This is a genomic window from Bacillus sp. FJAT-26390 (assembly GCF_001682865.1).
Taxonomy (GTDB): Bacteria; Bacillota; Bacilli; order Paenibacillales; family Paenibacillaceae; genus Pristimantibacillus.
The window spans coordinates 115343-173013 of the sequence record NZ_MAQX01000022.1; the positions used below are offsets into that span (position 1 = coordinate 115343).

A 57671-nucleotide genomic window follows, 5' to 3' on the forward strand; every position below is an offset into this window, starting at 1 on the left:
TAGTGGAGGAGGATTACCTACAATGGATATTTTGCAATTGCTGATCGTCATAGCGATTCTGATATTGCTAGTAAAACCGTTAGGCACCTATGTCTATCACGTGTTCTCGAATGAGCAAAATCGGTTAGACAAGGTGTTCGGAGGCTCTGAGCGGCTGATTTATAAAATTATTGGTTTAAAACGGCGCGAGGGCATGAGCTGGAAAATGTACGCCCTTAGCTTTATCGCAACCAATATTATATTGGTAGCTTTCAGTTATTTGATTCTGCGTTTGCAAAACGCGCTTCCGTTTAATCCAAATGGGATGGGAAGCATGGAGCCGACGCTTACCTTTAATACGGTCATCAGCTTTATCACAAATACGAACCTGCAGCATTACAGCGGAGAGAGCTCCCTATCGTATTTCTCGCAAATGGCGGTCATCATGATGATGATGTTTACGTCAGCGGCAACGGGCTTCTCGGTGGCGATTGCCTTTGTCCGCGGCATTACGAGCAAAGGGAAAACGATCGGTAACTTCTTCGAGGATTTCGTCAAGGCACATACGCGGATCTTTCTTCCGGTATCCTTTGTTATTACGCTTGTGCTCGTGGCCCTTCATGTGCCGCAGACACTTGATCCAACCTTGACGGTCAAAACGTTAGAGGGCGCGATGCAGCAAATTGCAATCGGTCCTGTCGCTTCACTGGAATCGATCAAGCATTTGGGGACGAACGGCGGCGGATTTTTTGGCGTCAACTCGGCGCATCCCTTTGAAAATCCAAATCCTTTGACAAACGTCATCCAAATTTTATCGATGTGGGCATTGCCGGCATCACTGCCGTATGCGTTCGGCTTATTCGCCAAAAACAAAAAGCAGGGCTGGGTCGTATTCGCTGCGATGATGTGCCTGTTCCTCGTGTTCTTGAGCGTAGCGTACACGTCAGAGAAAACAGGCAATCCAGCGATGAGCGCGCTTGGCATCGATGCTTCGCAAGGCAGTATGGAAGGCAAGGAAGTAAGGTTCGGCATCGCGCAGTCCGCATTGTTCACTACGGTGACGGCAGCAGCAACGACCGGTACCGTTAACAATATGCATGATACGCTTACGCCGCTCGGCGGCCTGGTTCCGCTTGGCGAAATGATGCTGAATGTCGTCTTTGGCGGCAAGGGCGTCGGCCTCATCAACATGCTTATGTATGCGATACTCGCCGTTTTCATATGCGGGCTGATGGTTGGACGAACGCCGGAATTTTTGGGTAGAAAAATAGAGCCGCGGGAAATGAAGCTCATTGCGGTCGCTATTCTTACACATCCTTTCATTATATTAGTGCCTACAGCAATCGCCTTTATGACGGATCTGGGCAAGGGAGCCATCACGAATCCAGGCTTTCATGGCATAAGCCAAGTGCTGTATGAATTTACATCCTCGGCAGCGAACAATGGCTCCGGGTTTGAGGGATTAGGAGACAACACGTCCTTTTGGAATATGAGTACCGGGCTTGTTATGCTGTTCGGCCGTTATATTTCGATGATTGCGATGCTGGCCGTTGCGGGTTCGCTCGTACGTAAGCAGACTGTGCCGGAGACGATTGGCACGTTCCGCACCGATAATGGATTGTTTACCGGATTATTAATCGGCACTGTGCTTTTAATCGGTGCGCTAACCTTTTTGCCGGTCATCGTGCTTGGGCCGGTCGCAGAATTTTTAACACTCCGCTAACGGATGAGGTGAACGATAATGAATAGCAATCAGAAGAAGAAGCTGCTGTCAGCGGATGCCGTAAAACGCGCTGTGCTTGATAGCTTTGTCAAATTGAATCCAGCTGTCATGATGAAAAACCCGGTTATGTTTGTCGTCGAGGCAGGTACGGTTATCGTGCTGCTGATGGCGGTTTTCCCGGCTTACTTTGATTCGCAGGAGCGAATCGGCTTTAATCTAACCGTATTTTTCATTTTGCTGTTTACGCTGCTGTTCGCCAATTTTGCCGAGGCAATTGCAGAGGGCAGGGGTAAAGCGCAAGCAAATTCGCTCAAGAAGTCCAAGCAGGAAATGAGCGCGAACAAGCTGCTTGGCGACTCTGTAACCGTCGTTTCATCGACGGAGCTGCGCAAGGGCGATATCGTCATCGTCTCCCAAGGCGAGATGATTCCCGGCGACGGCGAAGTCATTGAAGGCTTGGCTTCGGTCGATGAATCAGCTATTACGGGGGAATCAGCTCCTGTTATTAAAGAAGCGGGCGGCGATTTCAGCTCGGTGACGGGCGGAACAAGGGTCGTTAGCGACCGGATTAAGGTTCGGATGACGAGCGAGCCCGGCGAGTCATTCATCGACCGGATGATTGCGCTCGTTGAAGGCGCAAAACGTCAAAAGACACCAAACGAAATCGCGCTCAATACGCTGCTGACGAGCTTGACGATTATCTTTTTGATCGTCGTCGTAACGCTGCAGCCTATCGCTAAATATTTGGATATCCAATTAGAAATACCTGTATTGATCGCGTTGCTTGTGTGCTTGATACCAACGACGATTGGCGGTCTGCTATCCGCAATCGGGATTGCGGGCATGGACCGGGTTACACAGTTCAACGTGCTGGCGATGTCAGGCAAAGCCGTTGAAGCGGCAGGCGATATTAACACGATGATTTTGGATAAAACAGGTACGATTACATTCGGCAACCGGATGGCAAGCGAGCTTGTTCCCGTCGCAGGCAGCAGCATACAGACGCTTTCGAAATGGGCCGCGATCAGCTCGCTCAAGGATGAAACGCCAGAAGGAAGATCCGTGCTCGAATGGATGAAAAAGCAAGGCTTGAGCTATGATGCATCGCTAGCCGAAGGCGGCGAGTTTATAGATTTTAAGGCAGAAACAAGGATGAGCGGCATCGATTTGACGGATGGACGCCATGTTCGCAAAGGGTCTGTCGATGCCGTTCGCAAATGGGTATCGTCACAAGGAGGAACCATTCCCTCCGATCTGGAGCAAATTTCGAATACGATCGCCACTTTAGGCGGAACGCCGCTCGCTGTGGCGGTGGACAATGAAATATTTGGCGTTATTTATTTGAAGGACACCGTGAAGCCGGGGATGAAGGAACGGTTCGAGCAGCTTCGCGAGATGGGCATCAAAACGATTATGTGTACGGGCGACAATCCGCTGACGGCTGCTACAATCGCCCGTGAAGCGGGAGTCGATGATTTTATTGCCGAGAGCAAGCCCGAGGATAAAATTGCCGTCATTCGCCGCGAGCAAGCGGAAGGCAAGATGGTCGCTATGACAGGTGACGGCACGAACGATGCGCCTGCGCTGGCGCAAGCGGACGTTGGCCTTGCCATGAACAGCGGGACGATTGCCGCGAAGGAAGCGGCCAATATGGTGGATCTGGATTCCGATCCTTCCAAAATTATCGAGGTTGTTGCCATCGGCAAGCAATTGCTTATGACAAGAGGCGCGCTCACAACCTTTAGTATTGCGAATGACGTCGCCAAATATTTTGCGATTATCCCAGCGATGTTTATGCTTGCGATTCCGGAGATGGGCGTGCTCAATATTATGAATCTGGGCTCTCCGCTCTCTGCGATTTTGTCGGCGCTTATTTTTAACGCTATTATTATCCCCCTGCTTATCCCGCTTGCTATTAGAGGGGTAGCCTACAAGCCAATGAGCGGGGCAAGGCTGCTTAGCCGCAACGTATTCATTTATGGGCTAGGCGGCGTCATTGTTCCATTCATTGGAATTAAGCTAATTGATTATGCTGTACATTTGTGGATTTAATACGAAATAATGAAAGAAGGATTGAGAATATGAACGATCAAATAAAAAGCAGCTCGCGCTTTCCGTTATCGACCCTGTTGGTTCCTTTGCGAATAAGCGTATTGTTTATGATCCTTTGCGGTATTATTTATCCGTTAGTCAGCACGGGAGCAGCCCAGCTGCTGTTCCCGAAGCAAGCAAACGGCAGTCTTATTGAAGACAGCTCCGGGCAAGTGGTAGGCTCTGAGCTTATCGGTCAAAATTTCACTGATCCGAAGTGGTTCCAAGGACGGGTATCGAGCATTGAAAATAATGCAGCGAGCTCCGGCTCGAACAACTTTGGCCCATCGAATCCGGCTTTGTTGGAGAGAACGCAAGCCTCAATCGAGGCTTGGAAGGCGGAAAATCCCGATGTGCCTATCAGTCAGCTGCCGATTGCGCTGATTACAAATTCGGGCTCGGGACTTGATCCGCACATCACGCCGCAATCGGCAGATGTACAGATCGCCAGAATTAGCAAGCTCACGGGCGTGTCTGTATCCGAGCTTGAACAGTTGATCAAAGCGAACACGGAAGGTCGCGATTTAGGCGTGTTTGGCGATGAAAGGGTAAATGTGCTGAAGCTGAATTTAGCATTGTCTGCATTGCTGGGGGGATAGCCTTATGGCTCCGCTAAAGAGGAAGACGCCCGAGGAGCTTCTGCTCTCCATAGCGAAGCTGCATCAGGGACGATTGAAAATATTAATTGGCGCCGTGAGCGGCTCCGGCAAAACATACCATATGCTCCGTGAAGGATGCCAGCTGAAGCAAGACGGGATCGACGTGGTTCTTTGCGCGGCAACGCCGCTTCTGCATGCGGAAACGCTGGAGCAGGCCGGTTCGTTCGAGCGGGTGCCAAGCATCATTTGGCATAAGAATGGTGCCGAGCAGGAGGATCTGAATCTGGATGCGCTGCTTGCGCGAAATGCCGAGGTGGTGCTTGTTGACGGACTTGCTCACCGGAATCGAGAGGGTGCGCCGTTTAAGACGAGGCTGGAGGACGTGCTGCATCTGCTCAGCAAGGGCATAAGCGTCATTACGACGATCAACGTTTACGAGCTGGAGGGCGTGGACGAGATTGCTCTAAAATGGACCGGGATTCGCACGCCGTGCACCGTGCCTGCCCATACGCTTGAGCTTGCCGACGAGGTGAGGCTGATCGACGTCTCGCCCGAAACGATGCTCAAACGGTTTGAGGAGGGAGAACCGGGCTTGCACCCCGATCCGGCGATTGCGCTGCGCGGAAATCTGGCCGTGCTCCGCGAGCTGGCGCTGCGCCTTGTCGCCGAGGGCGTTAACGAATCGCTTGAGAAGCATCGCGAGGAGATGGGACTTACCGGTCCCTCAGGCGCGTCGGAGCGTATTCTGGTAACGGCGCAGTATCATTGGAATGGCTCTTTATACGTCCGAAGAGGACAGCAAATTGCGAGAAGGCTGAATGGGGATATCATAGTCGTCTCCTTTATCGATCCGGATAAAAAGTGGTCCAAGGAGGAGCAATCTTTTCGAGCTTCCATAAAAAAGCTGACGGCAAAGGTAGGCGGAATCTTCGAGGAGCAGCCGCTGCCAAGTCGGTGGAGCTTGCCAACCGCGCTTGTAAGGTATGCGGAGGCGCATCAGGTTACGCGAATCGTAATGGGGCACTCCAAGCAGAGCAGATGGCAGCAGCTTTGGCAAGGCTCGATTGTGGACAGCATGCTGCGCAAGCTTAACCGGATCGATTTGTTTCTAATGGCTGACCGCGCAGAGCATGAAGGCGAGCGGATTTTGCCGGTTAAGCAAAGGAGCGATTCGCGAAAAGCGTTGTTCCACAGGTTTAGCCAGCAGGAGCGCGAGGAGCAGATGGAGTCGATGCGCAGGGGGGATTTTACCCTCTACATCGGGGCAGCGCCGGGCGTTGGAAAAACCTACAGAATGCTGGCTGAAGCGAACATATTGTTTCGTAAGGGAATAGATGTCGTCATCGGTGTCGTGGAGACGCATGGACGCGAGGAAACGGCCGTTCAAATTGGCGAGCTGCCCGTTATCGAGCGGCAAACGATTAACTACCGGGAGACAACGCTTGTCGAAATGGACGTAGACGCGATTATTCGCAGAAACCCGGATGTTGTTTTGGTTGACGAGCTGGCTCATACGAATGTGCCGGGCAGTTTGCGAAAGAAGCGGTATGAGGATGTCATTCATTTGCTTGAGAAGGGCATATCCGTCGTGTCGACGATGAATGTGCAGCATATTGAAAGCTTGAACGATGCGATTGAGCAGGTAACCGGCGTCAGGGTTAGAGAGACGGTGCCGGATGCGATCATAAGGCTGGCTGACCAGGTGGAGTTAATTGACGTCACTCCGCAAATGCTGCAGCAGCGAATGCGCGAGGGCAAAATTTATGCGAAGGATAAAGTCGAGCAAGCGCTTGGCGCGTTTTTTACGACCGGCAACTTAATCGCGCTGCGTGAGCTTGCGCTTCGCGAGCTTGCTGATGATGTCGACGAGCGGCTTGAGGCTTGGGACCGCAATCAAACGCTGCGCGGCACCTTGCGCAGAAGAGAGGTTATATTCGTTGGCGTCGATATCCATGCTGATGCCGAGCGGCTTATACGCCGCGGCTTCCGTATCGCTTACCGCTTGAAGGCGCAGTGGCATGTGCATTATGTGGAGGATGGCGGCCCTTGGACAAGTGAAGCCATTCATAAACGGGATGCCTTAATGAAGCTGACAGAGCGGCTGGGCGGCGTATTCGAAATGTCCAAGGCGGAGAGCAGGAAACACATTGCAGGCACGCTGCTCACGGCTGCTAGCCGCGCGAAGGCTACACAGCTAATCGTCGGGCAATCGGGACGCAGGACATGGTATTCGATCCTCCGTGGCAATATCGTTCGCGAGCTGCTGCAGGCAGGGCGGCATATGGATGTGCTTATCGTGGCGAATCGCATGTAGGGCAACGGATATATAATGTAAAGATAAAACAAAGGGAATATCCCGTAAGCAGCAATTGCCGCTTACGGGATATTCCCTTTGTTCAATTCGAACCGATCAGGCTTCTGTAATAGGTTCTATCCAGTCCTGTGACCACACTTGTATTTCACGGATAATCGGCTCAAGCGCCCGGCCCTTCTCCGTTAACGAATATTCTATGCGAACAGGTATTTCGGGATAGACATGCCTGTTGACAATTCCTTCATTCTCTAAATCCTTGAATCTCTCCGAAAGCAGCCTGCCGCTGATCGGCAGCGCGGACTGAACGGCGCAGAAACGCTGCGGGCCAGACAAAAGCTGAAATACGATAAGGCCGGTCCAACGTTTGCTAATGATGTCCATTCCCTTTTGAAAACGGGGACAAAGGTTAGATTGTTCCATGCGCATCACCTCTTTTTACTTGCATTAAGTATAACCTCAATATCTTATTTATACAAGCACACCTGAATATTGTTAATTACTTGACTATCCTTAGTTATAAAACTATAATTAGTTACAAATAGTAAGTGATATGAAGGAGGCACAACCCTACATGAATCCCTTGTTTTTGGCACATGGATCACCGATGCTCGCTGTCGAGCAGAATGAATATAGTCAATTTCTTAAACAAACCGGAGCGGGCCTTGCGCCGGACGCTATCGTTATTTTTACCGCACACTGGGAGACCGAGGCGGTTACGATCTCATCCAAGGATGATGAATACGAAACGATTTATGACTTCTACGGCTTTCCGGATGAGCTGTACCAGGTTAAATACCCGGCTAAAGGCTCTACTAAGGTAGCTGCCCTTGTTGGCCAATTGCTTAGCGAAAATGGCATTCCCATTGCATATGATACAGAACGTGGACTAGATCATGGCTCGTGGACGATGCTAAAGCATATGTTTCCGAAGGCGGATATTCCAGTCGTTCAGGTTTCCGTTAACCCCTATCGCTCTATGCTGGAGCAATACAAGATTGGCGAAGCGCTGCGCAGCTTAAGCTCCCAAAATATTTTGCTGATTGGCAGCGGCGTTACCGTTCATAATTTGCGTGCGGTCAATTGGGGACAGAAGGAGCCGGAGAGCTGGGCGGTAGAGTTTGACGAGTGGCTTATAGAAAAAATGAATAAGCATGATATAAATTCACTATTCGAGTATGAACAGCTTGCTCCACATGCTAAAATGGCAGTACCTCGCGCTGAGCATTTTGTTCCATTATATATAGCGCTTGGAAGCGGCAATGCGGAAGCGGCGCCAAAAGTAATTTACCGAAGCTATCAATTCGGTACGTTAAGCTACTTATCGATGCAATTTTAATTTTATATTCTTTTAGAGAAGGTGAACAAACATGATTAAACCCAATATAGCAGCCATTATTAAAAACAAATTAAAGCGAACGCAAAGCGGAAATGACGACATTTATGTTATCGGGCCCGTTAAGCTGCCGGTTGAGCTGGACGGCGACACCAAAATGTTTCATTGGTACAGCTGGCTTCGCAAGGAGGCTGGCGAGGAGAAATCTCCCGAGCAGCTCGTCGAGGATTTGAATCGCTTCTCATACGCGGAGCTGCAGCAATCGAGCGTTCTCGTATACGGCGATTTTGAAAATAACGAGGATGCGCTCATTCGGATGCACAGCATCTGCCACACGGGCGATATTTTCGGGAGCGCGAGATGTGATTGCGGCTTTCAGCTCAAACAATCGATGCGCATGATTACCGAGCACGGCTCGGGCGCTTTATTTTACTTAGCGAATCATGAGGGCCGTGGCATTGGCTTGTTCAGCAAAGCGATCGCTTACTTGCTGCAAGAGGATGGCTTTGACACGGTAGACGCCAACATTGAGCTGGGCTTTGCGGACGATGCGCGTGATTATACCGATGCGATCGCCGTGCTGAAGCTGCTGCGCACGCTGCCGGTGTCGATCATTACGAATAATCCGCGCAAAGTGGACGCGCTGCGCAAAGCAGGCATGAACGTGGCAGGCAGAGTGCCGCTATGGGGCAATTCTTCCGTTTATAACGAGAAATATATTCAGACAAAAAAGAGTCGATCGGGCCATTTTGATCAAGAGCCTCGCACGCTTGTAAAATAACAAAATAAATAAGCAATCAAGCCGTTACTTGCGCAATGTCGCGGGGACGGTTTTTTTGTCGAGAACATTTTAGGAGGACGTATCGTCTATATTGCATAACCGATCATCATTCATAAGTAAGGTAAGGACGGATGAATGATGCAAAGGGATGGTCATACTAAACGAAGGGCAAGTTCAAGGACGCGCCAGAGAGGAAACCGTCCAAACGGAATATGTGAACAAATAGTTAAAAACAGTTCCGAGAAGGGCTGTAGGCAGAAGCGGAAAAGCTTTTAAAATAGCCATAAAACGACAAAATTATTTTGCGTTCCGGTTCCTTTTCAAGTATGATGAGAAAAAATGAACTCATGTTCAAATTAAAGGAGTTACAAAGCATGCAATCTAAAACGAGCCACTGTAAAATTGTTGACTGCACGATCCGCGATGGCGGACTCGTAAATAACTGGGATTTTAGTGTCGAGTTTGTTCAGCATTTGTACCAAAGCTTGAACGAAGCCGGCGTCGATTATATGGAAATCGGCTACAAAAACTCTCCAAAGCTGCTTAAAGGCGCAGAGAGTGCAGGGCCTTGGCGCTTCCTGAACGATGATTTCTTGAAAAAAGTTATTCCTAACAAAGGAAATACGAAGCTTTCTGCGCTTGTTGATATCGGCCGTGTTGATGAAAACGACATTTTGCCGCGCAGCGAGAGTTTGCTTGATCTGATCCGCGTAGCTTGCTACATCCAAGATGTAGACAAAGCGCTGGAGCTAGTTAAAGTATTCCACGATCGCGGTTACGAAACGACGCTGAACATTATGGCTCTCTCTAACGTAATGGAGAACCAGCTGATTGAAGCGTTCGAGCTCATCAACGAAAGCGTTGTTGACGTCGTATACGTTGTTGACTCCTACGGCAGCTTGAAGCCAAACGATATGAGCTACCTGGTAGACAAGTTCCGCCAGCACCTTCCGAACAAGCGTCTTGGCGTTCATGCGCACAACAACCTTCAGCTTGCTTTCGCCAATACGCTGCTCGCAGCAGAAAGAGGCGTTGAGCTTCTTGATGCTTCCGTTTACGGCATGGGCCGCGCAGCCGGCAACTGCAACACGGAGCTGCTTGTAGCTGAGCTTCAAAATACGAAATACAACATCCGTCCTGTACTCGATATGATCGAGAAGTACATGGTTCCCCTTCGCGAGAAGGAAGAATGGGGTTATATCATCCCTTACATGATTACAGGCATCTTGGATGAGCATCCTCGCTCCGCGATGGCGCTTCGCGACTCAGAAGACAAAGACAAGGGCGTTGAGTTCTACGACCGCCTTACAACGCCTGAGATCGCTCACGGCAAATAATAATAAATTAAAGGAAGCCCCGCACAATCTCGCAAGAGATTTGCCGGGCTTCCTTTATTTTGCCTCAATTATTGTTCAAGCAGCTCTCCGTCGCCTCGTACGGCTGCCGCTTGATGCGGCTCGTTTGGATGGAAATAACCTTTCCCCCGAAACGTTTGGCCGCTGCTGGCGATAGCTGTAAGCTCAATCCCAATATCCTCGCTTCTGCCAAACCTCGCCAATAGCTCACGGTCGCCTACGCCGTTTATATCTACGTACCATAGACGATCGCCATATTCGGTAACGCGGACAAGCTCGGCGGAAGTGAAGGATAGCTGTATCGTCTCCTGCTGATAGGTCATTTCAAATGCAATCAATTCGAATGTTTCCAAGGGTGAAGACCTCCTGTATAGAAGCTTAATGCAGTCGATTTTTTCGCTCGCGGCATGTCTGTTAACGATTGTAAGGGTAGCAGCTTATTTATGCAACATTCCAAAGGAAAATTTCGTCAGATTAGGAAACACAAAGATAAGGGGCTGAAGGAATGAAGGTGGGTCATTCTCTCAAAAAGTCAATTCGGCAAAAAAGGGGTTATAGCTGGATCGCCACTGTATTGCTTGTGATGTTTTTAGCGCTCAGCGCCTGCTCATCCGCCTCGAACGATGCGTCAAACAGGGGCAATAGCATGGCATCGGAAAGTGTAGGTAAAGGTTCCTCCAGCGATGAGTCGCCAGAAGCGGAAACCAGTACAGGCACCGATAAGGCGTTAATCGTAAAGCCTGAAAGAGAGAAAGAAGGCGGCAAGCGTGGCTATCAAAATCCGAATAAGGACGTGCAGGCAGGACAACTGACAGCTGGCGAATGGGATGATCTTGCGGCGTGGGAGAGGTTCGGCAATTTGCTTAATGCGCAAGAGGGCGATTATAGCAAGCAGGTATGGCAGTTCTGGAATTTTGACCGGCTGGAGGTTATCGTGACAGCTAACGGCAAGGCGGTATCGGATGCGACCGTGGAGCTGCTTGCCGGCAAGAAGGCGATATGGAAGGCGCGTACGAATACGGAGGGCAGAGCTTATGTATACGCAGGGCTGTTCGATCGGGATACCGCTAATTTAGGCGCATATACAGTAAAAGTACAGTCTGCCCAGGAAAGCAAAACGACGCAGCAGCTGGAAATTCCGGAGCAGGGCAGCATTAAGGTTGATTTAGGCAAGTCTGCCAAAGTATCGGATCAAGTAGACATTATGTTTGTGGTCGACACGACCGGTTCGATGGAGGATGAGCTGAACTATTTGACAGCAGAGCTTAAGGATGTTGTGAGACGCGTATCGGATGAGCATGCGAATCAGCTTGGCATTCGTCTTAGCGCCAATTTTTACAGGGATAAGCATGACGATTATATCGTAAAGCCGTATCCTTTTACGACGGATGTTAATAAAGTAACCGACCAGTTCAGCAAGCAAAAGGCAGAAGGCGGCGGTGACTTCCCTGAAGCTGTCGATCAGGCGCTGCGGGATGCGCTGCATGAGCATGAGTGGAGCAAGGAAGCGCGGGCTCGCTTGTTGTTCCTCGTGCTGGATGCTCCGCCGCATGATGATCCTCAAATTATTGACGAGATGAAGAAGCTTACGGAGGATGCGGCTGGGCAAGGAGTGCGGATCATTCCGGTAGCTTCGAGCGGCGTAGACGTGGAAACCGAATATTTGATGCGGTTCATGGCAACGGCGACAGGCGGCACCTATTTATTTTTGACTGACGATAGCGGCATCGGGAGCGAACATCTTGAACCGGCTGTAGGTGAGTATGAGGTAAAGCTGCTGAATGATCTGCTTGTGGAGGTTATTAACCGTTACGTGCAGGAGTAGGGCGTAAAATAGGAAAGGGCAATCCTTCAAGCAGCTTATCGCTGCCTGGGATTGCCCTTTTTTGCTCGGCTGCCGCTTATTAATAAAGCTTGCCTTGGCGGTAAAGCACGGTGGAGAGCTTCATGACGGCGTGATTGTAGCAGTTTTGGCGAAGCGGAAGGGGATCGCCGAAAAAGGCTGGCAAGATGCCGTTTAATGTTCGTTGCATTTTATCATAGAGCATCTTATAGACCTGCTCCTCGCTGAAAAACTGCGTTTCCCGTCCCTGCAGCCATTCAAAGTAGGAGACGATTACACCGCCGGCGTTAGCTAAAATATCCGGGATAATAATCGTTCCCTTAGCCGTCAGTACCTCGTCCGCTTCACCGGTGACAGGAGCATTCGCGCCTTCAACGACGATGGGCGCTTTTACACGCTCGACATTGTCTTTATGGATTTGCTCCTCCAGCGCCGCAAGAATAAGCACATCAACGTCCAAGTAGAGCACTTCCTCGCGGCCGAGAACTTGCGCTTTTAGGTCGAGCTCTGCTAGTGCAGCCTCGGTTACAGGCAAGTCTCCCTGATGCTGCACCGCATACTCGAGCAAAGCTGGAATCGACAGTCCGTCTGGATTGTAGAGCGTGACGTTCCGGTCGCTTACGGCAACTACTTTATTGTGCAAATAAGAGCATTTATATGCTTCCAGCGCTGCGACGGAGCCTACGTTGCCGAAGCCTTGCACCGCGATCGACAGCGGCTTGTCCGCATGCGCGAGCGCGGTTTGCACGAACGGATTCGTGCTGCCTGCTAGCCAGCTGCTTTGCGCCTTAAGGAAATCATGCAGCATATAGCGGAAGGTGAAATAGACGCCCTTGCCGGTTGCTTCTCTGCGGCCAAGCGAGCCGCCGTTGATGACGCTTTTGCCGGTAAAGCTGCCGAGGTAGGGGTGGCCGGGATGAATGCTTTTGTATTCAGCCATCATCCAGTCCATTTCGCGCTCGCCGGTGCCCATGTCAGGAGCTGGAATGTCCTTGTCCGGACCCAGCACGTCGCTGAAGTACTGCACATATTTTTTGCAAATGAGATAAAGCTCTTTCGCAGAATAAGAACGTGGATTGATGATGACACCGCCCTTGCCTCCGCCAAAAGGCACTTCGTGCAGGGCGTTTTTGAGCGTCATCAGCGCCGCTAGATTCGTTACCTCATCTTCGCTTACCGATTCGTGGAACCGGATGCCGCCTTTATAAGGCCCGAGTGTATCGTTATGTTGAATCCGATAGGCCGGAATGCGCACGACGTCGCCGTTGTCGACCGTTATCCGCAAAAAGGCTTTATGTACTTTGTTAGGTGTAGATAGAATGGCGGCAAGAGAAAGAAAGGCTTGCTCGCGTGCTTGGTTCTGCAAATTTGGTAAAAAAGCGTTGTCACCCATTAAAGCATTTAAGGATTGCTGTACGATGGCTCCTGTTTGGCTTGCCATAACTAAACGACCTCCTCTGTGTTTTGGAATGAGATGAAACTTCCCAAGCGAGGTGTCCATTTGCCCAGCGGCAAAAGCTAGACCCTTCACGCGCTTGAACACTAACTGTAACATATTGGAACGGGTAAACCAAAACTTAGGGGGACGAGAGGGCGGAGAGTTCTCGGGAAAGTACGGAAAAAAGGTGGTTTCACCGGGCAATTTGAGTATGTCTGCGGCAGCGGGGACGGTGGACAAGTAACATTGCTAGGTTTGTCACCCCTGCCGAAGCAAGGGTACCAACGGCAGGTTTGTTAGATAAAGTTCAAAGTTACGTAGGCTGGAGTAAGTTTTGTTGGATTAACAGGAAAATCTCCCGCTAATTTCGCCGAAAGAAGCTCATCCGACCAAATAGCTGGAAAACCTCCTGTTAATTTTCCGCGAAACGCCTAGCTGGTGAGAAATACGAGAAATTAGCAGGAGAATTTCCATGTAAATGCAGAAAAAGACGGTTCAGAGGTCAATTTAGCGGGAGGAATTCCCGTTAAATGAGTCTATCTGTGCAGTCTCTTGGCGGGAATGTAGCTGCGGCTGCGCGGACGTTGGACAAGTAACATTGCTAGGTTTGTCACCCCTGCCGAAGCAGGGGGACCAACGGCAGGTTTGTTAGATAAAGTTCAAAGTTACGTAGGCTGGAGTAAGTTTTGTTGGATTAACAGGAAAACCTCCCGCTAATTTCGCCGAAAGAAGCTCATCCGACCAAATAGCTGGAAAACCTCCTGTTAATTTTCCGCGAAACGTCTAGCTGGTGAGAAATACGAGAAATTAGCAGGAGAATTTCCATGTAAATGCAGAAAAAGACGGTTCAGAGGTCAATTTAGCGGGAGGAATTCCAGTTAAATGAATTTGTCTGCGCAGTCCCTAGGCGACGAATGCGGCTGCGCAGAAGTTGGACAAGTAACATTCCTAGGCGTGCAAACCCAAATATACAGGTTAGTTAAGCCCCAACTATTACGTTAGTTTAAGAAGAAGCGAGCCGTGAGGAGGCAGCGAGAAGGACAGTTCGTTTAATGTGCCGAGCTCCTTGCGTGCCCAAAGGCTGCGCACTTGCGGAGCTGCGGTTAAGCCAAGCTGGCATAGCGTGACCGTAACGGTATCCGGTTGCTCCCCCGCGTTAAATAACGCCACGTAAAGCGCGCCTTCCTCGTCACGGGAGGTCCAAGCAATACGTTCCTGCTCCCGGAAAAGCTGGCTTGCGCCGCGGCCGCCGCGGTGCAGTGCCAGCACCTCTTCGTTTGTAAGCAGCGACAGTGTCCACTCGTCGTTATCGCGCATTTCGCCGCCGAACATAAGCGGCGAGCGGAAAATCGCCCACAGCGACATCATCGTCACCTGCTCGTCCCGCGTAAATCTTGTCCAGCGATCGCTGCCTCCGCCGTCGACGGAGCGTATGCCAAGGTGGCCGAGCGGCAGCATGTCGCAATCCGGCCAAGCCCCTTCCGCAACATGCGGAGCCCACTTTTCGCAACGCTCGAACATCTCGTGCAGCAGATGCCATAGATCCCAATAATCATCGGTCATCCGCCACATATTCGCATGAGCAGTCAGCGCCTCCGCATGCTCCAAGGGAGCCGGCCCAGGCGAGAGGCTGAGCACCATCGGCCTGCCGCATTGCTCGATGGCGTTATGGATCAATTTGATCTCGTCCAAATGTATGCCGTAAATTCTAGATGCCGCGATATCATCTACTTTGACGAAATCCACACCCCAAGAAGCGTACAGCTCGAACAAGGAATTGTAATATTGCTGCGCGCCATCCTTGGCTGCATCAACCCCATACATATCCGTATTCCACGGACAGATCGAGTTTGGATGAGCGATCGAGCGCGCTGTCGCATTCGTTCCTAGGATAGAGGTATCTGCATGGACCGCTTGGCGCGGTATGCCGCGCATAATATGGATGCCGAATTTGAGTCCCAGCGCATGCACGTAATCCGCAAGCGGCTTAAAGCCTTGTCCCCCGGCCGCGGACGGAAAACGGTTCGTTGCAGGCATCAGACGGGAGTACTCATCTATTTCGAGCGGTACGAAAGGACGGTACTGCGAGGAGTTAGCGCCTGGCTCATACCACTGGATATCGACTACGACGTATTCCCAGCCAAATGCTTTCAAATGCTCGGCCATATAATCCGCGTTCCCCCGCACCTCATCTTCTCTAACACTGGCGCCGTAGCAATCCCAGCTGTTCCAGCCCATTGGCGGCACAGCGGCAAATTGATGGTGCTTGGATGGTGTAGTCATATTATTTCGTCCTCTCTTATCGTAATATTGCTTTATGCGATAATCGTAAAACGAAACGTTAGTCAGTGACTAGCACAATATATTGCGATCATATGTAAAATATTGCTCTCTAATCGAATTGTAGACGGTCGATGGATGGAAGCTCCTTTGCTAACCGGAAATCGGCAGGAGGGAAGCCGACCCGGCTTCGGAACACTTTGCTGAAATAGCTGCCGCTCGCATAACCCACAGCATAGGCAATCTCCTCCACCGAGAGAGAGCTGCTCCGAAGCAGCCGGACGGCTTTTTCGATTCTAAGCTTCGTCACATAATCCATTGGGGATATCCCGGTCGTCTGAGTGAACATTCTCGTAAAATAATACTTAGACAGCCCGGCTGCTCCGGCTACATCGTCCAAGCTTTGCAGCCGGTGAAACTCAGCTTCCATAAAAGCGGCTGATTGCTTGATTGGCTGCGGCCAATTCGCCTTCTCCTTCTGCTGCGCCGTGCTCGATTGAAGCAGCTCCATCAAAAATCCATAAATAAGCGAAGAAGCTTGATAGCTGCTTCGTATACGGTTGCTGCGCGCCTCCGCATATAGGCTCTGCAGCGTGCGAACGACGGCGCTCGATGGCTCGAATGCCGGTGTGACGCCAACGGCTTGAAGCAGCTCATTCCATAGCGCATGCAAATGCTGCTGGCGGAATAATACAAAGTAAAAAGACCAATGGTCGCTTGCGCGCGGCAAGCAATAATGATGGTCGCCCGGAATTTCTGCCAAAAAAGCGGTTCCGGCATGAATCTCATGCGTTTGCTCGCCAAGCCTGAAATGGCCGAAGCCGGATACGGTATACTGGAACAAATAAAGCGGGCCGTCGATCCTTTTCATGCCATCCCAATAATAATCTTGCTCTGTCACTTCTTGATAACCCGTGGCAAACAGCTGATAAATCGGAAGCTCCGGCGGATCTTGAAAACGGTAGCCATAAACGCCGTAAGGCTGCTGCGTCGCCATGCGCAAAAAACACCTCCATAAGAGAATGGTCCATATACGCCTTTCATTTAACTAATCTTTATAATAGCCATTCATTTTAATAGGAAAGGGGCAAAAGCATGACAAAGCTAATATCCGTGTTTATATACGGCACTTTACTTCCCGGGCACAGCAACCACCATGTCGTATCAAGCTTTGTCCATACTTATAGTACGGGTCAAATTTCCGGCAGGCTAGTGGATTGCGGTGCTTATCCGGCAGCCGTTCGAGATGCATTGGCGAGTCAGCGCAATAGTATTATACGCGGTCAGTGGATTACCGTCGATAGAGCCGGTCTGGCTTCCATGGATGCGCTTGAGGAATTTTATGGCATCGAGGAGCAAAATGATTATGAACGAGTTTGGGTAACGGATGCCCAAAAGGACAATGTGTCGGGCTGGGTGTACGTATGGGGTACGAGCAGAGGTTGCCTACCTATTGAGGAGGAGTATTGGCCGGATTTTCTCGCACGAAAAATACAATAAAGAAAGGCATGCTCCCTCTCCGCATACTTGCTGGGAACATGCCTTTCTTTTTTAAAATAAAGCTAGCCCTTGTCTTCTTCGTTCTCAGCGGCATAAGCGATAAGCGCGACATCCGAGCCATAGGCTTCAGTCAATTGCTGCTCCAGCTTGCGGATAGCATCCAGCGCATCGCTTTGACTATTCAGCTCGGCGATCCGATAATCCTTGTCCATCATGGTCATTCCCTCCCCTTCTGCTGCGGTTTTATTTGTAGAATGGGCTTTAAAGCATATTGCTATACGCGATAACTTAATTTGCGAGGCTTTATTTGCTCGATTTTATGGAATTGTTCTTTTGGCATGGGTCTAGTACACTAGAGCTGAATGACATAAAGGGATGTGACATCATTGGATAATATTCGACTTCGAACTAACGCAAATCTAACCACATACTTTAAGCGCATTAATTACTTATCGTACTTAGCGTTTGGGATGCTGGTTCTCTTTCTCACGTTATTCTCTTCCCTTTTGATCCCGCCGCAGCAAGCGCTCGCGCAGCCGGCTGCCAGTCAGACCTCTTTTGATCCGCATAAGCAGGTTGGCCACAATCATTCGGAATCGGCCGCGATAGAAGAGGGGATTACGGTACAGCAGGTTTTATTTTTTGTGGTTCGAGCTGTTTATTATTTCGCATTTATGCTGGCAGCCGGCTTTATGCTGTGGTCCATCGCGTTTGCGGACCAAACAAGCGACACTGCGCGCAAGCTGGCGAACAAATGGGGGATTTACACGCTGAGAGGACTGCTGCTTGCTGTCCTTGTATTCGTATTCGTCCATGTTAGCTATTTGTTGAAAGGCTATGAAGGCGGCGACCAAAGCGAATGGATTCGCTTGCTTACGGAAACGGCGACCGGGCAATCATGGCTTGCTTTAATCGTGCTTTCGCTGCTTGGGTTTGTCGTTCTGAAATTAAATGATTCTTTCAAAATCATATGGGCACTGCTGCTTGCAGCGACGGAGAGCTTTAACGGACATGTGAATGCGCTCCCGAACAATACGTTTGCTATCGTGCTCGATTTTATACATATCGCAAGCTCTGCCCTCTGGGCAGGCGGCTTGCTGCTTCTGCTTTTGTTCTGGCGGACTGACCGCAAGGAAGCTGGAAGATTTGCGGAACGTTTTACGAAAATAGCGTGGCTGACCATCTTGCTGCTTACGGTGAGCGGAACGCTGATGACGGTGCTTCTTCTGCCGTCATGGCGTTATTTGTATTATACGAATTGGGGCCTTATGCTGCTTGCCAAAGCGGTATTGGTTCTGTTCATCGGATGCGCTGGATTTCTGCTGCATAGGCGAGCAAAGCATGGGAGGCTGCCAAGCGGCAAGCTGCTGAAGCTGGACGGGCTATTAATGGGCACGGTGCTGATTATCGTAAGTGTTTTTACATACGTTAGTCCTATTCCCGATACTGAGCCGTTTTCTTATCATCAAATGGGCGAGAAGATGCATTACACGATTGGGATTACGCCAAACGGACCCGGGCCTAACCGCATTTCGCTGAAGGTATGGCTGCCAGAGCAGCTTGGTGCTCCAACCTCCGTTCAACTGCTTCTGAGATCAATAGATCATCCGCAGCGCAAGGCGATAGAGGTGCATTTATTAGGAGACAACGGCGAGGATTTTTTATCCTTCCCGGGTTTTATTGAGACGGATTATGCTGCGAGCAAGGTTGAGCTGCCAACGCGCGGCGAATGGACGGCAGAGCTTATCGTTACGGATCAGAGCGGCGCGGAAACGAAGCATCTCATCCCATTCCGCAATGATTAATGAGAGTTAGGAGGAGTAGGTCATGTCTTATAAATGGTTAAAATGGCTCATCCTCTGGATTCCGACCGTCGCGATTGGCTTGTGGGAATATTTGCGCCACTCGCTCCTGCTTCCGTTTATTTCGATGGAGCTGGGCAATTTGCTTGCGCCAGTATTCGTGTTTCTCCTTACGCTTACGCTGCTGCGGGCGCTGTTTGCGAGGCTTGAGCAGATGCAGGAGACGCTGCAGCGTGAGCGAATTGTTAAGGCTGCGTTCGAGGAGAGGGAGCAGCTTGCGCGCGAGCTTCATGACGGCATCTCGCAATCGCTGTTTATGCTCTCGGTTAAGCTGGACAAGCTGGAGCGGGTGCAGACTGATGCGGATGCGCAGCAGACGACGGATCAGATTAGAAGGACGGTACGGCATGTCTATGATGACGTGAGGCAGTCGATCGCTAATTTGCACAATTCCCCTCTTCCCGTGGATGTGTCTTGGATGCAGAGCATTCATCATTTAACGGAAGAAATGGAGCAGACATGCGGCATACAAACGACGGTGAACTGGCAAGTGCAGGATGGTCTGCTCACTTATAAGCAGAAGGTAGAGCTGCTTGCCATTATGCGCGAAGCGCTTATGAACGTGCAGAAGCACGCGAATGCAAAACATATCGTTATTCAAGGCGAAGGCAAGATCAGCCCTGACGGGAAGAAAAGCAGCTTCCGCTGCTCCATTCATGATGATGGCATAGGCGCAGCCGAGGAGAAGCTTTTTGAAAAAGGAAAATACGGCGTCAGAATGATGCTCGATCGGGCGGAGGCCATGGGCTGGAGCGTGACGCTGCAGCAAGCGGAGCCGCAAGGCACTCTAGTCGAAATTAACGGTAGGAGCGAATCCAAATGACAGGGCAAACGGCTCAGGTACGTGTTTTTTTGGTAGACGATCATCCCCATGGAAGAGAAGGCATGCGCGATATTGTGATGAGCGATAACTCTTTTGACGTGGTAGGGGAAGCCGACAGCGGGGAAGCGGCGATAGCTGACATTCAACAATTAAAGCCTGATTTGGTGCTCATGGATATTAATATGCCGGGCATGGGCGGTCTTGAAGCGACGCAGCGGCTGAAGCTTCTTATGCCATCGCTCAAGATTGTAATGGTTACGGTATCGGATGATATCACGCATCTATTTGAAGCCATCAAGCGCGGAGCACAGGGCTATCTGCTCAAAAATTTAGCGCCATCCGCTTGGATGGAATATTTGCGCGCGATTTCGCTGGATGAAGCGCCGATGTCGAAGGAGCTGGCCTTCCGCTTGCTTCAGGAGTTCTCGGCAAGCAAGCCGCAGGAGGCGAAGCGGCCTACAAGCAAATTACAATCGCTGCATAAGGATGCCGACGTGATCACGACTCCGCTGACCGAACGGGAGAAAGAGGTGCTTGAGAGGGTTGCGACGGGAGCGTCTAACCGCGAGATCGCAGGCGAGCTTTGCCTATCCGAGCATACGGTCAAAAACCACCTCAAAAACATTTTGCAAAAGCTACATCTCGATAATCGGGTGCAATTGACACGATACGCCTTTGAGCAAGGCATTGTCGAACCTTAAAAGAGCATGTCGAAGCGGCATTTGAATCTATTCGACAGGATCAGCAGGATTCGTACAAATTTCGTAGAACTACTAGATTTGTAACCTATGAGCCTCAGAGCGGACAAGTCAGATTCAAATTGGGGGGTAGTGAATGTCTAAAGATTGGCAATTTCCCATCGATCGTGAAATAAAGCTTTGCAATCGCATAGATGAGCTTCAGCGCTTGAATGAAGGGCTCGAAGAAATCGGAGCTGAAGTTGGCTGGACGGAGCGCACGGTTCTTGATCTGTCTCTGGCCTGTGAGGAACTTGTCGTCAATATCGTAAATTACGGCTTCCCATCAGGAGGAGAGCATCATATTGCCGTCTTGATCCAAGCGTCTCCGAGCAGTGTCGAAGTGAAAATAGAAGACGGAGGAGTACCCTTTAACCCATTGCAGGAAGCGGATCCGCTGGCGCTGCTAGAGCTTGAGCTGGAGGATCGTCCAATCGGGGGATTGGGTATTTTTTTTGTCAAACGATTAATGGACGACATTCATTATGAATATGCGGGAGGCCTTAATCGCTTTCGCATGCGCAAGCATTTTGGCTTTAAGGAAGATAATGACGATCACGGGTAAGCGGGAGGATAAATAGAATGAATATACAAGCAATAGAACAAAACGGCGTAACGATTATTCCGTTAGAGGGAAGATTGGACGGCAACAATGCGACGGTGGCGGAACAAGCCTTCCTGGCGCTTTTTGCCGAGGGAAAGCAGCAGTTTATATTTGATTTCACTAGTCTGCAATACATAAGCAGCGCGGGGCTTCGCGTTATTCTCGTGGCAGCTAAGAAGCTTAGAGCCTCCAAAGGCCGCATGGTATGCGCATGCTTAGGAGAGCAAGTGTACGATGTGTTCGAAATGTCCGGCTTTACGACGATTTTGGAAATGGCGGCAACGCGTGAAGAGGCGTTCGAGAAATTAGGAGCAAACGCATAATGACTTTTCAGCTGATGCTAGAAAGGCGGTACCGATCTTGTCCGTAATCTATTTAATTATCGGTGCAGCGAGCCTCGGTGCAGCGGCATATTTGTTCATCCACAACCGTCGTCTTGCCGCTAAGCTAAAGCGTGCGGAGATGCTGTTTGATTTGAGTGCGCAGGTCCACTCCTCGCTTCATAAGCCTGAGCTTCTAAACTCGGTGAACGAAGCGGCTAAGAGGCTGGTTTTTGCCGAGGAGGCAGCCGTCGGGCTTGCAGATGACGGCGACGATGCTCTGGGACAAAATAGAATGCTAGAGGCGCGCGCCATAAGCGGCAGAGCGCAAGGCGAAACCGTCACCGTCCCCATGATTGCGAGAGGCCGCACGGTTGGCGTCCTGCAAGCTGCCGGGAAGAGCGGAGGAACGCCGTTCAGCGATTCCGATATCGAGACGCTGACCAAATTCGCGGGACCGCTGGCGCTGGCGCTTGATAACGCGAGGCTCTACGAAGCGCTTGAGGAATCGGTTAACGAGCTGCAAATCGCAACGGCGCTCAAGGACCGCTTGGAGAATGAGCTCCAGATCGCAGGAAGCATCCAGTTGAGCTTCCTTCCAACAACGATGCCCTCCGCGAATGAGCCCTTTGATGTCTGTGCGCTGCTGAAATCAGCGAAAGAAGTAGGGGGCGACTTCTATAACTTTTTCAAAATCGATGAGGAGCATCTGTTTTTTACGCTTGGGGACGTATCGGATAAAGGGATTCCGGCTGCGTTGTTTATGGCGATGACGCTATCGTTAATCAAAGGGAAAATGAATTCGAACCTATCGCCGGGCGAGCTCTTGGAGAAGGTGAACGACGAGCTTTGCACGGATAATGCGCAGCTGTTTGCGACGATCGTATGCGGCGTGCTGAATATTTCGACTGGAGAAGTCGTATTGAGCGATGGCGGGCATTGCACCCCTTATATTGTGAAGGCGGATGGAACGGTGCTTCCGATTAAGCTGCCGAAGGGCATTCCGCTAGGCTCCTTCCCTGAATTTACCTATAGAGACCAAACGATCGCTTTAGACCGCGGCGACCGTTTCGTCCTTTATACCGATGGCATTACCGAAGCGGAGAACGCGCTTCAGGAGCAATATTCAACGAATCGTTTACAGCAGTTTTTATCACAGACGTCGGGCTACTCCAGCGCCGAAATTATTGATGCGCTGTTAATGGATGTCTTTATGTTCGCGGACGGAGCGCCTCAATCCGACGACATTGCGGTTCTCTGCCTCATGCGCCGCTAAGCGCAATGCCTACCGATAAGGGTGATTCATCATGCGAATATACGAAACAGGAAAAGATTATTTACTAGACGAGCTGGCTGTATTGGAGAAGGGGATGCGTCTTCTTCTTGCCGATTTTGAGAGCAAGGAGATCGATGGACAGACCCCCATGTCGATGCGCGGGCTGATCGTTAGTGCAGCGGATATCGAACGTTCGCTCCAAGAGAATGAATATCGTGAGGATGAGGATGTGCTTGCCGAATACAGGCAGGCTCGTCTGGAAGAAGAGCGGCAATTTGCGCTAATTATCCAAGGCAGCATAAGCGAAGGGAGAAGGCTCCCGTTCGCTTATTTGTCATGGCGCCTAGGGCTCTCAGCATGGGAGCGGCGCTGCGTGCTGCTTTGCCTTGCCGCGGAGCTTGATTCCCGCTATGAAAGCTGGTTCGGCTATTTAAATGATGATGTGACTTTAAGGATGCCTACCGCTGAGCTTGCGCTTCGGTTGCTCGGAGATTCGGAGGAGGAGATTTCCTTCGCGCGTCCGATGCTCGCTGGTTATTCGACCCTTGGCAGATTCGTGCTCCGGTCCGATAAAGCGGCGGCCGCATCTGAGCGCAGCTCGCTCAAGCAGCCGCTGCGGCTGGATTCTCGCATCATTTCTTATTTGCTGGAAACCGAATCGCTAGATTCGCGAATTGCTGCCATTTGCAAGCTTTATGACACCGATGAGCCGGCTCGCCATTTGGAATTTGATCTTGAGCTGCAAGAAAGCTTAAGGCATGCTGTACGACTGGAACGTGCTCGAGATGTGAAGGGAATACTGCCGTTTATTCAGCTACGCGGCGCCTCGGGATCGGGAAAAAAGCTGCATGCCAGACATCTGGCAGCAGCGCATGAGCAGCCGCTGCTGCTCGTAAAGCTTGATAGGCTTACAAGAGATGGCGATGCAGCGGAGGAGCAGCTTAAGCATATCGTGCGCGAAGCGCTCCTTCTGGGTGCAATGCTCTGCTTTGACGAAGGCGACAGCGAGGCTGTAACAGCAGAGGGATGGCCGCCGCAGCAAGAGCGGATCCGAGCGGCAATGAACTCGTATGCGGAATTATCTAGGCTGCCGGCAGTGCTATGGCTGACGAGGATGGAGCGACGTCCATCGCAGCTTCCGCTGCCTCAAGCAGCTGCTTTGATCAATCAGGACATTCGTATCCCTCCTGCAGAAGTACGCTTGCTTTTATGGCAGCGCTGCAGTGACGAACGAGCGGATCAGGAGCTGCTTAAGCGCGTGGCAGATAAATATGCCTTTACCGCCGGGCAGATCGCGGGAATGAGCAAGCAAGCAGAGCGGCTGGCGCGCAGAAATAATCGCGTTGCTCCGACGCTTGAAGATTATGCTTCCGCTTCGAGGTCGCAGGTGCAGCATCGATTGTCAGAGCTTGCGGAGAAGCAGAAGCTGATTCGGCAATGGGAGGATCTTGTCCTTCCGGATGAGCCGCTTGAGCTGCTGAAGGATGCTTGCAGCAGACATAAATATAGCGAAACGGTCTTTAATCGCTGGGGCTTTGGCCAAAAGCTGCCTTACGGGAGAGGCTTAAGCATGCTGTTTGCTGGGCCGCCAGGCACGGGCAAGACGATGGCCGCTGAGGTTGTGGCGGGAGAATTAGGACTTGAGCTCTACCGGATCGATCTCTCGCGCGTCGTGAGCAAGTACATAGGCGAAACGGAGAAAAACTTGCGGGAGCTGTTTGCGGAAGCGGAAAATAGCGGCGCAATTCTATTTTTTGACGAGGGAGATTCATTGTTTGGCAAGCGGACGGAGGTTAAGGATTCGAACGACCGGTTCGCGAACATGGAGGCGGCCTATTTGCTGCAGAGAATCGAGACCTTCGACGGCGTATCGATTTTGGCAACGAATTTATTGCAAAATATGGACGAGGCATTTTTGCGGAGAATGCAGGTCATCGTCAAGTTCCCGTTCCCGGACGCAGCGCAGCGCGAGCAAATTTTTCGCTCACTGCTGCCGAAGGAAGCGCCGCTTGACCCTGATTTGGACCTGCCGTTTCTCGCATCGCGCGTTGATGCATCCGGCGGCCATATTAAAAATATCGTTTTGTCGGCTGCTTTCATGGCTGCCTCAGAGCAAGCTCCGATCAGTATGCGGCATATGGTAAAGGCGACTAGGCAGGAACTCCATAAAATGGGGAAAATTGTCGTTAAAGAGGCATTCGAACCATATAATTAACAGTGGAATTGTTCAAAATCTCAAAACATTTTCTAGTGAAAATATGAATGTTGTGTAATCCGAGTTGAATTGACAAAAAATGAGCAATTTTGCGTAGTCAATTGGTAGTAGAGGAGATATAATAGAGTTCGTAATAGAAATAGGCATGCCATTATGGTTTTGGGGAGTGATAGGCTAATGGGAGGATATACGGTCATTGCGGATTTAGGAGCCAGTCTGCTGCGCTTGCTACGCGATCATCTTACGCCTGACCCAGTGCCGCGTCCTGACCTGATTGGCATGGCTTCGCCCCGTGATGCGGGCGATCTGGCGCTTTCCTTATTTTTGTTCAACGTGAAGGAAAATGGCGAAGCGCGCCGGACGGGCATGGTGGATCGCGGAGGCGTACTCCAATATCCGCCGCAGGCGCTGGATTTTTATTTTATGATGACAGCGCATTCTAATGCCGACCGATTGACGCGCTCACTGGATGAGCATCGCATATTAGGCCGAGCGATGCAGGTGCTATACGATAACGCCGTGCTTAGCGGTCCTTATCTGGAAGGCACGCTTGCCGAGAGCAGCGGTTCGATAAGGCTGACGCTTGCCAGCATGGAGGGCGAAGAGCTGATGAAGCTGTGGCAGTTCGGCGATTTGCCGTACAAGCTGTCTGTCGTTTACCGGGTTGGTCCTGTCATGCTTGATTCCAATCGCGTAAAGCCTGTTTCGCGTGTCGTCGAGCGTCATATTGTGCTAGAAGAAAAAGGCGGTGGCTAATTTGTCACAGCTTCGTTCCACATCCATTACACGCTGTTCGCTTGTTGTCTCACCAATCGACGTATGGACAAGACGGCTTCCTGCGCCCTCTGCGCTGATCGTCTTGCTTGAAGGCGTCCATTCCAAACCCATTCGGAAGCCCGATGGGACCTACTTGTTTCTTGATTTATCGCCGGGCAGCTACCTGCTCACGATTACCTCACCTGCTTTTATACCCTACCAGCAAATAATTGAAACAGCTTCTCTACCACCATTAAACCCAATTGTAACCGTTCCGCTTTTGCCTAGTCCCGGCTACGCTTACCCGGCAGCCTCGACAGCTATTGCCTTTGCCTTAAATGATGCTTCCGGCACGCCGTGCGCTGGCGTCAAGGTATGGGCTTATGCGAGCGAGGATACATCGGCTAGAGGCCGGATATCCCAAGACTTGCTGCCAGCCGGAGCAGATACGGCCATGATCGGTTTATTGCAAGGACAGACGGTTGCCGGCGAGAGCCTGCTGCTGCGAGGCCAGGGGATGGAAGAGCTTGTACGGGTAGCAGAAGTATTGCATGGAGGCGGTATTCGTCTCGAGCAGCCAGTCAAAGGAAGCTACCGAAGAGGTGCTGCGCTGCTTCCGGCAGTCGATACGAGAAGCGCACATAACGGCATTGTCATACTCCCGTTTCGAGGAACGCTGCCGCGCAGCTTTGCGGTTAAAGCGTTTGCAGAGAGCGAGAGCAGCAATGCCTCGGCCGAGCTGACAGCGCGCGCCGGAGAAGTTATAACCGCGCAGTCCTTAACTCTTCACTAGAAGAAGGTAGAGCAGACTGCCGCATTCCAATTGGTCTTGGGGTTGATGCAGGAGAATTATGCCTGCCGTTACCTAATACATAAATAGATTCAGAGAGGAGATCACACATGGCTGAGTATTTATCGCCAGGCGTCTATGTGGAGGAATTCGAAAGCGGCGCCAAACCGCTCGAAGGGGTTAGTACAAGCACAGCGGGCTTTATCGGTCTTGCTGCTCGCGGTCCAGTCGAAGGCTTGCCGCAGCTTATTACAAGTCCTGCTGATTTTGGACGCGTATACGGTTCCTATTTATCTGAGAATGCTTTCGGCTCATACCGTTATCTTGCTTACGCGGTTAACCAGTTTTTCACGAATGGGGGCTCCCGCTGCTACATTACCCGGGTAGCGCCATCGGATGCAAAAACAGCCTCCAATGAAGCTCAGAAGGAAGCGGTTCTCTCTATTTCCGCTAAAAATCCAGGCGCTTGGGGCAACCAGATTCGCGTAGTAATCGCTCCTGCAAGCAAAGCAAAAACACCGATTTTTGAAGCGGGCGAAGGCAATCGTTACCGCGTGAAGAATGCTTCCGGCTTCTATGCGGGCGATGTAGTCGTCTTTACTGACGGAACAGAAAAGCAATACAACCGCGTCGTATCCGTCCATGATCAAGTGATTGAACTGGCAGAAGCGCTTAGCGGAGACGTTGTGGATACAGCGCTTGTTCCTGCTAAAGTGCTTAGCACTTCGGAGTTCACGGTCAACGTTCTTTACGGATCGGAGACGGAGGCATTCGAGAAGGCTTCGCTTAATCCTGAAGCTCCAAACTATGTAGAGAAGCTTATTGCTCGCTCAAACATCGTCAACGTACAGGTGCTTAAGGCAGAAGACAGCAACGTTGCTCCACTTGAGCAAATTGCCGGCGCCGAGACGGCTTTGTTTGAAATTTTGCTGTCGGGCGGTAGTGACGGTACGGCTGCAAGCCTATCGGCTGCTGATTTTATCGGCGAAGACTTTGGCCCTGGCAAAAGAACGGGTATTCAATCGTTTATCGATAACGATGTTGTCAGCATTATGGCGATTCCGGGCGTAACTGACCCGAACGTACAATTGTCGCTGGTTGCGCATTGCGAAATTTTGGGCAGCCGCTTTGCCATTCTCGATCTTCCTCGCGAAGCGACGAAGGTGCAGGATGTGCTCGCTCACCGCGAGCTATTCGATTCAAGCTATTGCGCTTTGTACAATCCATGGCTGCAAGTGTTTGATCCGCTAGATAAACGCAATATCTTTGTACCGCCGTCCGGTACGATCGCTGGGGTATACTCCCGTTCGGACACGACGCGCGGCGTGCAGAAAGCGCCTGCCAACGAAACGCTTCGCGGCGTAGTTGGACTAGACGTGCAATACAACAATGGCGAGCAAGACATCCTTAACCCTGCCGGCGTTAACCTGATCCGCGCATTTACCGGTCAAGGTATCCGCGTATGGGGCGCTCGCACTTGCTCATCCAATTCGCTTTGGAAATATATCAACGTGCGCCGTTTGTTTATTTTCATCGAAGGCTCAATCAAGAACGGCTCAAGCTGGGTCGTATTCGAACCGAACACCGAGCAGCTATGGGCTCGCGTGCAGCGGACGATCGATGCGTTCCTGACCCGCGTATGGCGTGATGGCGCTCTGTCGGGCACTAGCCCGTCTGAAGCCTTTTATATCGAGATCGGCCGCTCGACGATGACGCAGGACGACATCGACAATGGACGATTGATTTGCGTAATCGGCGTAGCGCCGGTGAAGCCTGCTGAATTCGTCGTGTTCCGCATTACTCAAAAAACAGGCTCGGAATAATAATTAGCTTCCATATCGAATAACGGAAGGGGATCCACATGCCAGGTGATCGTATTGATCCATATCGCAATTTTAGATTTCGTGTAGAAGTTGAAGGTCTTGAGCAAGCAGGCTTTAGCGAGGTTTCCGGTTTCGAGGCAACGTTTGATGTTGTCGAATACCGCGAGGGCAACGAAGTGATTACGCCCCGCAAGCTTCCAGGCTTAATTAAGTACGGTAACATTTCGCTTAAATGGGGCACGACCGAATCAATGGAGCTTTATGAATGGCTTCAGGAATGCGCTGAGGGCACCATTGAGCGTAAGACGATTACGATTATCGCGCTGGATGAAGAAGGCGAAGATGTTGCGACATGGCAGGTTATCGAGGCTTGGCCGGTTAAATATACCGCGCCTACCTTCAACGGTACCGGCAATGAAGTAGCGCTTGAGCTGATCGAATTCGCGCATGAAGGCTTGACGCGTACGGCGTAGGCACGAGTAACTAGAGCTGGTTTATGGCGAACAAGGGATGGCAGCGGGCGGATAGCCGCACGCTCCTCTCTTGTTTTCCGCTTTTTAAAATGAAAGATAAATCTGTGCATTGGAGTGATAGCTCGATGGCGTTTCAAACGGAATACGAATTTGAATTACCGCGCGGCTACGTCGACGATCAAGGCAATCTGCATCGCCGCGGCGTGATGAGGCTCGCAACCGCAGCTGATGAAATTTTGCCGATGAAGGACCCGCGCGTGCAGTCTAATCCAAGCTATTTGACCGTGATTTTGATGGCAAGGGTCGTTACAAGGCTTGGGGATGTTCGGCATATCGACACGAAGCTAATCGAGAAGCTGTTCACGGCTGACCTCGCTTACCTGCAAAATTTATATCGTCAAATCAATGACTTGGAAGCGCCTAAAGTGCTGACCGCATGTCCAAAATGCGACCATGAGTTCGAGGTGGCCGTCGATTTTTTGTCCTTAACGGAAGCTCTCTCTTAGGTTATCCGGTTGACCGGCTGTACGAGGAGGTAGGCTTCGTCGCATATTATTTTCATTGGTCGCATGATGACATCATGAACATGGAGCATGCCGAGCGCCGCCGTTGGTGCGATGAAATTTCCAAAATCAATCGCAAAATGAACGACGAAACAGATAGCGGCAGCGGCAAGAAAAACATTTTTGACGTTTTTGGGAAGAGGTGACATGGCACGGTGGCAGTCATGAAGGGGCAAGAGCAAGGTCGTTTTCACGATGTAGCGACAACGTTTAAGTTCTGGGTGGAGCTAGACGACATCTTTGTTGCAGGCTTCTCGGAAGTGTCGGGCCTTGAGGCGGAGACGGAGATCGAGGAATACCGGGAAGGCGGCGTAAATGGTTACGTACATAAGCTGCCCAAAGGCGTACGTTTTCCGAATTTGGTGCTGCGCAAGGGAATGACGAAATCGCCAGCGCTTTGGAGCTGGTACGAAAGCACGATCGACGGAACCATTGAACGCAAGACGGGCGCGATTGTACTGCAATCCGCGGACGGTACCGAGTTTGGGCGGTGGAGCTTTTTTGACGCTTATCCGGTCAAGTGGACGGGACCCCATCTTAATGCAAGTACGAGTGATATAGCAGTTGAAACGATTGAAATTATCCACAGCGGTTTATATGGCGATTTTCAAGCCTGAGTAGATGAGCGATGTAGTTTAAATAGCATTTTTGAGCAGGAATGGGAGGATGCATCCGTATGAAACGTATTTTGGACCGAACGAGCAAAGCAGCAGCAAAGCCATCAACGTCGGTTCAGCCGTTTGCCGGAGGCATCTTAAATAAATATAAAACGGGAGCTGGGCGGAATAACTTCGGTCGATTAGCGATGTCTCATGTGATGCGGAGCCAGCCGAATGTCATCCAGCAAACGCTGCAAGTTCAAGTGGTGGCGCCTAAGGCGGACGCTTCAAAGGTGAATAACAGCAAGAAGGCAGTGCCGAGCCCCGAGCGCAAAATAGAACGAATAATCGAGCGCGAGAGAGTAACGGTAGAACGAGAAACGATCGTATTTAGAGATATCACGCATGTGGTTAAAGAACAGCGAACGGTAAGGGAAATAGCCATTATGCAGCCTGCGGGCGAGCAGGGCAACCAAGAAACTGTGCAACAAAGGCTATTAGAGCAGAGAAGAGAAACGGCTGCCGTTAAGGAAATTTCAAAGCGTACCCGATCCGAGAGAACGATACCGCAGTCATCGCTGGCGCCTATTCAAGCATTGAAGGCAGAGCAGCAGGCGGATTCCTATAAATGGTTGCTAGCAAAAGCAAAGCTTCATCCTAATATCGTAATTCAATCTGTTAGCAAGCTGGACATGTTAATTAAACCGCTTGCGAAGGAGCGCGCGCATCTCACCTCTATTGAGAAGGGCCGCGCAAATCGTTACTCGGCGTTGCAGCTCACGAATGCTCGAAGAGGAGATAAGGTGCAGGAGCAGCAAACCGAGCAGGACGGGAAGGTTAGCAGGGCATTAGCGAAGATGAAGGAGCAAGCTGATGCTGCATGGCAGGAGGAAGCTGGGAAGCGGACGGCTGCTATGGGCAAGGAGCAGCGGGAGACGGCGAAGCGATCCGATGCTGTGAGAGTGGAGCAGGAGGAAGCTGGGAAGCGGACGGCTGCCCTGGGCAAGGAGCAGCGGGAGGCGGCGAAGCGATCCGATGCTGTGAGAGTGGAGCAGGAGGAAGCTGAGAAGCGGACGGCTGCCCTGAGCAAGGAGCAGCGGGAGACGGCGAAGCGATCCGATGCTTTGGCACGAACGTTGCGCGATCATGAGGAACCGAAGGATGAAGGAGTATCTTCGTCATCTGCGTATTCGGCGCAAGGCGCAAACGGTAATAAGCCGCGACGGCTAGAGCATCGCGCGGAAGGAAAACATTCAGCCGAGCAGGCGGAATCATCGGCGTTAGCAGATATAAAGGTAAATGATGCTGCTATTCAAGCGATCACATCCGGATTAAAGAAAAAAACGGTCAATCTATGGAATGAGCAGCGCCAGCTTGGTTTGAAGGTAACAGCTACTTCTACATTCGATTACAACCGGAATCGGCTGCTTACGCTAAAGCTGCAGCGCGAGCCGCAACAAATAGCATGGCATAAAGAACCAAGCGATGGAAAAAGCCGTTTTGCAATTAACGCAAAGCGCCTTATCCACCGATCGCACCATAAGCAAGCGGATCAAACGCAGCATGAGGCGGACAACAGCGCTGCCGCAAACCCAATAACTAGCAGCATGGCTAAGCCAGTAGTCCCGCCAAATCGCAAGTTGGCGGCTGATAACGGAACTAAGCCAATACATAACGATGGCCGCAAGCAGTTTAAAGAGATAAGCGCTAAAGAAGCTCCGACTGCAAAAGGTTTGATTCAGCCGCCCCATCAAGCCGGCTCGTTGAAGCGCAGCGTCGCAGTGAATATATCACCGACGGCACAATTGAAAGTTGCTGCAATCAGAGAGCGGATGATTTCACCTAGGCTGTTGCAAATGGTGCTGCGGCGATATGATCAGAAGCGGTCTAATCCTACACAATCCAGCCGGAAACAATCCGGTCAGAACACGGGTGAAGGATTAAACAGAGTCGGCAAAAATGCAGCGGAAGGCGCATTCGAGCGCGAATGGCAAGCGGGCCAACCTTTTACTGATGATCGAAAAGGTGACCAAGCTTCTTTTCCTTCATCGCGCAGCGGCAGGGCGATTGTACATAGACAGACTAAAGCTTCTCCTATATTGGGAGCAAGCCCAAATGATAACGAGATTAAACCGTTAGCGGCACATGCTAACGAAGCAAGCGGAGTAAACGAGTTGAAAAAGCCCACTTCCGCTAAGACTAGCGGGCCAGTATCGTCATTGCCAGCAGAGATGCAATTGCTTGTAACTCGCGGGCAGCTAGTCGCAAGAGCAACGAGCAATCAAGCAAAGGGAGTGCGCGCCAATGCGGATCTATCGCACACGCATGGCGGAGCACGAGCAAATAGCGGCGCAGCGGCTTCGGAGCGTGCTGCGCAAACGCCAAAAGCGCAAGCCGAAAAATCCTTGCATGCAGCACATCAAGCAGCAAGCCGGACTAATCGATATTTTGCCGGAGAGTTTCCTGCAAGTGGTTTGGTCGGAGCGAATCGGCAGGAGGCTGGCTTCGTACAGCGGGCAGCTGTTAGAACGAATCAGCCGGAGTCTGGATCAGCAACTCAAGCTGCGTTTAAATCGGAACAGCCGGAGACAGGGTTAACAAAGCGATTAACGGTGAGAGCGGTTCAAGCGAATGCAGGCTCAGCACGGCGCGCGACAGTTGTGTCAAGCAAGACAGATCCAAGCTTCGTGCAGCGAGCAACAGTTAGAATGAGCCAAGCGGACACGGGCTCGGAACAACGCTTAGTGGATAGAGTGAGACAGTCAGCGAAGGGTTTATTACAACGCTCGACGGTTAACGTGAATCAGTCAACGAATGGCCTAACACAACGCTCGGCGGATAAAGCGAACCAGACAGCGAAGGGTTTAACGCAACGCTCGGCGGATAGAGCGAACCAGACAGCGAAGGGTTTAACGCAACGAACGACGGATAAAGCGAACCAGACAGCGAAGGGTTTAACGCAACGCTCGGCGGATAGAGCGAATCAGACGGCGGATGGTTTAACGATACGCTCGACTGATAGAGCGAATCAGACAGTGGAGGGCTTAACCCCACGCAAAGCAGATAGAGTGAGTCAGCCAACGATGGGCTTAACACAACTTGCGACGGTGAGAACGAATCAGTTAGCGAAGGACAAAGCGCAGCAAGCTACAGCTAGAGCAAATCAACTTGGGCTAGGCTCGGCACAGCAAGCAGCGAACAGAACGAATCAGACGGTAAGAGGGAATGCGGTACGAACGGCGAATCATTTTGCTCAGCTCGACGTCTCCTTAACCCAGCGAGTGATGAGGGGAACCACGCACACAGCAGCAAGCACGGCAGAGCCATCCGCGAGTAGGCAAGCAAGCGGAGCAGCTTCTGCCATGTCCGGCTCCTCAGCACCAGTCAGCCATCCTTCGGCGGCGCAAAGCCGGGTCATTCAACGCAGCATTAGCGGTAGGATCAGCCCAGCATTAACTGCGGCTAGAGCGGTGAGCAGCAGCCAGCGTCAGCATGCTGCTGCTCCCTTCCAAGGGAAAGTCTCAGCGGCTGGAACACAATTGCTGCAAACCGTGCAGCGGCATGCAGGCCGAACCGGTATTGCCAGCAACGCAAATATAGGTTATGAAGCGCCGGCTAACTTAACGACGGTTGTGCAAGCCCGCAACGAGCGATTTAATCAGGCGCAAGCAACAAGCACAGGCAATGAGCAAGCTAGGCTCAGCTATGCGGTGACCGCGGGCAATCAAAGAGCAGCGGATTCACTGATCGCAAGCGTCCAGGGGACAAGCCCGTCGCCACTTGCTGAACGTGGCTCGATGCCGACGCTTGCGCACCACAAGCCGAAGCAAGCGGCGGTACAGGAGCCGCCGCGTCAGGTGAAGGTAGACGCGCCGCGCGAGCTGGACCCTGAGAAGCTGCAAAAAATGATTATGAAAATGCCGCAGCTTCGTCCCGAAGCGATTGCGGATCAAGTATATAAGGCACTGGAGAGAAAGATGAAGCTGGAGCAGCGCAGACGCGGCTTCTAGAATGACCGGATAGGAGGGAACGGCGAATGGCATTAAGCAAAGCGCAATTTTGGATTTTTCGTGCCAAAGAGACCGAGAAGGTAGACGTACTCTTTAATCCGACGGAGTATGAGATGGATTCCGGCAATCAGTACGCGGAGAAGGAGATCGCGGGTTTGCAAACCCCGCTTTCGCAATTCACGAGCGGCGACCGGACGACTTTGACGCTTAATTTATTTTTTGATACCTACGAAGCGGGGATAGACGTTCGTACGCATACCTCCAAAATCGTAGGCATTCTCGACGTCGATTCGGACTTGCATACGCCGCCAACCTGCAAGTTCATTTGGGGCTCGCTTGATTTTAAAGGCGTCATTACGAGCATCTCGCAAAGATATACGATGTTTTTGGAAACTGGCGTACCTGTTAGGGCATCTTTAACGGTCGTCATGCTGAGCTCGCAAACGATGAAGGAGCAATATCAAGCGATTCCGCGGCAATCCGCCGATCGCACGAAGCAGAAGACCGTTAAGCAGGGCGACCAGCTCTGGTCGATTGCGGCCGAGGAATATGAGGATCCGGGCGCATGGCGGCATATCGCGGAAGCGAACGGCATCGATAATCCGCGTATGCTGCTGTCAGGCAGAAATCTGACGATTCCGAGATTGGAGTGACGATTGTGGCTGGAAACTCCTTTGAAAGTTTGGAATCCAAATATGGCGACTTTGGCGCGCCTGAAGCTGATATTTTAATAGAAGGCCAATTGGCGAGGCTTTCGAATATGGCCGTTGAATGGGTCGATGTTGAGCAAACAACGGACGCGCAGGCCGATATAGCAAGATTTTCGATCTCGAACGGCTACATTTGGAGCGAATCCCGCATGCAATGGGTCGGATCGACGATTGCGGTAGGCAAGAAGCTGCAAATCAAGCTTGGTTACGCCGACAAAAAATCACAGGTGTTTGATGGCATTATTACCGGCTACACCGTCGATTTTCCGTCGAATGGCAGTCCCAGCATCGTCGTGACGGCTATGGACCGCTCCTTTCTTATGATGAAGACGGCGCATTCCAAGGTGTGGAACAAAATGAAGGACAGCGACGTCGTTCGGCAAATCGCCGGCAATTACGGCTTAACCGCCGATCTGGACGATACCACGGTCACAAAAAATACGATCGAGCAAATCGGCGTGAGCGACTATCATTTTATCCGCTCGCTCGCTATGGATAATGACAGGCATTTTTACGTGGAAGCATCCAAGCTTATTTTCAAAAAACCTAAAACGTCCGGTACGCCGCTTATTACGCTCAAGTACGGGAAAAACCTCGTTTCGTTTACGCTGACCGTTGATGCTTCAAGTCAAACCTCCAAGGTCACGGTGCGGGGCTACGATGTTGACAAGATGGAAGCGATAGAATCGGTTGCCAGCTCCGTCACGATTATCGGAGGAAATGCGAAGAGCGGCCCAAGCGTAGCCAGCATGCTTTCGAACCAAAAAATGGAGGTCGTGTACACGCAGGCCGCCTCCAAGGATGAAGCGCAAGCGCTCGCGAAAGCGATGCTCGACCGGATATCGCGCGAGCTCGTTGCGGGCAGCGGAACTTCGATAGGTTTTCCAGAGCTAAAGCCAGGCGAGCTGATCAAAATTGAAGGTCTAGGCAGCGAGAAGCTGGACCAGCTGCTGCGATTAACGAAGGTTACGCATCGAATTGACGCTACGGATGGCTACATGATTTATTTTGAGACGGAGGGGAATGCGATATGAGCACGATGTATCCCGGTTTTTTTGACCAGCATCAGCGCTCCATGCAATCCGAGCAGCTATCCGGTGTGTGGAATGCCGTCGTTACCGACAACAAAGACCCTGATAAGCTTGGCCGCGTTAAGGTGAAGTTTCCGCTGCGCGAAGGGGAGCTGCAAACCGATTGGGTTCGCGTAGCTACCTTGATGGGCGGCAACGATATGGGCTCGCTCTTTTTGCCTGAGGTGAATGATGAGGTGCTTGTCGCCTTCTTAATGGGACGGCTGGATCAGCCGATCGTTATTGGATCACTTTGGAGCAAGAAGCAGAAGCCGCCAGCGCCAAACGATAAAAACGACATTCGCAAAATCAAAACAAAGACCGGGCATGAAATTACGTTTGACGATACAAGCAGTGCGGGCACGGTTACGATTAAAACGTCAAAGGGCCACCATATCACGTTTGCCGACAAGGAAAAGACGGTTACCGTCGAGACGCAGGATAAGCAGCAATCGATCAAGCTGGACGAGACAGGAAAGAAGGTCACAATCAAATGCGGGACGGCCTCTACGATTGAAATGAACGCGCAGGGCGATGTCAAGGTTACGGGCACCAAATCCGTTACCGTTAAAGGCACGCAGGTGAAGGTAGAGGCCGATGCGGCGTTGACGCTCCAATCGAACGGCATGCTCGAAGTAAAGGCGACCGGCATTTTGTCGCTGAAGGGCGCGATGGTCAAGATCAATTAACAGCGGAAAGGGGCTGCAGCATATGTCGGCTTCATTTTTGGGGAAGGGCTGGAAATTTCCCGTTCAAGTGGACGCTACGACCGGCCGCATTCGGATGGCGGAGGGTGAAGAGGATATTGAGGAAGCGATCCGAATCATCATCCGCACGTCGAAAGGCGAGCGCTTGATGCGTCCCGACTTCGGCTGCGGCTTGCGGGATTTTGTGTTCGGCACAACGGATGAGACTTCGCTTCGGCTTATTGCCAGCGATGTTCAGGAAGCGATTCGCATCTGGGAGCCTAGAGTGAAGGACGTAGAGGTGGAGGTTAAGCCCGATCGTCAAAATAACGGCCGCGTGCTTATGAGCGTTTCATATGCGGTGCGGTCAACCAACAATTTATTTAATCAGGTCTTTCCTTTCTACTTGGAGGAAGGAACGAAATAACGGGAGCGAACAACGTGATGAAGCACGGGGGAAGAAATGGCGGTGACAACCGTCCGCCGAAAATTAACCAACATACATTAAGCTCCTTTGTGGCTCAGCTGAAGGAAATGGCGCCTCATTATACACCGGAATGGCGCTTCTCGCAGGAGGAGCCGGATGCGGGGACGGGACTCGCCTATTTGACCGCGGAGATGCTGGAGGAAACGGTTCAGCGGCTCAATCAGGCGCCGCTTAATCATTTTCTCGCTTTTCTTGATCTCATAGAGGTTAAGCTGCAGCCGCCGCGTCCAGCCCGCGCTTCCGTTGTGTTCCAGCTCAGTGAAGGAACGGCCGATCCGGTCTATTTGCCGAAGGGAATCGCACTGACTGCCCCTCATCCCGAGGGCGGCGAGCCGCTCGTTTTTGAGACAGAGAAGGTGCTTGTTGCAACGCCGGCTAAGCTGATGGAATGGATCAACGTGCATCCTGAACGGGATCACATCGCTACGGCTGCCTTGGAATATGGCGATCGGCTAAAGGGCGGGCTCGCAGAGCCTGTCAGCCTGTTCGATACGAGCTCTAAGGCAAATGAGCAGGAGCATACGCTGTTTATCCGACATGATGATCTCTTTCTGGTGGACCGGCCAAGCCGGTTTTATCTTCACGTCCACCATGCCGAAAAACGTTATTCAGAGCCGGAGCTTGCGGCATCGCTTGCATCGCAGTGGGTGGAATGGACGTACCCTTGCAAAGGCAAATGGGTGAAATTTGATGAGGCGACAGCAGCGGGAAATATGGTTGTTCTACATAAAAAGCAAGCAGGAAAGCTCGAGCTAACGGAGCATGAGGGAATTGTTGGCCGCTGGATCCGCTGTACGGTAAAGCAGCTGCAAGGTGAGGCTTCGCCCCTTCTTAAGATGCATCTGGAAATGGACAAAATTAGGCTGCGGGCTGCGCATGATTCAGCCGGCGACGCTGAAGGCATTCAGCCAGGCGCTTTATATTTTAACGATACCGAGCTGTTAAAGGATGGCTTTTACCCTTTTGGGGAGCATTTTGTTCCCTATTCCGTTTTTTATTTATCATGCGAGGAAGCGTTCAGCAAACGCCAAAGCAAGATGAAGCTGACCTTCACGGCAAAGGCGATTCCGAGCAGGCTGCGGATGGCCCAGGACCCTGAGGTGAAGTGGAAGATGGTCATGCGCACCTCGGACTTTGAAGAGAAGGATCCTCCGCGCATTAACATACGCAGCGTGCAATGGGAATATTGGGACGGAAATAACTGGGCAAGGCTGCCGGGCAGCGAGCAATTCGGAACTTTGTTTGCGGAGCTGCCGGAGCAAGAAGCAAGAAGCTTCAGCTTAACGTTTGAATGTCCGGAGGATATGGCGCAAACCTTCGTAAATGGCGCATCCGATTATTGGATTCGGGCGCGGGTGCTGCAGACGGACCCTATAATAGCGGCAGTTGTTGAATATATGTCGCCGTGGCTGTCACAGCCCGTGCTCACCTATGCGCATTCCTCTCAGACGTTATTTATGCCGGAGGATGTGTATACAAGAAGCAATATCGATAATTTTGACCGAACGTCCTCGGCGCAGCAAGGGAATCCATCCTTTCGGTTGTTTGAACCGATTCCGTCCCGTTTTCCAACGATGTATGCATCGTTTGATATCGCGCCGTTAAAGGGCCCGATTCGTCTGCATATGGAGCTGGCGCGAAGATTTACGGCGCGCAATCAGCCGCCATGGGTCGAATGGGAGGCGCTTTGCATGGAGGCTGGACGCCATGTTTGGCAGCCTTTGAAGGTTGTGGACAGCACGGAGTCGTTCACGGTAAGCGGGGAGCTTCAGTGGGTTGGCCCGCCGTCGATGGCTTTGGTTCGCTTGTTTGGCCGTGAGCGCTATTGGATCCGCGCGGTCAATCGCGATAGCGTGCTCGGAGACTCTTACCCTAGCAATCCTGTTGCTGCAAGCATGCATTTGAATGCGGTGTCCGTAAGGCAGCAGGTAAGCCAGGAGAAAGAGGTCACGATTCCATCAGATGGTTTCGTACAGCTGGCTCCATCTGCTTTTATCGAGGAAGAGGTGTGGGTTGATGAGCTGGAGCATGTTACGCCGATGGATCGCATCGCATTGTCTGACGCCCAACCGGATTATTACTCGCTTCAAAAGGATGGCGACGGCAATGATCAGCGTTTTTGGGTGAGGTGGCAGCCAGTCGCCTCGCTTGCGGAGTCCGGTCCGGTCGATCGTCATTATTCGCCGGATCAAGCAGGCGGAACGCTGCAATTCGGAGATGGCGTGAGAGGCAAGCTGCCTTCCTCCGATACGGCAGAGACGGTGCGCGTTCGCTTTAAAACGACCGCAGGGGCAAGCGGACATGTGGAAGCCGGGCAAATTACCGGCATGGTGCTGCCGTTTGCTTTCGTAAGCGGCGTCAGCAATCCGGCGCCTTCAATCGGCGGTGGCGATGCAGAGCGAATCGAACAGGTGCTCTTGAGGGGACCGCAGCGCCTTAAGCATCGCGGCCGGGCGGTGACCGCCAAGGACGTAGAGTGGATTGCCAGAGAGGCATACCCGCAAATTGCTAAGGTGAAATGTTTAAGCAACCGAAACGGGCTGCTTGAGCGTTCTCCGGGATCGATGACGGTCGTTGCTTTTCCGGCGGGCGGCATGGCGAATGCGGCGCAGTTTCCTGAGCTCCGCAAGGCTGTGGAGCGCGAGTTGATGCGATCTGCCTCAAATCTCGTATCTTTGGGCGGCGCTATCCGAGTGATCGAACCGGCATATTTGGAAATATCGGTGAATGCCACGGTTGCGTCTGATTCGGTAGACGAGCTGCTGCCGCTGGAAATGGCGTGCACGTCCAAGCTTAACGCATTCCTGAACTCGGTATCCGGCAATACGGACGGAAAAGGATGGAATATTGGCGAAGCGCTGCATGTGTCAGTGCTTCACTCGCTGCTGCATGCTGTCCGCTCGCTTTTATATATTGAACGGCTCTATATTCATGTGATCAAAATCGAGAACGGCAACCGGACGGAATGGGACCCGGCCCGGATGGACGAGGTCATTCACGGCATTGTCGTAAATGGCACTCATACCATTACTGCCATACCGGCGCCAACTGATGTCAAATAAAAATGAGCGGCGTTGCACATATTGCCAATCAAGTTAAGGAAGGAGAGATCATATGCTGCCAAGGCTGCCTTTGGATGACCGCACCTATGCGGAAATTGTCCAGCAATCGCGAAGGCTGATCCCGAAGCGCGTTCCAGAGTGGACCGATGAGAATGCGCATGATCCGGGCATCACGTTTATTGAGCTGTTCGCATGGCTGACGGAGATGCAGCGTTACTTTATTGGCCGCGTTCCCGACAAAAACAGGCGCAGATTTCTTGATCTGCTCGGCATTTCGCCTGCCGATGCCATTTCTGCTAAGGCAGTCGTTCGCTTCACGAACGTTACGGAGCCGGTTACGCTGCCTCGCGGAACGAAGCTGATGGCAGAGGATCAAATGTTCGAGACGGATGCCCCTATCTCGCTCGTTCCGCTTGCGCTGGACCGGATCGTAACCCGTACGGAGCGGGAAGCGAACGATGTAACGGCAACGAACGATCATGCGAACGTAGCCTTTTATGCTTTTGGCAAGGACGCAAAGACAGCCTCGAAGCTGTATCTTTCCTTCGACCGCGAGCTTGCGCTATTTGAGGAAGTAACGATCAACGTGAAGCTTTTGGATGCCGGCAAAGATATTCATGAGGAAGCCGAGCATAAGCACATCATCGATCGTTCGGTCATCTCGCCTTCTGCCCGCCTCTCATGGAAGGCTTACTGCTGGGATGAAGCGTCGGGTACAGCTGGTTGGCTGCCTGTCGAAATTACTCAGGATGAGACGCTTCACCTTACGATCAGCGGAAAAATAACGTTTCGCGTCAAATCGCCAATGCGGACCGTTACGGTTCATCCTGCAAGCGAGTATGCACGCTATTGGATTTGCGGCACGGTTGAGGAGTCCGGCTACGAAATGCCGCCTCGGGTCAGGCAGCTGATGCTGCATACCGTTGAGGCCGAGCAAAAAGACACGTTAAGCGAAATCATCGATTTCACTGTTAAAGGGGAGCCGAATGAAGCGATACATATCGATACCTATTTAGCGGTGTTTGGACAAATTCGGTTGCAGGTAAGAGATGCGGAGGGCGCATGGCATTACTGGCAGGAGTCGGCTGATCTTGATGCTATGCCGCAGGAGGACCGTCCGCTTCCGGTCTATACGCTCACAAGGCATGCTTCGCTAGATCATGTCACGATTGCGTTCGGAGACGGCAGGGCGGGCGCGGTCCCGCCTCCAGGAAGGAGCGTTCGCGTCATTGCGAGCGAAACCAAATTTGATCTGTACCGGTTAGTAGGAAGAAGCAACGGCCTGCCAAACCAGACGTTCGAGCTTTACAATCTTTCATGCAAAAAGCGTGATGCGCTTGGATTGCAGATTGGCGTGGCGGAGGAGGATGGCACACAGAAGTGGGAGGACTGGGCGCGAGTAGACGAATTTGACCGCTCGAAGCCAGGCGACCGCCACTTTGTGTATGATCCTATCAAGCGGCTCATTTCCTTTGGCAACGGCGAGCGGGGAGCTATTCCGCCAGCAAGCCTAGACACAAACATCGTGCTCATTGCTTGCGAGCTTGGAGGCGGCAATCGCGGCAATGTGAAGCCGCATCTGATTTCGGAATGGGTGAATGAAGCGCAGAAGGCTTTGCAAATCGGGGTAAGCAATCCTGGGTTTGCGGCAGGCGGTGCTGAAGCGGAGACGCTGCAGGGGACGCTGCAGCGGGCACAGGCCGAGCTAAAGCATACGTTTCGCGCGGTAACGAATGAGGATTACGAAACGATTGCCAAAGCAACGCCCGGCGCGGCTGTCGCTAGAGTACATGCCATTCCGCTATTTACGCCGGGGCTAGCCGATTATCCGCGAGAAACGGCTGCTGGCCAGATCTCAGTCGTTGTCGTGCCTTTCGGAATAAGCGAGACACCGGTACCTAGTGCGGGTTTTCTACAGACCGTAAAGCGCCATATCGATACGCGAAGGCTGGTCACGACAGAGGTTCATGTCATTCCTCCGGTCTATATTAAAGTGACAGTGAATGCGGTTGTAGTCGTCGAGCCGCAATTCGTCGACGAGGGACAACGATTGGTTGAGCAGCTTAAGCGTCTCCTAAGGCCGCTTGACGGCGAGCATGGGACGAAGGGCTGGACATTTGGCCGCTCCGTCTATAAAGGCGATATTTATAATGCGCTCAGCATGGGAAGCGGCGTTGTTTATGTGCAGGATTTGTGGATCGACGCAGAGGGCCCTCATGTGAGAAAGAGCGCAGGCGGAGACATAAATCTTCCGCCCCATGGACTTGTTTTCTCTGGCGAGCATGAAATTGAACTCATAAGTCGCACGCATCTGTAGCATCGTGGAAATCGGCTGCAAAGGAGGTACAGCATGAACGGACAAAACCACTTTTTCTCGATTGGCCGCGAGCAGGACTGGCTGCGCGGCACCGGGTACAATCTGGCGTATCATTTGGCGGGCTACGGCGTTCGCCGCGACCATAAATATGGGATAGCCGGCACGCTGCAGCTAAATGAGCTCGCAGGAACGGCATCGGTCAAGGAGCTTGCCGTTTCTCAGCATGAGCATTTGTATTTGCTGGACGAGCGGGCGGATGTGTGGATTTATGATCGCCGCAATTCGGATCATAAACGGTTGTTTACGCAGGGGCATGGCCTGTTCAGCAATCATGCTAGACTTGCTGCCTCCGGCGACCTTTTATTTGCCGCCGACCGCACGAGCGAAAGAACGGTGGCGGCTTATCATACAGGCAATGGACAAACGCTTTGGTCGCGAATGGGCGACGAGGCTGACGGCATTCCGCTGCAGCCGCTTGCCATCGCGGCAGATAAACGTTATGTGTATGTGCTAACGCCGCTGGAGCTTGATGCCGGAGCGGATGAACCTACTGTGGCGGCAGGAGCCAAGCTTGGCATTATACAATTTACGCTTGGCGGCGCAATCGCTCGCGTATGGAGCGATGCCAGCTTCACCCAGCATGTGCGGGCTAAGCTTAGGCATTTGAATCGAACGTATTTTATGACGATTGCGCCTTCCGGCGAGCTTTATATTTTCGATACGTTATACGCCAAGCTGTTTGCCTTTGGATCAAGCGGACAGATGCTCGCAAGGCGCGAGCTAGCCTCGCTTCCATATGCCGGTTTGTGCGTCGATAGCGGCGGGACGCTTTATGTAGGCGATTCGCGGCAGATGGACCAAGTCAGCGAGGATGACCGTTTTATATTGCAATTAAATGCAGCTGGCGAGCTGATGGGACGGATTACGGGCTTTCGCGGCAAAGCGGACCAGCTTCTGATTGATGAGAAGGACCGCATGTACATATTAAACGGCGAGGACGGAACGGTTACGATATTGAACCTGCAGCCGCAAACCTTGTTGATGGAGGAAACGGGCGTACCCGAAGGTGTCTGGCTATCGCAAGCGTTCGACAGCGCAGAGGCCGAGACGGTTTGGCACAAAATGGCGCTCGAAACGTTTATTCCTGACGGGACGCAGCTTCATGTCTCGTATTTCAGCCAAAATGATGACAGCTGCATCATCGACGGAAGATACCGCAAGGTGGACGACTGGCTGGCTGATTCGACGATCCCCTATCGCGATAAGCTGAAGGGGCTCGAGGGTTTTTGGTCGCCCCCGGTTATTAATCCGAGGGACGCGTTGTTTTTTGGCGCGAAAGGCCGTTACTTATGGCTGAAGATCGAATGGATCGCTTCGGAGCGATATACGCCGCTTTTGGAAGCGATGCGGGTTTATTTTCCAAGGGACACCTACTTATCCTACTTGCCTGCTGTTTATCAAGAGGATCCGGCAAGCCGTGATTTTCTTGAACGTTATTTATCATTATTCGGCACTCTGTTTTCCGGGATTGAGGAAGAAATCGAGGACCTATCGGCGTACATCGATCCTGAACGGGCAACAGGCGAGCATTTGCGGTGGCTTGCAACCTGGGTTGGTCTGGAGACCGATGACTATTGGACCGATAAACAGGTACAAGCATTCATTCAGGCGGCGCCGGAGCTGTACCGATTCCGCGGCACACGGCAGGGCTTGATGAAAACGATCGAGATCTACACCGGCATAACGCCGCTCATCGTTGAATATTTTCAGACAAAGGCGATGCGTGACAACGCCGAGCTGCGGCATTTGACGGACCAGCTGTACGGCGGCGACCCTTATACGTTTACGGTGCTGCTAAGGCCGGAGCAGGCACCAACGGAGAAGCAGCGGGTCGTCATTGAACAGCTGCTGGACGAGCAGAAGCCTGCCTTTACGGAAGCGAAGCTTGTGCTGCTGCAGCCTTGGATGTATTTGGATCTGCACACGTACCTAGGGATTAATACAGTGCTTACCGAGCCATCGCTGCTCAAGCTTAACCCAGACAGTACGATGCCAAACGATACGCTGATCGTGGACATCGGCATGGAGAAGCGATTGGATGTCCATACCCGTTTAGAAATGGATTCAGAGCTGGAATAATATAAAAACGCGAAGGAGCGGTACAGGTGAAAAAATCGAGGCTGTATCCATTTGAGAGAAATCGTTATTTTTACGGGAAGCTGCTGACAGTGCGCGATTTCGAGTCGGAGCAAAAATATTTTAACGATAAAAGAAGGCTGTTGAACCGGCTGCTCTATGGCAGCGGCGTGTTGTCCGGCATGCAGGTGGTCGCGGTAGACGATAAAACGATCTCGGTCGAAATGGGCGTAGCAATCGATTATATCGGGCGCGAGCTCGTCATTCCGTCTCCTGTTACGCTGAAGCTGTCGATGATTGAAGGCTTCACGAACAATGAATATAAGAAGAACGTGTATTTGTGCATCGCTTATGACGAGAAGGGGAAGGAGCCGGTTCATTCGGTCGGCAACTCCGCGATTCGCAATGATGAGGTAAGCGAGTATAACCGTGTGTTGGAATCCTACCGTCTGTTCATCAATGAAGAAGCGCCGGCTCCTTCCTCGTTCGAATTCGTCAGGCTGCTGGAAAATGTGGCTACGATCTATGAGGATGCGAATGTTCGCATTACGCAGCGGATGCCTAAATACGTAAACGTCGGTGAAGTAGTCGAGATTAAGCTTGTAGTGGAGAAAACGCTGCAAACGCCTCGAATCGCGTTTTCCTATGACTATGAAGCAGCGGGCTTCACTTCGGTCGGGCATGATGGCAACCACGTATCCTTTGTAGAGCCGGGGGATGCGCAGGAGACGGAATACTCGGTCAGCTTCCATGTGAAGGCACCGCAGACGGCGGGCGCCAAAGCGGAGCTTGCCGTTCCGAACCGCGCAGCGCAGCTGACGATAGGCGATTCCGTTATACCGCTGGATACGAATGCCAAGCATGTCATCGATGTGCTGGATGAGCCGGTTGCGAACAGAATCTTGAAGGATTGGCATGAGCGTACCTTGGAGCAAGCGGTTGAGGGCGCAGCCGATCAGAGCATTTGCTTAGCGAAGATCAGCCTTCTCCAAATGGGACCGACGTACATGATTGAGAAGGTTGACCGCGTTCCTTTTGACGAATATATCGAGAGCACCTCGCTCCTACAGCGCCTTGCGCAAACAACACGTTCATCGTCGCTGCACAAGTTTTATGCAAGCGCGGAGACGCATGATTTGGAATATGACGAGAAGCCGTCGCTAGACGTGCAATATCATCCCGAGCGCAATGAATTTGATTTCAAGCTCGGCATTCCGCGTCCGCAGCATCTCTATGACGAGATTGCGACCGGCACGATGGAAGTGGCGCTGGAATCTATCGGCAAAACGGGCGGCTTCTTCTTCTCGCGAGGGAAGAAAAACTACGTATCGGATGAGATTCCGCATGGTTTGGGCGATGGCCAGGTATCGGTTGTCGTAGGTTTGGAAGAGGTAGACCGGACGATCCAAGGTGGCGGCACGAATACGATGAAAAAGGTATACTACGGCCAAAGCGATGTTTTTAAAGGGACGGAGTTTGAGCCGGATATTCCGAATGTGTCGCTGGGAACGATTGTATATCCAGAGAAAGGCACATTCCGTATCGGCATGAAGCTGCAGGGCGAGACGGAGTCATCTGCCTCCGTAATAGCGGTCCGTTGGTGGGCGTTTAAGAGCTTGGGCGCTGCTCAGGCTGGCGAGCAAACGGAGGATCCTTCGGATCAAGGGCTCGCCGAAGCGGCTGCCTCGCAGCAGGAATAGACCATGATAAGCTGTTCAGAAGATCGATAAGCACGATGATCTTGCTGGACAGTTTTTTTTTGCTACCAAAAAGCGATAGAGCTATAATAGAGACAATTTTATTCCAATTATAAGGAGAGTTGATCGTGGAGGATGCTTTTGAGAGGCTTAGTGAACTTAGCGAGGGAGAGGTTAGAGTTCTGCTGAACGACCTGCTAAAGCTGACAACGGCATCCACAAAGCAGGGAGACGGGGAGCATAAGGCTCTTGCAGATTCCGATAGGCACTTGTACAGCAAGCATGTGGAGCGGGCTGCTAAAGCCGAGCAGCGCAAGCGTACGGTACATATCATGTTCAGCCTGTCAGATGCCGGTTCCTTGAAGGTAACGCTCAGCAAGCTTGGGAAACGCATGGAAAACGAGGTGCTTGCGTTTAATGATTGCTTCTCAACCGGACCGATCAACGAGCTTGTGAAGGCGGAGGGGCAGCGGAGTCGTGAAAGCTGGCTTTCCGAGCGGTTATCGGGTTATTTATTTAACCATCATATGAATCATGAGCATAAGATCGGGCGGATGATTGAGAGAATTGCCGCAATTGCAGGGCAAAATTCAATCGTCATCTGGTGCGGGGATAACGCTCATGAACAGGTCGGGCTGCGATTCGTTATGCATTTGCTGAAAGGCCGAGAGAATGAGATTCGAATGATGAATGGTTCACTTTTTTATCGGAATAGCCTGGCAGACGCGCAAGGCAGCAATCGTTACTACGCACTGAGGCTGCTGGAGCCGGAGCTTTTTTTGAAAATGGTAGAGTGCTTTGAGCAAGCGGAGCTGCTATCGGAATTCGATAGGCAGCGCTATGAAGCAGAGTGGCTGGAGCTTGCGCAGCAAAAGAGCAAGCTTCGCCTTTGGGAGAATGGGCAAATAAAGCACGCAGCTGAAAATGAGCTTGATAAACGGCTTATGGACGTGATTGGCAAGCTAACGGAAGATACGGACGACGGCTTCGTGAAGGCCGGAGCTGTTGTAGGGGAAATCTGGGGGAGTTGTACTCAGCTTATCGACTATCCATTTATTGAATACCGGCTGTGGACGTTAATTAGCGATGGTTATTTAGCCTTTCGAGGACTGCCAGGCGCCATGCATCAATATGCAGTCAAACTAAATTCAGGGAGGATACTAGCATGAAGCCGTTGTACGTAAAGGATTCCGCTATTCCTTATGAGAAAACAATCGTATTTCTTGGAGACAGCATAACGGATGAGGGGACGTTTATTGCCTTTATGGATGCTTATTTCCTGCAGCATCTGCCGGATCATCAGATCACTCTCGTTAATTTAGGAGTAAGCAGCGAGACGGCATCCGGACTTAGCGAACCGGACCATCCTTTTCCGCGCCCCTGCGTGCATGAGAGAATCGACAAGGCACTATCGGAGGTCAAGCCGGACTGGGTCGTTGTCTGCTATGGGATGAATGACGGCATTTATTATCCCTTCTCCGAAGATAGATTTGAAGCCTATCAGCAAGGGATTCTAAGCGCTGTTGGGAAGATTAAGCAAGCGGGAGCCAAAGTGATTCTAATGACGCCTCCTCCGTTTGATGCGGAATCGTTTGATGCCGGAAGCTTAATGCCACTCGGTCAATCTACATACAGCTATGCAGCGCCCTTTGCCCAGTATGAGGATGTGTTGAAGCGCTATGCAGACTGGATAATGTCTTTGGAAGGAATCGCAGATGCGCTTGTCCCGATTCATGATCAGATGCTTCATCTATGGGAGAAGAAGCGCGAGATGGACCCGCGCCATGTTACAGGTGATGGCATTCATCCGAATGCAGAAGGGCACTGGCTTATTGCAAGCAGCCTGCTCCGCGTGCTGTTTAATATTTCGCTTGAGCAAACGCCGGAATACGTGCTGGAGCCGGGCAGCTCGGATCTATTCACAGTCGTTCTAGAGCGGCATCGCTTGCTTAGCTCCGCTTGGAAGGAGCATATCGGCCATACGAATCCGGGTAAAGCCGATGCGCTTCCGATTGAGCTGGCTTTGCTGAAAGGCGCTGCTCTTGCAAGTAAGATACGAGAGCTTGCAGCACTGCCGGAAAATGAGGGTAGAATCAGAACCTCGTCTTGGAAGGGCTATGAGCGAGTCGATTTTATGCTGGATGGAAGAGAAGGGCTCATTGTTTTTCCAAAGCAGTTTGCTGCCGGGAAGCCGTGGATATGGCGCGCTGAGTTTTTTGATGCCTTCGCTTATGCCGATATGGCTTTGCTGGAGCAGGGCTGGGCTATCGCTTATTACAGGTTAAGCAATATGTATGGCTGTCCTGGTGCAGTGGAGCGAATGCGGACGTTTCAAAGCTATGTGACAAGCACCTTCGAGCTCACTCCAAAAACGGTTCTCTTTGGCTTTAGCCGCGGCGGACTATATGCTTTTAACTACGCTGTTAAATATCCGGAGCAAGTAAAGCTGCTGTATTTGGATGCCCCTGTCTTGGATATGCAAAGCTGGCCAGGCGGAAAAGGGGAAGGCCCTGGAGCGCAGGCAGAATGGGAGGAGTGCTTGTCCGTTTATGATAGGACAGAGGAGTCAATTGCCACTGCGGGCTGCTCTCCACTCGATAGAGTAGAAGAGCTTGCAGCTGCTAGCATTCCCGTGCTCATCGTCGCGGGGGATGCGGATATTCCACTGCCTATAGCGGAGAATGCGCTACCGTTCGAGCAGCAATATCGGCAGCTGGGCGGGACGATTAAGCTGATCGTGAAGCCGGGAGTCGGCCATCACCCGCATAGCTTGGAGCAGCCAGAGCCGATATTAGCTTTTATCAGGCAATATGCCCAGCAATAAGATGTTCTAAAAAAAAGCAGGCAGAGGAAATTTCCTCTGCCTGCTTTAATGTTATGGCTCAGGTACGATGTACGTCATTTCAAGTCTGACGGGCTTGTCTTTATTTAACAAAAAGGTAAGAAGCGTGTTGCCTGATTTGAACAAGACGGTCGACCGGCCGTTCTCCAGCTTCTCCTTCGTGGAAACCGCCTTCGCGGCTAACAGCCGCGCGTAAGTCTGTTCCATTACGGTGGAATTCCAAGTCGTTAGCTGGCGTACAAAGAAAGCTTCAGGATTGTCCTCGTCGACTTCAAGCTGAAAGGACATTTGCAGCGCGCTGAATGTCAGCGTCTGCGGCAAGATCGGCTCTGCGGTCAAGCTCTCATCAGAAGCGGAACCGTCAGAGCTGCTTGCTGCGCCAGAAGCTGTATCTTTGGTGCTCGGCACGGCAGTCTCGCTGCTTGCGGCTAATGTCTTAACTTCGACACTTGACGGTACAGGGGTTGATGTTGGTGCTGCAGACGCTTCTGCGCCGGCGGCAGATGTTGGCGTAGCTGATGGCTGCCCGGCTGCGTCATCTGCTGCTGTCGCTGCTGGTGACGGATTAATGACGCCAGCCTCGGACTCGGCACCTGCATCAGGGGCAAGCTCCTCGGAGCCAGCCGTTTCGTCTACCGCGTCTTCCTCAGGCGCGATTACGGGCGCATCGGGAGCGCCTAATGTTTCTTGCAGCTTGACGAGTGAAAGATCCATGAAGCCTTCCGCAAATAAGCTGCCTCCGCGGAAAAAACCTTTATAGAGCGGCGCTCCGTCCATATCGAACAACGCGCCTACGCCTTCATATTTGTCATTTACAAATTTGCCGTCATATACGATGCCGCCTGCGGCGTTATAAGCTTGCCCGGTGCCGTTCTGCTGTCCTCCGGCAAACGAGCCCGTATAGACGACGGAGCCCATTTCATTAAACAAGCTGCCAATGCCATGATAGCTGCCTAGCAGGAAGGCTCCGTCGTATTTCACAAATCCGGATGGGAAATATTGTTTCCCGGGTCCTGAAAGCTTGCCGGCAAGGAAATTTCCTTCATAGAGGAGCACGCCGCTGCTGTCGAACTGCTTGCCTGCACCCTCGTAGACGCCGTTGTTGAACTGCCCTTCGTAAAGCAGCTTATCCGGTCCGCTGTATAGCTTGCCGTCGCCGCTGTAAACGCCCTTCACGTATGCGCCGGCATAAACGATGCTGCCGTCAGCGTTAAAGGATGTTCCGGCACCCTCATATGCGCCAGCTAGAAACTGTCCTTCATATTTGGGCTTGCCGTCTGGATAAAATAACGTTCCGGCACCTGCGTATTGATCGCCTGCAAACTCCCCGCGATAGAGAAGGACGCCTTCTTCGTCATACAGCTCGCCTGCCCCAGACATCATTCCTTTGGCAAAGTCGCCTTGATAGCGCAGCTTGCCGTTTGGATAATAAAGCTTGCCGGCTCCCGTGTATTGTCCGTTTTCCAGTTGGCCCGAGAAGAGCAAGCTGCCGTCCGCATCCGTAATGGTTGCCGGTCCCGTAAAGCTGCTTGCTGCTGCAGCGGATGCTTCAAGCTGCGGCGTCCGTCCGAACCATTTGTTAATAAAGGCAGGCGGGCTAATAAAGCCAAAATAGACGATCACAAGCGTAATGATGACAATTAGCGCAATCAGCTTCTTCGCTATGAAGTAGCTTCCGATCTTCAAATAATTGTTAAGCGATCGGAGCGGCCCGAAAATAGCGGTGACGAGCCATTTGCGCAGCAGCGCGAAAAGTCGCTTCGGCAGCGTTTTGGCGCGCTTGATCGGAGCAATGATTTTGCGTTGAATCGGCTTTATGATGGGTTTGAGCAGCTGTTCGATCATGTCATGGCACCTGTATCGTCACTTGTCCTGGATTTACGAGCTGAATGACGCCCCCCCAGTTGCACATGCATTTTGAAGAATTGTTGAGAGCGGGCATGTTCGCCACCAGCACGGTTGGCGAGCCGGGTACCCATGTAGCGGCTGTAACGGGAATGCAGGGCTGAGGAGTCAGTACGCCTAAAGCGGCAGCCGTTGCGGCTGCGACCATGGGATTCGCCATCGAGTTGCATACGCCAAAGGGTAAAATATTAACCATCGGCTTGTTATCCATAATGTTTGCGATCGGCATAGCCGTCAAAACACGGTTGGCAGGCAGTACATTTAACGTGCTTGGAGCTGCTCCGAAGGAGCATTGCATCGTGGCTCCGCCGCATACGAGTTGTCCCATAAATTTCCTTTCCGCGAGTGAGCACAAATCGGTCTGCTCCTCCTATTTTCTACTATATTCATAGTACTATAAGCCCTAAACGCCATCAACAAAAACCTACGGAAACAGCTAACATTCGAGCGATAGTTACAAGTAAACTAATGCCAAACAGCAAAACATGTAGTACTATGGAAATAGAAGAATTATGCAAAGTGAAAGCGATGGTGCGCATGCGAAAGTCCACAATGGGTATTGCTCTGCTGCTAATGATAGCGATCGGCCTCGGCTTCTGGCTTTATCCGAATTCAAATCACTTTCAGACCCCTCCTTATACGACAGAAAAACCACTCACCTATTTGTCGAAAACTTCCGCTGGCCCTGACGGGGACCTAATCGTTATTGGAGACTCTCGCCAAGAAATCGTGCGAATGAGCAGCGATGGCAAAATTAAAGAGCTTATCCGCCAAAATGCTGACGATGGCATCAGGCATGATTTTACCGATATCGCGGTTGCGGAGGACGGTACGATCTATGCGCTTGATACCGTCTTGGACAGCTATGGGCTCTATGTGCAAGAGGAACGGATCATAAGCTATACGCTGGGCGATACGCGCGGCAAAGACCTTTTTACGTTCAAAGGAAGCGGCACGAACAAGCGAGTAGGCCTCATCAAGGGTCTTCAGGTCGCAGGCAATGATGTTTATTTCTATATTAATGAAGATAACAAGGTACAGTTGAACCATTTGTCGGCAGCAGGCGGCAAGCCCGAGGTTACGCTGACGTTTGCTTTGCCGGAAGATCGTTATCTATCGGAAATTGTGGGCTACAAGCCGGACAATATCTATTATTCGACGAAGCGCGGCGCTATTTTTCGGGTGAAGGCTGACGGGGCGAGCGAGATTTCTTATCCGCTGGACGGTATGGACCGCACCCGCAAAAACTTCCCGGAAGGGCTGCTGCTTCAAGATAACGGAAGATTATATTTTGTAGATCGTTTAGTTAATGCGGTTACGAGCATGAATGCGGTAGATTCCAGCGATTTGGTTACGGAAATAGATGAAGCGACGCTGAGAAAAATCGCGCCGAACGCCGAGAGTCTGGATATTATGGACCTGACGATCGATAATGCGGGGCAGATGGATATCGTGCTGGATGATCGCATTGTCAGCATAGCCGCGGCTAAGGGCCAAACCAATATGCTGACAAAACTAACCTATGAGCGCAGCTCCATCGTAAAGGGCTGGCTGATTTGGCTGTCTGCTGCCGTGCTGGCGATTATTCTTTTGCTGATGATGAGGCTATTTTACGTACATGTGCTCAATCGCAGAATTTCACTCTTTTTTAAACAAGTATTCGCCATTGTTCCTATATTGATCATTGCAATGGTCCTGTTGTCCAACTTCATCTATGACAGCTTCTCCAGCAGGATGGAGGATGAGATGCAAAGGCAGCTTTCGCTGCTTGCGCGCAATGGCCAAAATATGATTAACGGCGACCAGTTGAATCGACTCACCTCGCCTAACGATTATATGAACAAAGACTATCAAACGATCCGCAGCAAAATGAACTTCCTGTTCGAAAGCGAGGACGCTGCCAACCGCAAGGGCTTATACAGCACATTGTATAAATACGAGAACGGCGAAATCTTTATCATGATGGATGATGATGACGGCGTTAATATGTATAAGCCGTTTCCAGTCAATGATCAGAATCGGCTAGTCGTTGAGAACGGCGAAGTTTTGACCGACCGTTGGGAGGATGCGACAGGCAAGTGGCTGTATGCAATCGGACCTATCTATGACTCCTCGGGCAAAATTGTCGGCGTATATGAAACGGGCCGCGATTTGAACGTTCTCTATCAATCCAATCAAACGATTTACAAAAGCGTCATGCGGAATATTGGGCTTATAAGCATGGTACTCCTTGTGCTGGTGCTGGCTGTTACCTATTACCTGCTGTCTTCCCTTCGCAAGCTTCGCAAAAGCGTCATGGAGATGGCAAACGGCAACTGGGATGTGAGAGTCAATATCCGTTCGCAGGATGAAGTGGGCGATTTGGGTGAGCAGTTTAACCGAATGGCGCTTCATATTCGCACTTATATTAAGGACATTACGTCGTTCAGCGAAGCCTCGCACCGTTTTGTACCGCAGCAAATTTTCAAATACTTAGGCAAAAAAGGCATTACGGACATCCATCTCGGCGATCAGGTTCAGCAAAATATGACGGTGATGGTCGCGAATATCCGCTCGTTCCACCAGCTTTCGAAGCAGCTTTCGCCGAAGCAAAATTTTGATTTCATGAATATGTTTCTTAAGCGCTTTAGCCCGTTTGTCCGCACGGAGGAAGGGCTGATCAGCAAATATTTAGGAGCGGGCTTCATGGCGCTGTTCCCTGCCCGGAATGAGGATGCGCTGCGCGCGGCAGTCGCCATACGCAGAGAGCTTGTATCCTATAATGAAAGCTTGAAGGCTTCCGGCTTCGCTGCCGTCGATCTTGGAATGGCGATCCATAAGGGACCGCTGATGCTTGGCATCGTGGGCGAGGAGCAGCGGATGGAGGGCAACGTCATTTCGGATGATGTGAACATTACCGCTACCCTCGAGCGCATGTCGGATACGATGGGTGCTTCGATACTCGTTACCCGTACTTTTTTTGAGCAGCTTCGCTCTCCCGAGAAGTACCGCTTCCGTCAGCTTGGACGCGTCCGGATTGACGGCAAGGATGATCCGATTGAGCTAATCGACGTTTACGAGGGCGATTCGGATTCGGAGCGCGGCTTGAAGGATCGTACGAGGCTGATGTTCGAGAAGGGCATTATGCTGTGCCAAGAGGGGCGTTTCTTCGATGCGCGGGAAACGTTTATTGAGGTCATAAAAATCAATCGCTTCGACAAAGCGGCTAAGCTTTATTTCTACCTTTGCGATGAATATTACCAGAAGGGTTCGACAGAGGGCTGGAACGGAACGCTGGCCGTATAACAATAGGAGCAAGGTGGAGGCGGGACGAATGCTAGTGGGACAGTATCGGATTGAACGCATTTCTACAACCGAAGAAGCAGGGAGAATCGTCGATTTTTTGCTATCGGACCATTCCTTTGACGATACGCGCTACACGCCGGGGGAGCTGGTTCATTTTCGCGAGCTCCCCTACCGTGCTCTGAAAGAGGAAATTTTCTTCTGGTATGCCGAGGATGAGCTTGGCAACATCATTGGCATCAACTGCATTGCGGAAAATGAGCAGAAGACCGGCGGCTTCAGCTGGGATTATCTCGTTGTGCACCATCAATATCGCAAGGTAGGCTTGGCAGCGATGCTTATTGAGCAAATGTATGCTTTTTTAAAGACGATGAACGCTAGATATCTAGTAACCTATACGTGCGACTTGCCGGAGTATGACCGCATTCGACAACTGTTTGAGCGAAGCGGCTTTACGCTGGTTGGCAGATGCCCAGATTATTATTACGAAGGGGAAGACCGGTTAATCTATCATCGAAAGCTGGTTTAAAGCGAAATGAATATGGACAGATTTTTGCGTGCAATCGGTGCCCGTCCAGAGGATCAGCGAAAGCTGCTTATGATGGCGCCCGTTTTTTTTATTTGCGGAATATCCGAGATGCTAAATTATAACGGCTTCATGACGTTGTTCAATCAACGCTTCGGAAGCGAGTACCTCCCTTACGTTTACGCGGCGGAGGCTTTTATTTTGCCGTTAGAAGCTTGGCTTTTGTCGTGGCTGGCTGCCAGACTTCCCAAGCCAAAGCTGATGCGAGTGTTATATGGCATCTTGCTCGGCATTGTTGTCGTTAACGGCTTGGTGCTGCTGGTGCTGCAAAGCTTTGGGCTTGAGCTGAGATGGTATTATCCGGTTTTGTTCATTGCATCAAGCTTTGTCGTCAGGCAGCAGACGATTCTGCTGTGGAGCCTAGCGGTTGATCTATGCTCAACGCAGCAGGCGAAGCGACTGATGCCCGTGTTTGTTGGCTCGGCAACGCTTGGCGGTGTAGCGGCAGGTTTGCTTGCGCAGCTTATCAGCCTTGCTTTTGGGCCTGAGGTTGTATATGCGGCTGGCGGTTTGCTGCTTCTGGCGGCGCTGCCCAATTACCGTAAAGTCATTTCCCGTTATTTGGTTCCGTTATCGATCAAGCTCGAAGCAAATGCGCAGGAAGAGGAACAGGTTTCGACGGCTGCGGTGTTTAAGCATGCGCTGCGATCGCCCTTTCTGTTAACGGTCATCTTATTGATGACGCTTATGCCAGCGCTTTATTTTCTGATGGAATATCAATTTCTGAACGTGACCAAAATCTCATTCCCGAGCGAGCAAGCATTCAGCCGTTTTTTTGGGATGATTACGATGGTGCTGTTCGTGCTCGCGTTTTTGCTGCAGACCGTATCGGGTAAGCTGATGGCGCGCCTTGGCGCAAGCCAAATGCTCACGGCGATATCGGGCGTATATGTCATTTCGTTTGCCGGCGCGTTGATTTTTGTAGGCGGCTCGGCTGCGCTTCCGATCATTTCGGCCGGTTACATGCTGCTGTATTTGCTGCTTTATTATTCAGCGGAGCCTTCTTACCAGCTATTTTTCAAAACGCTTCCGCTTGCCCAGCGGGACAGCTACCGGTATGCGGCGCAGGGCATTGCGGCATCCGCGGGCATTTTGATCGGCGCTGGCTTGCAGTTTTTGCATTCAGGCTTTGGCCTATCTTGGACGCTGCTATCTTTCGTTGGACTAGCCGGAGCGGCGCTGCTGTTCGTGCTCGCTTGGTTTGGCAGAAGGTTTTATATGCGCGAGCTCGTTAACAGCGTACAGACGCTTGGGGAAAATGATCTGGCGGAGCAGTTCGATGAATTCAGCCGCAATGATGCAGCCATCGATGAGGTGCGGAGAATGCTGAAGCTTCCGCAGGACTCAGCCAAAGAAATTGCTTTGCAAATTTTAGGCAGGCTGCAAAATCCGAATGACGTGACGGAATTGCTAGCGCTTATTGATGACCCTAATCCTCGCATTCGTGTGGCAGCCGTTCGCGCGATGAACCTAGAGAGTGCGGATTTGCATGCAATGGTTAAAGTAGCCGCTTTTCTGGAGGACCCAGATGACGAGATGCGCGCCGAGGGCGTAAGGCAAATCGGCAGGATGAAGCATATGGAGCACCAAGCGTTCTTTTTCCTGCGGCAAAAGCTGCTCGATCGGCATCCAAGCGTCGTAGCCGAGGCGGTTAAAGCGATGTACTCCTTCAATAACGCGCCAAGCTATGAAGCGTGCGCGGAGGTGATCGACCGTATTCTGGACGAGGGCGGCGAATCGTCGGTCTATATATGCCGGGTAGTCGCAGAGCTAAAGCTCCATGCTTTCGTTCCGAAGATCGAGAGGCTTGTCGATGAAGCGCATCCCGCGGCAAGGGTAGCAGCTATTTCTTGTTTAGGGACGCTGCAAGTAACGTCGATTATTCCGAAGCTGCTAGAGCGCCTTCCGATGATGGATCAGGAGATGTTCCGCACGACGACGGAGAGCTTTATTCAAATGGGCAGCAGCGCGGTGAAGCCGCTGCTTGACTGCTTGCCGGATGCGCCGCCGAAGCGCTGGACATCAGCGGTCTCAGCATTATCTGCCCTGCTGCCAGATGAGCAGGTGCGGACGGGCCTGACGGATGAGGCGCTTAAGCGGCTCAGCGAGCTTGAGGCGGCTTCCGGTTATTCGTTATCGCTCAAGCAGCTAGGCAAGGCAGAGCTTTCGCATCTTGCGCTTATGCGCTGGCGGGAGGTTCGTTCCTTTATTTTTGCAGGCGTATGGGCGATATTAAGCAAGCTGGCCGATGAGCAGGTTGTGGATGCAATTAAACATGCGGCTGCCGATGAGGACGAAGAGATTCGCAGCAACGCATGGGAAGTGCTCGCCGAGGGAATGGGCGAGCGGCGGTTATCGCAGTTTCTGCTCACCGTACTGGAACGAGGCGAAGAAGGCAAGCCCGTTCAGTCGGACGAAGAAGCGCGTTCCATTTTGGAGGCGGCCGTAAAGGGAAGCGATGATTGGTGGCGGGAGATTGCCGCAGCCGCATTAGTAGAGGAGGGGGAGCATATGGCAAGCGACGAGCAGATGATGAGCAGACTAAATAAGGTCGTTTTTCTAAGACAGGTTCCCTACTTTGCCGATTTGTCGCTGGAGGAGCTTGGATTGATCGCGAGCATTGCGGAGGAGCATACATGCCTGGATGGGGAAAACCTGCTGGAGCGGGGAGAGCCCAATCCAGCGATGTACGTCATTGTTGACGGCAATATCGAGCTGACGAGCATCTCTGCCGCAGGCTGGGAAGGCACGATTGGCGTGCTTGGAACGGGCGATGTGTGCGGCGTAACTTCAGCGCTCGATAG

The 57671-nt window shown here is 51.6% G+C and carries 46 protein-coding genes (2 of these 46 running past the window's edge); 38 read left to right on the plus strand and 8 right to left on the minus strand.

What is annotated here, in order from left to right; all coding sequences use genetic code 11:
• The 5 genes in view from kdpF to A7975_RS17765 are tightly spaced (at most 29 nt apart) and all read left to right on the plus strand, a layout consistent with a single transcriptional unit that may run on beyond the window.
• Positions 1 to 3 carry the 3' portion of a K(+)-transporting ATPase subunit F gene (gene kdpF / locus A7975_RS35480; RefSeq protein ID WP_369688940.1) on the plus strand. The gene continues 63 nt to the left of window position 1, outside the view, so only the last 3 of its 66 coding nucleotides appear in the window; its start codon lies off the left edge, out of view; the stop codon is at positions 1 to 3.
• A gap of 19 nt (positions 4 to 22) precedes the next feature.
• Complete coding sequence (kdpA, locus tag A7975_RS17750; protein ID WP_065386004.1) at positions 23 to 1702, plus strand: potassium-transporting ATPase subunit KdpA; 1680 nt, start codon at positions 23 to 25, stop codon at positions 1700 to 1702.
• Between the two features lie 18 nt (positions 1703 to 1720).
• Positions 1721 to 3754: a potassium-transporting ATPase subunit KdpB gene (kdpB, locus tag A7975_RS17755; protein WP_065386005.1), complete on the plus strand. Its 2034-nt coding sequence runs from the start codon at positions 1721 to 1723 to the stop codon at positions 3752 to 3754.
• A 29-nt stretch (positions 3755 to 3783) separates the two neighbouring features.
• Complete coding sequence (kdpC, locus tag A7975_RS17760; RefSeq protein ID WP_065386006.1) at positions 3784 to 4392, plus strand: potassium-transporting ATPase subunit KdpC; 609 nt, start codon at positions 3784 to 3786, stop codon at positions 4390 to 4392.
• 4 nt (positions 4393 to 4396) lie between these two features.
• The gene (locus A7975_RS17765; RefSeq protein ID WP_065386007.1) at positions 4397 to 6706 is read left to right on the plus strand and encodes a histidine kinase; all 2310 of its coding nucleotides are present in this window, start codon (positions 4397 to 4399) and stop codon (positions 6704 to 6706) included.
• Positions 6707 to 6802: 96 nt separating this feature from the next.
• Here the strand turns inward: A7975_RS17765 and A7975_RS17770 are convergent, their stop codons facing one another.
• A complete protein-coding gene (locus A7975_RS17770; protein ID WP_065386008.1) occupies positions 6803 to 7126 on the minus strand; it encodes a winged helix-turn-helix transcriptional regulator in 324 nt (107 codons plus the stop codon).
• A 151-nt stretch (positions 7127 to 7277) separates the two neighbouring features.
• Here A7975_RS17770 and A7975_RS17775 point away from each other — a divergent pair, with 151 nt between their 5' ends.
• From A7975_RS17775 to A7975_RS17785, 3 genes are all read left to right on the plus strand, one after another.
• On the plus strand, positions 7278 to 8042 hold the full coding sequence (locus A7975_RS17775) for a DODA-type extradiol aromatic ring-opening family dioxygenase (RefSeq protein ID WP_065386009.1): 765 nt from the start codon (positions 7278 to 7280) through the stop codon (positions 8040 to 8042).
• Positions 8043 to 8073: 31 nt separating this feature from the next.
• Positions 8074 to 8820, plus strand: a complete 747-nt coding sequence (locus tag A7975_RS17780) for a GTP cyclohydrolase II (protein ID WP_065386010.1) — start codon at positions 8074 to 8076, stop codon at positions 8818 to 8820.
• A gap of 374 nt (positions 8821 to 9194) precedes the next feature.
• Entirely contained in the window at positions 9195 to 10157 is a 963-nt protein-coding gene (locus A7975_RS17785; protein WP_053374596.1) for an aldolase catalytic domain-containing protein, read from the plus strand.
• Positions 10158 to 10225: 68 nt separating this feature from the next.
• Here A7975_RS17785 and A7975_RS17790 read toward each other — a convergent pair whose 3' ends face one another.
• Positions 10226 to 10528, minus strand: coding sequence for a hypothetical protein (locus A7975_RS17790; protein ID WP_053374597.1), 303 nt, complete (start codon positions 10526 to 10528; stop codon positions 10226 to 10228).
• A 293-nt stretch (positions 10529 to 10821) separates the two neighbouring features.
• Between A7975_RS17790 and A7975_RS17795 the strand changes: the two genes are divergently transcribed.
• Positions 10822 to 12000, plus strand: a complete 1179-nt coding sequence (locus A7975_RS17795) for a vWA domain-containing protein (protein WP_176707758.1) — start codon at positions 10822 to 10824, stop codon at positions 11998 to 12000.
• A gap of 79 nt (positions 12001 to 12079) precedes the next feature.
• On the opposite strand, the gene A7975_RS17800 is transcribed toward A7975_RS17795, so the two are convergent.
• From A7975_RS17800 to A7975_RS17810, 3 genes are all read right to left on the minus strand, one after another.
• The gene (locus A7975_RS17800) at positions 12080 to 13459 is read right to left on the minus strand and encodes a Glu/Leu/Phe/Val family dehydrogenase (protein ID WP_065386012.1); all 1380 of its coding nucleotides are present in this window, start codon (positions 13457 to 13459) and stop codon (positions 12080 to 12082) included.
• Positions 13460 to 14449: 990 nt separating this feature from the next.
• Positions 14450 to 15739, minus strand: a complete 1290-nt coding sequence (locus A7975_RS17805) for a glycoside hydrolase family 27 protein (protein WP_065386013.1) — start codon at positions 15737 to 15739, stop codon at positions 14450 to 14452.
• A gap of 109 nt (positions 15740 to 15848) precedes the next feature.
• Positions 15849 to 16733, minus strand: a complete 885-nt coding sequence (locus A7975_RS17810) for a helix-turn-helix transcriptional regulator (RefSeq protein ID WP_065386014.1) — start codon at positions 16731 to 16733, stop codon at positions 15849 to 15851.
• Positions 16734 to 16831: 98 nt separating this feature from the next.
• On the opposite strand from A7975_RS17810, the gene A7975_RS17815 reads away from it, so the two are divergent.
• On the plus strand, positions 16832 to 17236 hold the full coding sequence (locus A7975_RS17815) for a gamma-glutamylcyclotransferase family protein (RefSeq protein WP_065386015.1): 405 nt from the start codon (positions 16832 to 16834) through the stop codon (positions 17234 to 17236).
• Between the two features lie 62 nt (positions 17237 to 17298).
• Here A7975_RS17815 and A7975_RS34245 read toward each other — a convergent pair whose 3' ends face one another.
• Entirely contained in the window at positions 17299 to 17451 is a 153-nt protein-coding gene (locus A7975_RS34245) for a hypothetical protein (protein WP_176707759.1), read from the minus strand.
• Positions 17452 to 17622: 171 nt separating this feature from the next.
• Between A7975_RS34245 and A7975_RS17820 the strand changes: the two genes are divergently transcribed.
• From A7975_RS17820 to A7975_RS33165, 25 genes are all read left to right on the plus strand, one after another.
• Complete coding sequence (locus tag A7975_RS17820) at positions 17623 to 19041, plus strand: copper resistance D family protein (RefSeq protein WP_065386016.1); 1419 nt, start codon at positions 17623 to 17625, stop codon at positions 19039 to 19041.
• 22 nt (positions 19042 to 19063) lie between these two features.
• Positions 19064 to 19921 carry a sensor histidine kinase gene (locus tag A7975_RS17825; RefSeq protein WP_053374604.1) on the plus strand — a complete coding sequence of 286 codons (858 nt, stop codon included), beginning with the start codon at positions 19064 to 19066 and terminating at the stop codon, positions 19919 to 19921.
• Complete coding sequence (locus tag A7975_RS17830) at positions 19918 to 20622, plus strand: response regulator (protein ID WP_053374605.1); 705 nt, start codon at positions 19918 to 19920, stop codon at positions 20620 to 20622. The genes A7975_RS17825 and A7975_RS17830 overlap by 4 nt, the downstream gene beginning before the upstream one ends.
• 133 nt (positions 20623 to 20755) lie before the next feature.
• Complete coding sequence (locus A7975_RS17835) at positions 20756 to 21223, plus strand: ATP-binding protein (RefSeq protein WP_053374606.1); 468 nt, start codon at positions 20756 to 20758, stop codon at positions 21221 to 21223.
• A 17-nt stretch (positions 21224 to 21240) separates the two neighbouring features.
• Positions 21241 to 21585, plus strand: a complete 345-nt coding sequence (locus A7975_RS17840; RefSeq protein ID WP_053374607.1) for an STAS domain-containing protein — start codon at positions 21241 to 21243, stop codon at positions 21583 to 21585.
• A 37-nt stretch (positions 21586 to 21622) separates the two neighbouring features.
• Positions 21623 to 22858, plus strand: a complete 1236-nt coding sequence (locus A7975_RS17845; protein WP_065386017.1) for a PP2C family protein-serine/threonine phosphatase — start codon at positions 21623 to 21625, stop codon at positions 22856 to 22858.
• Between the two features lie 31 nt (positions 22859 to 22889).
• Positions 22890 to 25073, plus strand: a complete 2184-nt coding sequence (locus tag A7975_RS17850; RefSeq protein WP_065386018.1) for an AAA family ATPase — start codon at positions 22890 to 22892, stop codon at positions 25071 to 25073.
• A gap of 177 nt (positions 25074 to 25250) precedes the next feature.
• Positions 25251 to 25829 carry a Pvc16 family protein gene (locus A7975_RS17855; protein WP_053374610.1) on the plus strand — a complete coding sequence of 193 codons (579 nt, stop codon included), beginning with the start codon at positions 25251 to 25253 and terminating at the stop codon, positions 25827 to 25829.
• Positions 25822 to 26622: a hypothetical protein gene (locus tag A7975_RS17860; RefSeq protein WP_141680348.1), complete on the plus strand. Its 801-nt coding sequence runs from the start codon at positions 25822 to 25824 to the stop codon at positions 26620 to 26622. Before A7975_RS17855 ends, A7975_RS17860 begins: the two co-directional genes overlap by 8 nt.
• 107 nt (positions 26623 to 26729) lie before the next feature.
• Positions 26730 to 28442, plus strand: coding sequence for a phage tail sheath family protein (locus tag A7975_RS17865; RefSeq protein WP_065386020.1), 1713 nt, complete (start codon positions 26730 to 26732; stop codon positions 28440 to 28442).
• A gap of 38 nt (positions 28443 to 28480) precedes the next feature.
• Positions 28481 to 28915, plus strand: a complete 435-nt coding sequence (locus A7975_RS17870) for a phage tail protein (RefSeq protein WP_065386021.1) — start codon at positions 28481 to 28483, stop codon at positions 28913 to 28915.
• Between the two features lie 125 nt (positions 28916 to 29040).
• Positions 29041 to 29421 (plus strand): hypothetical protein, encoded by a 381-nt coding sequence (locus tag A7975_RS17875; protein WP_053377658.1) that lies wholly within the window; start codon positions 29041 to 29043, stop codon positions 29419 to 29421.
• 17 nt (positions 29422 to 29438) lie between these two features.
• On the plus strand, positions 29439 to 29624 hold the full coding sequence (locus A7975_RS17880) for a DUF6760 family protein (RefSeq protein ID WP_065386022.1): 186 nt from the start codon (positions 29439 to 29441) through the stop codon (positions 29622 to 29624).
• 18 nt (positions 29625 to 29642) lie between these two features.
• Complete coding sequence (locus tag A7975_RS17885; RefSeq protein WP_053377659.1) at positions 29643 to 30095, plus strand: phage tail protein; 453 nt, start codon at positions 29643 to 29645, stop codon at positions 30093 to 30095.
• Positions 30096 to 30154: 59 nt separating this feature from the next.
• A complete protein-coding gene (locus tag A7975_RS17890; protein ID WP_065386023.1) occupies positions 30155 to 34087 on the plus strand; it encodes a hypothetical protein in 3933 nt (1310 codons plus the stop codon).
• A gap of 26 nt (positions 34088 to 34113) precedes the next feature.
• The gene (locus A7975_RS17895; protein ID WP_053374616.1) at positions 34114 to 34740 is read left to right on the plus strand and encodes a CIS tube protein; all 627 of its coding nucleotides are present in this window, start codon (positions 34114 to 34116) and stop codon (positions 34738 to 34740) included.
• Positions 34741 to 34745: 5 nt separating this feature from the next.
• Positions 34746 to 35831 (plus strand): phage late control D family protein, encoded by a 1086-nt coding sequence (locus tag A7975_RS17900; protein WP_065386024.1) that lies wholly within the window; start codon positions 34746 to 34748, stop codon positions 35829 to 35831.
• On the plus strand, positions 35828 to 36556 hold the full coding sequence (locus A7975_RS17905; RefSeq protein ID WP_053374618.1) for a phage baseplate assembly protein V: 729 nt from the start codon (positions 35828 to 35830) through the stop codon (positions 36554 to 36556). The genes A7975_RS17900 and A7975_RS17905 overlap by 4 nt, the downstream gene beginning before the upstream one ends.
• Before the next feature lie 22 nt (positions 36557 to 36578).
• Positions 36579 to 36980, plus strand: coding sequence for a GPW/gp25 family protein (locus A7975_RS17910; RefSeq protein WP_053374619.1), 402 nt, complete (start codon positions 36579 to 36581; stop codon positions 36978 to 36980).
• A 14-nt stretch (positions 36981 to 36994) separates the two neighbouring features.
• A complete protein-coding gene (locus A7975_RS17915; RefSeq protein ID WP_141680349.1) occupies positions 36995 to 40102 on the plus strand; it encodes a baseplate J/gp47 family protein in 3108 nt (1035 codons plus the stop codon).
• Positions 40103 to 40154: 52 nt separating this feature from the next.
• Complete coding sequence (locus A7975_RS17920; RefSeq protein WP_065386026.1) at positions 40155 to 42419, plus strand: putative baseplate assembly protein; 2265 nt, start codon at positions 40155 to 40157, stop codon at positions 42417 to 42419.
• Positions 42420 to 42452: 33 nt separating this feature from the next.
• On the plus strand, positions 42453 to 44558 hold the full coding sequence (locus A7975_RS17925; protein WP_065386027.1) for a phage tail protein: 2106 nt from the start codon (positions 42453 to 42455) through the stop codon (positions 44556 to 44558).
• A 26-nt stretch (positions 44559 to 44584) separates the two neighbouring features.
• Complete coding sequence (locus A7975_RS17930; RefSeq protein WP_065386028.1) at positions 44585 to 46255, plus strand: hypothetical protein; 1671 nt, start codon at positions 44585 to 44587, stop codon at positions 46253 to 46255.
• 125 nt (positions 46256 to 46380) lie between these two features.
• A complete protein-coding gene (locus A7975_RS17935) occupies positions 46381 to 47421 on the plus strand; it encodes a DUF1835 domain-containing protein (protein ID WP_065386029.1) in 1041 nt (346 codons plus the stop codon).
• Complete coding sequence (locus A7975_RS33165; RefSeq protein ID WP_082198285.1) at positions 47418 to 49076, plus strand: DUF459 domain-containing protein; 1659 nt, start codon at positions 47418 to 47420, stop codon at positions 49074 to 49076. The genes A7975_RS17935 and A7975_RS33165 overlap by 4 nt, the downstream gene beginning before the upstream one ends.
• 51 nt (positions 49077 to 49127) lie before the next feature.
• On the opposite strand, the gene A7975_RS17945 is transcribed toward A7975_RS33165, so the two are convergent.
• Together A7975_RS17945 and A7975_RS17950 are read right to left on the minus strand one after the other, a co-directional pair.
• Positions 49128 to 50939 (minus strand): MORN repeat-containing protein, encoded by a 1812-nt coding sequence (locus tag A7975_RS17945; protein ID WP_065386030.1) that lies wholly within the window; start codon positions 50937 to 50939, stop codon positions 49128 to 49130.
• A gap of 1 nt (position 50940) precedes the next feature.
• On the minus strand, positions 50941 to 51327 hold the full coding sequence (locus tag A7975_RS17950; protein WP_065386389.1) for a DUF4280 domain-containing protein: 387 nt from the start codon (positions 51325 to 51327) through the stop codon (positions 50941 to 50943).
• Between the two features lie 200 nt (positions 51328 to 51527).
• Here A7975_RS17950 and A7975_RS17955 point away from each other — a divergent pair, with 200 nt between their 5' ends.
• The 3 genes in view from A7975_RS17955 to A7975_RS17965 are tightly spaced (at most 28 nt apart) and all read left to right on the plus strand, a layout consistent with a single transcriptional unit that may run on beyond the window.
• Positions 51528 to 54284, plus strand: coding sequence for an adenylate/guanylate cyclase domain-containing protein (locus tag A7975_RS17955; RefSeq protein WP_255314415.1), 2757 nt, complete (start codon positions 51528 to 51530; stop codon positions 54282 to 54284).
• 28 nt (positions 54285 to 54312) lie between these two features.
• A complete protein-coding gene (locus A7975_RS17960) occupies positions 54313 to 54810 on the plus strand; it encodes a GNAT family N-acetyltransferase (protein WP_065386032.1) in 498 nt (165 codons plus the stop codon).
• A gap of 6 nt (positions 54811 to 54816) precedes the next feature.
• On the plus strand, positions 54817 to 57671 hold the 5' portion of the coding sequence (locus A7975_RS17965; RefSeq protein WP_065386033.1) for a cyclic nucleotide-binding domain-containing protein. It continues 178 nt past the right edge of the window; 2855 of the gene's 3033 nt are visible here — the first part of the coding sequence; its start codon is at positions 54817 to 54819; its stop codon lies beyond the right edge, outside the window.

Excerpts from the sequence above, each read along its gene's own strand:
- A7975_RS17835 (WP_053374606.1), top strand. The coding sequence starts at position 20,756 with ATGTCTAAAGATTGGCAATTTCCCATCGATCGTGAAATAAAGCTTTGC.
- A7975_RS17885 (WP_053377659.1), top strand. The coding sequence starts at position 29,643 with ATGAAGGGGCAAGAGCAAGGTCGTTTTCACGATGTAGCGACAACGTTT.
- A7975_RS17795 (WP_176707758.1), top strand. The coding sequence starts at position 10,822 with ATGGCATCGGAAAGTGTAGGTAAAGGTTCCTCCAGCGATGAGTCGCCA.
- A7975_RS17910 (WP_053374619.1), top strand. The coding sequence starts at position 36,579 with ATGTCGGCTTCATTTTTGGGGAAGGGCTGGAAATTTCCCGTTCAAGTG.
- A7975_RS17840 (WP_053374607.1), top strand. The coding sequence starts at position 21,241 with ATGAATATACAAGCAATAGAACAAAACGGCGTAACGATTATTCCGTTA.
- A7975_RS17770 (WP_065386008.1), bottom strand. The coding sequence starts at position 7,126 with ATGGAACAATCTAACCTTTGTCCCCGTTTTCAAAAGGGAATGGACATC.
- A7975_RS17805 (WP_065386013.1), bottom strand. The coding sequence starts at position 15,739 with ATGACTACACCATCCAAGCACCATCAATTTGCCGCTGTGCCGCCAATG.
- kdpA (WP_065386004.1), top strand. The coding sequence starts at position 23 with ATGGATATTTTGCAATTGCTGATCGTCATAGCGATTCTGATATTGCTA.
- A7975_RS17855 (WP_053374610.1), top strand. The coding sequence starts at position 25,251 with ATGGGAGGATATACGGTCATTGCGGATTTAGGAGCCAGTCTGCTGCGC.
- A7975_RS17780 (WP_065386010.1), top strand. The coding sequence starts at position 8,074 with ATGATTAAACCCAATATAGCAGCCATTATTAAAAACAAATTAAAGCGA.
- A7975_RS17815 (WP_065386015.1), top strand. The coding sequence starts at position 16,832 with ATGACAAAGCTAATATCCGTGTTTATATACGGCACTTTACTTCCCGGG.
- A7975_RS17765 (WP_065386007.1), top strand. The coding sequence starts at position 4,397 with ATGGCTCCGCTAAAGAGGAAGACGCCCGAGGAGCTTCTGCTCTCCATA.
- A7975_RS34245 (WP_176707759.1), bottom strand. The coding sequence starts at position 17,451 with ATGATGGACAAGGATTATCGGATCGCCGAGCTGAATAGTCAAAGCGAT.
- A7975_RS17960 (WP_065386032.1), top strand. The coding sequence starts at position 54,313 with ATGCTAGTGGGACAGTATCGGATTGAACGCATTTCTACAACCGAAGAA.
- A7975_RS17955 (WP_255314415.1), top strand. The coding sequence starts at position 51,528 with ATGGTGCGCATGCGAAAGTCCACAATGGGTATTGCTCTGCTGCTAATG.
- A7975_RS17800 (WP_065386012.1), bottom strand. The coding sequence starts at position 13,459 with ATGGCAAGCCAAACAGGAGCCATCGTACAGCAATCCTTAAATGCTTTA.
- A7975_RS17925 (WP_065386027.1), top strand. The coding sequence starts at position 42,453 with ATGAACGGACAAAACCACTTTTTCTCGATTGGCCGCGAGCAGGACTGG.
- kdpC (WP_065386006.1), top strand. The coding sequence starts at position 3,784 with ATGAACGATCAAATAAAAAGCAGCTCGCGCTTTCCGTTATCGACCCTG.
- A7975_RS17870 (WP_065386021.1), top strand. The coding sequence starts at position 28,481 with ATGCCAGGTGATCGTATTGATCCATATCGCAATTTTAGATTTCGTGTA.
- A7975_RS17785 (WP_053374596.1), top strand. The coding sequence starts at position 9,195 with ATGCAATCTAAAACGAGCCACTGTAAAATTGTTGACTGCACGATCCGC.
- A7975_RS17850 (WP_065386018.1), top strand. The coding sequence starts at position 22,890 with ATGCGAATATACGAAACAGGAAAAGATTATTTACTAGACGAGCTGGCT.
- A7975_RS17895 (WP_053374616.1), top strand. The coding sequence starts at position 34,114 with ATGGCATTAAGCAAAGCGCAATTTTGGATTTTTCGTGCCAAAGAGACC.
- A7975_RS17810 (WP_065386014.1), bottom strand. The coding sequence starts at position 16,733 with ATGGCGACGCAGCAGCCTTACGGCGTTTATGGCTACCGTTTTCAAGAT.
- A7975_RS17875 (WP_053377658.1), top strand. The coding sequence starts at position 29,041 with ATGGCGTTTCAAACGGAATACGAATTTGAATTACCGCGCGGCTACGTC.
- A7975_RS17865 (WP_065386020.1), top strand. The coding sequence starts at position 26,730 with ATGGCTGAGTATTTATCGCCAGGCGTCTATGTGGAGGAATTCGAAAGC.
- A7975_RS17825 (WP_053374604.1), top strand. The coding sequence starts at position 19,064 with ATGTCTTATAAATGGTTAAAATGGCTCATCCTCTGGATTCCGACCGTC.
- A7975_RS17775 (WP_065386009.1), top strand. The coding sequence starts at position 7,278 with ATGAATCCCTTGTTTTTGGCACATGGATCACCGATGCTCGCTGTCGAG.
- A7975_RS17920 (WP_065386026.1), top strand. The coding sequence starts at position 40,155 with ATGCTGCCAAGGCTGCCTTTGGATGACCGCACCTATGCGGAAATTGTC.
- kdpB (WP_065386005.1), top strand. The coding sequence starts at position 1,721 with ATGAATAGCAATCAGAAGAAGAAGCTGCTGTCAGCGGATGCCGTAAAA.
- A7975_RS33165 (WP_082198285.1), top strand. The coding sequence starts at position 47,418 with ATGAAGCCGTTGTACGTAAAGGATTCCGCTATTCCTTATGAGAAAACA.
- A7975_RS17950 (WP_065386389.1), bottom strand. The coding sequence starts at position 51,327 with ATGGGACAACTCGTATGCGGCGGAGCCACGATGCAATGCTCCTTCGGA.
- A7975_RS17830 (WP_053374605.1), top strand. The coding sequence starts at position 19,918 with ATGACAGGGCAAACGGCTCAGGTACGTGTTTTTTTGGTAGACGATCAT.
- A7975_RS17890 (WP_065386023.1), top strand. The coding sequence starts at position 30,155 with ATGAAACGTATTTTGGACCGAACGAGCAAAGCAGCAGCAAAGCCATCA.
- A7975_RS17905 (WP_053374618.1), top strand. The coding sequence starts at position 35,828 with ATGAGCACGATGTATCCCGGTTTTTTTGACCAGCATCAGCGCTCCATG.
- A7975_RS17945 (WP_065386030.1), bottom strand. The coding sequence starts at position 50,939 with ATGATCGAACAGCTGCTCAAACCCATCATAAAGCCGATTCAACGCAAA.